The following is a 56472-nucleotide window of genomic DNA, read 5'->3' as shown; positions in this document are numbered from 1 at the left end:
CACGTTCTAAGGTGATGTCATAGTCGGCCACCTGAAAGGTGTCGCCAATGTGGGCAACACGAATGTCCTCAACGCTCCAGGCCATCAGGCCCGAGATACCCATCATCGTGATCCCAAACCCGGCATGTGCGGCGAGTTTTCCCCAGTCCGAACGCGGCAGGCGGGTCAGTCGCGACAAGCGGTTCGTCACAGCGCCACGCCCCGTGCGGCTGGCAATGTCCACAAGTGCCCCGGCCACCAGCCATGTGCCAAGGAACATACCAATCGGGCCCAGGGCCGTTTTGCCCGTCTGCATTGCCCAAACCAACGCCCCGACGGCCACCGCCAGAACGAAAGCCGGTACAAGAGATTTGACGACACGACCAAGTTTGGCGCGTTTCCAGGGCAGCATCGCGCCCACTGGAAGGATCAGTGCCAGCACCACCATGAAGGGGGTAAAGGCTGCTTCGAAAAACGGCGCTCCGACCGAGATTTTGCGGCCGAAAATTTCGCCGATCAACGGCCAGATTGTACCAACGAAGACGACGAACGACGAAACCGCAAGCAATATGTTGTTGGCCACCAGCGCACTTTCCCGGCTGATGAAACCAAAGACACCACGTGCCTCCATCGAGCTTGCGCGTGCCGCAAACAACGTCAGCGCGCCGCCCGTGAAGACCGCAAGGATCATCAGGATAAAGACACCACGCTCCGGGTCGGATGCAAAGGCATGCACCGACGTGATCACGCCCGACCGCACGATAAATGTGCCGATCAGCGAGAAACCGAAGGCAAGGATTGCCAGCAGGATCGTCCAGCTTTTCAGGCTTTCACGTTTTTCGACAACAATGGCCGAATGAAGAAGGGCGGCGGCAAACAACCAAGGCATGAAGGACGCGTTTTCGACCGGATCCCAGAACCAGAACCCGCCCCAGCCAAGCTCGTAATAAGCCCACCAGCTGCCCAATGCGATCCCGATGGTCAGGAATATCCATGCCGCCAGCGTCCACGGGCGCACCCAGCGCCCCCAGGCCGCATCAATCCGTCCTTCGATCAGGGCGGCGACGGCGAATGAAAACGCCATCGAAAGGCCCACATAACCTAGATACAGGAAGGGTGGATGGAACGCCAAACCGGGGTCTTGCAGAAGCGGGTTCAGGTCACGCCCGTCAAAGGGCGGTTGCGCGATGCGGATGAACGGGTTGGACGTGAACAGAACAAAGCCCAGAAACGCCACTGCGATCGAGCTTTGCACCGCAAGCACGCGGGCTTTCAACCGTTGCGGCAGGTTGCCACCGAACCATGCGGCCATGGCGCCAAACAGCGACACGATCAGCACCCACAGCAGCATCGAACCTTCGTGGTTGCCCCACACACCCGACACTTTGTACAGCATGGGTTTGGCCGAGTGCGAGTTCAGCGTGACCAGTTGGACAGAAAAGTCAGAGGTCACAAACGCATAGGTCAGCGCAAGGAACGATGCGAACACCAGCAGAAATTGGATGGTCGCGGCTGGCACGGCCATTTCCATCCAGCCTTGCCACCCTTTATGCGCCCCAACCAGCGGCACGATCATCTGCACGGCCGCCACGCCCAGCGCCAGGATCAGCGCAAAATGTCCGAGTTCTGTAATCATGTTCGCGACCACTCTGTTATTATGGTCGCGACCATAAACGGAGTCGCCGTTCGGGCCTAGCCCCGTGCGGCGTCAGGTCACGGCATTGTGGTCATCAAACGACCAGAAAGATCGCGGTGGACACCACCACCGCCACCAGCACCGGCCAAAGGAATGTTGCCCCGTGGCAACCGAATGATCGGTGAATGACACTGAAGTGCAGGAATGCGCCGGACAGATACAACGCCAGAGGCACGAAATGCGCCGCGCTGTGCGACATGATTGCTGGCTCGCCTGCCAAGGCAAATATCCACCACCAGCCCAGGACAAGGCTGGCCCCCGACCAACTGTAAGCCATGCCAAGTGCCAACGGCGTCGCGCGCTGCACATAAAGCCACAGAAACGTCAGCGAGATCATCAGCCCCATAAGGGTGATCGCGCCATATCCAATCTGATACATCGCGTCATATCCCGCCACCAGATAGCCAAGCTGCAACATGACGGCGAGGCACATCATCAAACCAAACGCTTGTTTCATTTCTGCAAGACCTCCCGCACAGCAGCGTCCAGTTCCGCTGCTGCATGTTCGTTTTGTTCAACTGATCGTTGGAAGCGTGTGCCCACCAACATCGCCCAAAGGCGGGATCGAAACCGCCAAAGCACCGCCATCATCCGACCCGCCCCCCGGCTGACGGCAAGCGTTCGCGGATGATCGTCGTGATCTCGATCAGAATAGAAGAGTTTTTGTCCAACACCGCCCGCGTCGCCTGATCTTTCTGCAGGTCGCGATATAGCAAGTAGAACACCAACAGCACCCACGGCCCATGTTCGGCCACCAGATTCAAAAGCATATCACTGGCCACGCGTGACCTCCTGCCAATCTGCCAGCGCGGCATTGTCGGTCGCGTCAACCGTCCCATACGTGTTGGGGGTCCGCTCAGGCACATGAGTTGCCTCACGCTTCGCCCCGAACACAGATGGCAGGCCAGAGCGATCAGATCGCACGCGCGTTGTCTCCAGATCCCGCATCAAGCTCGCGGCAATGGCCCGTTGAAATTCTTGCCCTTTCACCTGGTATCGCGCGCCGAAATAGAAGCTGACAACCACGCCCATCAGCCACCAAAGCGGTTCGGGGACCACCGCCACACCCTGCATTCGCGTGGCGAACCAATCGGGATTGATCATGGCGGCGGCAAACAGGGCGATTGTGGACAACGCCAAGGCCGGTCGCGGCACCCGGTTTACACCATCCATGAAACGATTGAACCAACCGCCTTGCGACGCAATGAACTCGGCACGAAATGCGTCTATCGCGGCCTGTTGCACATCGGTATCGCGAATGGCCGCAGCCTCGGAGTTTTCACGAAACACCTCTGCGGTCTCGCGAATGATGTTTCCGCGACGTCCAAACAGGATGTCGACGACAGCCCCAATCATCCCCATGCGGCAATCCTTTCGCGGTGATTTTGATCAGTGAAGTGGTATTTGGAGGACAGGAATGCTTCGGCGCGGGTGATCCACCCACCCTTTCCACCATCCCGTCGACACGCATATTTGCGAGAGCTCGGGCGGCGATCGGCCAGACGATAGTAGTAGTTGCGCCGTTCGATTCCATAAGCATCGACCAGATGATCGGGGGCGCGGCGGATTGCATCGCGCGCAATACCGAGTGTCTGCGGCCCAAGCACCCCGTCCACGGACAGCTCGTACCCCATCTTGCGAAACAGCTCTTGCAGGATGCGCACGGCATTGCTGCCCGCATTCACATACATGTCGAAAACCGACGCTTGCAGCGCCTTTGGCAACTCCGCCAGCCTGGGTTTCCGGAAATAGTTTTTCAGAAAGATATCGCGGGCCTGATCTCGGGTCAGCCGCTTCACGTCGCCAGCGGTGATCTGTCCGTCCCGATCCAGATCCAGCCCCAACCGGCGCATGGTGTGTATGGTCACACCGTATTTCGTCGCGCCGCCCGGGTCGTCCGGGTCGTTCACAAAGCCGCCCTCTCGGGCGACAATCTCGGTCGCGATCTCTTCAACGCTTTTCATCAACACCTGACCCCGCATAAGGAATACGGGGCACAGGCTGGTTAAGAAGCGTTAAGAAACCTCAAATCAAGAGGTCGGCTCGACGTAGACACCGCTTTCCTTGAGGCTATCCAGAACCTCTTTCGGCATGTAGTCTTCGTCGTGTTTGGCAAGGATTTCCGTGGCTTGAAAGGTGCCATCTACATATGTGCCAGTCCCGATCATACCTTGGTTTTCACCAAAAAGGTCAGGCAACACGCCGGTATAGGCAACAGGCACAACGGCCGCCCCGTCGGTCACGGAGAACGTCACGGTCTCACTTTGACCGCGCACCAAACTCCCGTCCGCTACCAATCCCCCCATGCGAAACACCTCGTTTTCGCTAGGTGGTTCAGCCAACACTTCGGTCGGGGACCGGTAATAGTTGATCCCGTCTTTCAGCGCATAGCCGATCAAACCGGTCGAGATCGCAAGCGCGACAAATGCCAGAATGATGATCTGGATCCGCCGTGTTTTCTTCAGACTTTTCAAACCAGCCATAATCGGCTCCTTTTCAAACCCTTAGGGATAGACCGGAGGCATCATCAGCGCCGTCGTCTCATCCTCACCCAGCATGAGGTTCGCGTTTTGCATCGCCTGACCGGACGATCCCTTGCACAGGTTGTCCAGCGTTGACACGATCAAAGCACGCCCCGGCACACGGTCGCCCGCAACACCCAAGTGGCATTGGTTCGACCCCGTCACATGCCCCATACCCGGCAACTGTCCCTTGGGTAGCACAGTCACAAACGGCTCGTCTTGATATTGCTCAACCAGAGCCACATGGATCTTATCAGCGTCCCCATCGACATAGCAATTGGCCAGAATACCCCGGTTCACCGGTACAAGATGGGGGGTGAACATAATCTGGACCGGACGCCCGGCCAGCAGGGAAAACTCCTGATCAAATTCGCCCAAATGCCGGTGGGTGCCGCCTTGTGCATAGCCTTGCACATTGGTCGAACGTTCAGCAAACAGCATGTTTTCCTTCAGCGACCGCCCGGCCCCGGACACCCCGTTCTTCAAATCGCAAATGATCCGGTCAAGGTCGATCAACCCTTCCGAGATCAAGGGACGCAGCGCGTATTGCACGGTCGCCGCGTTGCAACCCGTGCCCGCCACCAGACGCGCAGACTTGATGTCATCGCGGTAAAATTCGGTCAGACCATAGACCGCTTCTTTCTGAAGCTCGGTCGCCACATGCGGGGCGCCGTACCATTTCTGGTACTCTGCCGGATCGCGCAGCCGGAAATCAGCCCCCAGATCGACGACTTTCACTGTTTCCGGCAGATCGCGCACCAAGGCCTGGCTCAGCCCATGCGGCAAGGCCGCAAAGGCCAGATCAACATTGCTAAAGTCGATCTCGTCCATCGTGGTGAGTTTGGGCAGATCAAGGTGGCGCAGATGCGGATACACATCCGACATCTCCATCCCCGCTTTACGGTCGGCGGACAGAGCGACGATCTCCATCGTCGGGTGGGTGGCGATCAGCCGGACAAGTTCAGCGCCGGTGTAACCAGACGCGCCTAGAATGGCGATTTTATGGGTCATCAAGACCTCCTGCGGGTTCGTCGAAAGATGTAGTGGTTTTGAAGGCCGGCTTCAATCAGGCCGCTTCGAACGTGATCTTTCGTCGCAGAAACTGGGTCGCACTATTCGACACGCGGTCCGGATCACCCGTGGTCAGGAACTTCGATGCGGTGCCTGTGCCCCTCATCTCGGGGTGACGGTCCAGATAGAAGGCAAGGCTTTCGGCAACCAAATTGGCTTGGCTATACACCTGCACATCATCACCCAAAGCGCTCTGGAAGGCGTCTTCCATCAACGGGTAGTGTGTGCAGCCCAGAATGGCCGCTTCTGGCTTGGGCATCTTACGTTTCAGCGCATCCACGTGGCTGCGGACCAAGGCTTCGGCAAGGATCATATCGCCTTCCTCGATTGCGTCGACCACACCACCACAGGCTTGCGCTTCGACATCAACCCCAATGGCGCGAAAGGCCAGTTCCCGCTGGAACGCCCGGCTGGACACGGTCGCAGGGGTCGCAAACAATGCCACATGTTTCACCGCCACCTCACGCGGGGGCGAGTTGTCGCCCCAATCCCGCTCGGTCAACGCCTCGATCAGCGGCACGAACACACCCAACACCCGCTTGTCCTTGGGGATCCAGCTTTCCTGCATTCTCCGAAGCGCGGCGGCTGAGGCTGTGTTGCAGGCCAGAATGACCAGGTCGCATCCCTCGTCCCACAAGGCCTGTACGGCATTGGTGGTCAGGTCATAAATGTCATCGCTGTCCCGGACGCCATAGGGCGCGTGGGCACTGTCTGCATAATAGACGAAATCAACCTCGGGCAGGCGTTTGGCCACGGCGTCCAGCACCGTCAACCCACCAAGCCCTGAATCGAATACCCCAACTGCCATGTCCTATGGTCCCGTCCGTGTTGTCATGGTGCAAGCCATAGGTCCGTTTTCCACGGAAATCCATCACCGATTGCGCGCTGCGACGATTATCCGCCCAAGTGCGGCGCCGCAGCGGCAGGTCGGATCATTCAGCGGCGTGAGCCAACGGTGCCGCACCACCAAACTGGGCCAGCAGTTCAGCACGGCGCGCAGCGGCTTTCTCGACGTTGGCCTCTTTCACCGGGCCAAAGCCCCGGATCGTTAAGGGCAGCGCCGCCAACTCTTCTGCGATCGCCAAATTGTCATCGCTCAGACCCGCTGCGACAGCTTTCATATCCGCTTCAAACTCGGCAATCAAAGCACGTTCGGTGCGACGCTCCTGAGATCGGCCAAACGGGTCGAACGGCGTCCCCCGCAAGACCTTCATCTTGGCCAGCCAGGGTGCCGCGGTTTCAAACCAACCACCGAAGCCTCGCTTCTTGGGTCGCCCATTGGCGTCGGTGCCCGTCAAGATCGGCGGAGCAAGGTGATAGGTCAGTTTCAAGTCACCATCGAACTCGGCTTCAGCCTTCGCGCGGGTGTCACACAACATGCGCGCGACCTCGTATTCATCCTTATAAGCCAAGAGCTTGTGATAGCTTCTCGCCACCGGTTCTTTCAACGCTGCGGGCATTTGATCGACAAAGGCACGATAACGCTTGGCAAGACGCGTATTTTGATACGTCGTCAGGTGATCTGCACGGAAATCAATAATTTCAGCCAAGGTTTTGGGTTTTTCAACGACCTCCCCCACGACCATCTTCGCAGCTTCTTCCGGGTGCAGCACGGCCCAACGTCCCAGTTCGAAAGCGTGCTTGTTGCGGTCGATCGCCTGACCATTCAATTCAATGGCATACATCAGCGCGTCATAAGTCAGCGGCACGATCCCGGCCTGCCAGCTTGCCCCCAGAACCATCATGTTCGAGAAGATGCTGTCCCCCATCAAAACACGCGCCAACTCGGTCGCGTCGAACATCGACACACGTTCGCGCAGACGGGCTTCAAGCGACAGTTGCAGACGGTCGCCGGGGATGGCGAAATCTGTGTTGCGGGTGAATTCTCCGGTGACCGTTTCGTGACTGTCCACGACGGCCCCTGTGCGTCCGGTCTTGGTCAGGCCCAAGGTGGTTGACGCGGCAGACACCACCAGATCACAACCGATCAGCGCGTCACACTCGCCCGTCGCCACCCGAATGGCCGAGATGTCTTCGGGCTGGTTGGCCAGACGCAGATGCACGGTCACGGCCCCGCCTTTCTGGGCCAGACCAGCCATCTCCATCATACCAACGCCTTTGCCGTCGATATGGGCTGCCTGCGCCATGATCGCGCCGATGGTCACAACACCCGTTCCGCCGACGCCGGTGATCACGGTGTTGAACGTGCCGTCGATGGACGGAAGCGTCGGGGCTGGAAGATCAGGCAGATCGACCTCGGCCGTCGCCGCTTTCTTCAGTTTGGCACCTTCGACGGTGACAAAGCTGGGGCAGAAGCCGTTAACGCAGCTGAAATCCTTGTTGCAGCTTGATTGATCAATTGCGCGCTTGCGGCCCAGTTCCGTTTCCACCGGAACGATGGACACGCAGTTCGACTGCACACCGCAATCCCCGCAGCCCTCACACACATCGGTGTTGATGAACACGCGCTTGTCTGGGTCGGGGAACTGGCCGCGCTTACGACGGCGGCGTTTTTCGGCCGCGCAGGTCTGGATGTAAAGAATGACCGACACACCCTTGATATCGCGACACTTCTTCTCAACGGACAGCAATTCTGCACGCTCGTGAAATGCCAAGCCTGATGGGAACATCGCCTGATCCACATCCTCTTTGTCATCATAGACAACAAACAGGTTTTTCACCCCCATCGCGATCACCTCGCGGGCAATACGCGGCGCATCCAGATCGCCTTCGTTGTCTTGCCCGCCCGTCATGGCGACCGCATCGTTATACAGGATTTTGTAGGTGATGTTGGCATCTGACGCCAACGCCGCGCGGATCGCCAAATTGCCCGAGTGGTTATACGTTCCGTCCCCCAGGTTCTGAAACACGTGTCCGGTTTTTGAGAACGGCGCTTCACCAATCCAATTGGCACCCTCGCCGCCCATCTGTGTGAACCCAACGGTATCGCGGTCCATCCATTGGACCATGTAGTGACAACCGATCCCGGCATAAGCGCGCGATCCGTCCGGCAGTTTGGTCGACGTGTTGTGCGGACAGCCTGAGCAGAAAAACGGCAGGCGGGCGGCGATATTAGGGGCGTTATCGGATGCCTTTGCTTCGGCCAGCATGGTCAACCCTGCTTTCACGGATTCCGTGCCGCGTCCCTCTTCGATCAGAATTTCACCGATTTTCTCGGCAATCATGATCGGATCCAGCGCATAGCGGGTTGGGAACAATTCCAACCGGCGACCGTTTTCCCACGTGTCGCCCTTGTGCCAGCCATAGACGCGCCGACCGTCGCGGTCGTCAAAGATCGCTTCCTTGATCTGCACTTCCATCAGCTTGCGTTTTTCTTCCACGACCACGATCAGATCCAGCCCTTCGGCCCATTCGTGGAAGCTTTCCATGTCCAGAGGAAACGTCTGCCCGACCTTATAGGTTGTGATGCCCAGACGTTCGGCCTCGGCCTCATCAATGCCCAGCAAACCCAGCGCGTGCACCAGATCCAGCCAGTTCTTACCCGCCGCAACAAAGCCGATTTTAGCACCGGCTTTGCCCCACTTGCGTTGGTCAATGCGGTTGGCGCGGGCGTATGCTTCGGCCGCGAACCGCTTGTAATCAATCATCCGCGCCTCTTGCGGCACGGGCTGGTCGCCCAATCGGATATTCAACCCGCCTTCGGGCATCTCAAATTCAGGCGTGACAAGCTGCATCCGGTCAGGACGTCCGTCCACAACCGAGGTCGCCTCGACCGTGTCTTTCATGACCTTCAGACCCGCCCAGACCCCTGCAAAACGGCTCAGCCCATACCCATAGACGCCATAGTCCAGAATTTCCTGCACACCTGCGGGGCTAAGAACCGGAATATAGGCGTCCACCATCGCCCAATCGGATTGGTGCAGCACGGTCGAGCTTTCGCCGGTGTGGTCATCCCCCATTGCCATCAACACACCACCGTGCGGGCTGGTGCCAGCCATGTTGGCGTGACGCATCACGTCACCGGTGCGATCCACACCCGGCCCTTTGCCATACCACAGGCCAAACACGCCATCATGGGTACCTTCGCCGCGCAGCTCTGCTTGCTGGCTTCCCCAAAGGGCGGTCGCCGCAAGATCTTCGTTCAAACCGGGGTGAAACTTGATGTCATTGGGCTCCAGAACCTTCTTGGACCGCCCCATCCACAAATCCACCGCGCCCAGCGGTGAGCCGCGATAACCGGTCACATAGCCTGCTGTGTTCAGCCCCGCCACCCGGTCGCGTTCCTTTTGCATGAGCATCAGGCGCACCAGAGCTTGCGTGCCGTTCAACAGCACGTGCTTCTTGGTCAAATCAAATCGGTCGTTCAGAGTGATGTCTGGCTTGCCCATGACGCACCTCCCATACGTTATAGTCTTCACTGGATTGGAGGAATTATAGGTCAAAACTTATGACCTATCAAATCATTTTGCATCACAATCCGTGCTGGAAATCATAACGTTTCTGATGATAACACTGTGTAAGTTTTAGGCGCTAACAAATTGTGGTTCTTTCAGGATGGATTGGGACAAGCTCAGAATATTTCACGCGGTGGCGGATGCCGGGTCGCTGACCCATGCCGGTGATGCGCTGCACCTGTCGCAATCGGCTGTGTCTCGCCAGATCCGGGCGCTGGAAGAAAGCCTGAATGCCACGCTTTTTCATCGGCATGCGCGTGGACTGATTCTTACCGAACAAGGCGAGTTGTTGTTTGACGCATCCCGCGCCATCAACCAGCGAATCGAAGCCGCGGTCGCGCGCATTCGCGACAGCAAGGAAGAAGTGTTCGGCGAACTGCGCGTCACGACCACGACCGCCTTCGGATCGTTGTGGCTGGCCCCGCGCCTGCCAAAACTTTATGAAAAGTATCCCGACCTGAAAATCGACCTGATGTTGGAAGAACACGTGCTCGACCTGCCCATGCGCGAGGCTGATGTCGCGATTCGGATGAAAGAACCAAGCCAGGCCGATCTGATCCGCAAGCGCCTGATGGATGTGCATATGCGGCTGTATGCAACGCCTGCATATCTTGAAGAGAACGGAACGCCCGAAACGCTGGAAGACCTGTCTGAACACCGTTTGATTTGTCAAAACACCTCCTCGGCGCAAGTCCGGGCGGGCGCAGATCTTGCGCGGGAGTTGCTGACCTATGACGTTAAGTCCTTGCTGACCGTAAACAATTACTTCGGTGTGCTTCAGGCAGTGCTGCACAATCTCGGCATCGGGATGCTGCCGGATTATGTCACGCAAGACATACCGGGTGTGCAACGGGTGCTTCCCGATGTTGAAAGCAAAGAGATTCCCGTTTTCCTTGCCTATCCCGAAGAACTGCGATCCTCCAAGCGGATCGAAGCCTTCCGGGACTTTGTTGTGGAAGAGCTGATCGAACATCGCAAAGGTCGACAGGACTAGCTTTCTTGCCGATAGCACGCCCCCAGCCAGATGAATGGTGTATTTTCGCAACACCCGAAATTTGCGGCCATACTGCATTGTATGCCAATGTCGACCCAACAATTTCCTTAACCTGCTCTAAAGTCAGGGAATATCACGGCCCAACTCTACCTATTCGCGATTGCGTCCCATTTTCCCCACGCGGCTATGCATCCCTTGCATAGCTGCAATGCAGCAATTTCCCTTGATCCGCACCCATGAGAAACCTAATTCTTACTCAAAGCCGATGGTTGAGCTTTGCTCTAGTCGGTTTTTACCTCCCTGTTGGACTTGGCCGGGCTTTGCCCGGCCTTTTTTTTCGCAAACGCCTGTTTGGGCCTTTGCCACCAATGCGTTTGCTCTTTCCCATCACGCACGCATCGCATAAAAGGCGCCAACCAAAGCCTAAGGGGGAAACGGGCATGACCGAGCCGAAGATCACCGAGGACCTGATTGCAGCGCATGGGCTGAAGCCTGATGAATACGACCTGCTCCTCGAAATCATTGGCCGCGAGCCGACATTCACCGAGCTTGGTATCTTCTCGGCAATGTGGAACGAACATTGTTCCTATAAATCCTCCAAGAAATGGCTGCGCACCCTGCCCACCGAAGGCCCGCAAGTGATCTGTGGTCCCGGTGAAAACGCTGGCATCGTCGATATTGGCGATGGTCAGGCCGTGGTCTTCAAAATGGAAAGCCACAACCACCCGTCTTACATCGAACCCTATCAAGGGGCCGCGACCGGTGTTGGCGGCATTCTGCGCGACGTCTTCACCATGGGCGCGCGGCCGATTGCAGCCATGAACTCGCTTTCTTTTGGTGAGGTTGATCACCCCAAGACCAAGCAGCTTGTGAACGGCGTGGTCGAAGGTATCGGCGGATATGGCAACTGCTTCGGCGTGCCCAATGTGGGCGGCGAGGTCCGGTTCCACCCGGCCTATAACGGCAACTGCCTTGTGAACGCCTTTGCGGCCGGGTTGGCTGACACCGACAAGATTTTCTATTCGGCGGCAAGCGGCGTCGGGATGCCCGTCGTCTATCTGGGCGCCAAGACAGGCCGTGACGGCGTGGGCGGCGCCACCATGGCCTCGGCCGAGTTCGACGACACGATCGAAGACAAACGCCCCACCGTGCAAGTTGGCGATCCCTTCACCGAAAAGCGCCTGATGGAAGCCACGCTGGAGCTGATGCAAACCGGCGCCGTGATTTCGATTCAGGATATGGGGGCGGCTGGCCTGACTTGTTCCGCCGTTGAAATGGGCGACAAAGGTGGTTTGGGCGTAAAGCTGAACCTTGAAGACGTGCCCCAGCGCGAAGATAACATGACAGCCTATGAAATGATGCTGTCCGAAAGCCAGGAGCGGATGCTCATGGTGCTGAAACCGGAAAAAGAGGCTGAAGCCCGCGCGGTGTTCGAAAAGTGGGATCTGGACTTCGCAATTGTCGGTGAAACCCTTGCCGAAGATCGCTTCCTGATCATGCACAATGGCGAAGTGAAAGCCGACCTGCCGCTGTCGCCCCTCTCGGGTCGCGCGCCTGAGTATGACCGCCCCTGGATCGAAACCCCCGCCGCTGATCCCCTGTCCGACGTCCCCGAGATTGATCCGATTGACGGGTTGCGGGCTCTGATCGGGTCGCCCAACTACGCCGCGAAACAGTGGGTCTATGAACAATATGACCATATGGTCATGGCCGACACGGTGCGCGCACCCGGACTGGGTGCGGGTATCGTGCGTGTGCACGGCACCGACAAGGCCATTGCCTTCACCTCGGACGTGACGCCGCGTTATGTGCAGGCCAACCCATTCGAAGGCGGCAAGCAGGCGGTGGCGGAAACCTATCGCAACCTGACCGCCGTTGGGGCCAAGCCACTGGCAACCACCGACAACCTGAACTTCGGCAACCCCGAGAAGCCTGAAATCATGGGCCAGTTCGTCGGGGCCATCAAAGGCATCGGCGAAGCCGTTGCCGCGCTGGACATGCCCATCGTGTCGGGCAACGTGTCGCTTTATAACGAAACAGACGGGCAAGGTATCCTGCCCACGCCAACCATCGGCGCTGTCGGGCTTCTGGAGAGCCTTGACGACATGATCGGCGGCGTGGCCCGTGATGGTCATGTCGCGATGGTTGTGGGTGAGACTGCAGGGCACCTGGGCCAATCTGCCTTGCTGGCCGAGGTGTTCAATCGTGAAGACGGCGACGCGCCGCATGTGGACCTTGCCGCCGAAAAGAAGCACGGCGATTTCATTCGTGCGAATCGTGAACTGATAAAAGCCTGTTCCGACGTGTCTGACGGCGGACTTGCCATGGCTGCGTTCGAGATGGCCGAAGCGGGTGGCGTGGGGGTCATCCTTGACGCGTCCGACACGCCCACCCTGTTTGGCGAAGATCAGGCGCGTTATCTTGTTGCCTGCAATTTTGATCAGGCCGAAGCACTGATGATCGAAGCAGGCAAGCACGGCATCCCCATCGCGTCGGTTGGTCGCTTTACCGGGGACACGGTCAAAATGGGTGGTTCGGAAGCTCCGCTTGCAGAACTGGCCGAAATCTTCCGCACCGGATTTGATCAAGCACATCGTTGATTGATGGCGACCACCCCTGACCCGCAAGACTTGTCGGCACTGGTGGCGGACTGCGCCGCCTGTGCCGGGCTGTGTTGCGTGGCACCGGGCTTTGATGCCGGTGACGACTTCGCGTTCGACAAGCGCGCTCTTGCCCCCTGCCGCCATCTTGGGTCCGATAACCTGTGCCGCATCCATGAAACGTTGGAAGATCAGGGCTTTCCGGGCTGCGCACGGTTCGATTGCAAAGGGGCTGGCCCCTATGTGATGCAGCATATCTTTCCGCGCAAACGGTGGCGCAAGGACCGCGAGACGCTTGAAGCGATCGCCGAAGCATACCGCCGAATGCGCGCGATCTGCGATATGATCGAACTGTTTCGCGTGGCCGAAAATCTTCCGCTGTCACCCTCTCAGGAAACAGCACGGCGGGACATGCTGGACCGTCTTTTACCCCAAACGGCATGGACCGCCGATACATTGGCACAGGCCGAAATGGGCGGCCTTCTGTCCGACGCCCGCGCTGTCTTGTCCAGTTTTCGTGATGCCGCAACACGTCGCTAGCCCTTGCGGCCCCCCGGTCCCGACCATAGATTGCAATGAAACAGAAACGAGGTTCTGACCATGGCCATGGAAGCTTCCGAAATCGAAGCCCTCATCCGCGAGGCATTCCCGGACGCAAGCATCACCATCACCGATCTGGCGGGTGACGGAAACCACTATGCCGCCGAGGTGGTGGACGAGAGCTTTCGCGGCCAAAACCGTGTGCAACAACAACGCGCCGTCTATGCCGCGCTGAAGGACAAGATGGCCGGCAGTCAGGGCGAGTTACACGCGCTGGCACTGACGACCAAAGTGCCTGATTAGACACGCCCGGAGATGCCCGGCCCGATAATTGATATCAAGGAAATGACATGACCGACGCAAAAACCCGTATCGACGAAACCGTCAAAGCCAACGATGTTGTGCTTTACATGAAAGGCACGAAAGAAATGCCGCAATGCGGGTTTTCCTCGCGCGTTGCCGGTGTTCTGAACTTCATGGGCGTTAACTTCGCCGATGTGAACGTGCTGGCGGACGAAGAAATCCGCCAAGGCATCAAGGATTATTCCGACTGGCCGACCATCCCGCAGCTTTATGTCAAAGGCGAATTCGTGGGCGGCTGTGACATCATCACTGAAATGACCTTGTCGGGTGAGCTTGACACGCTGTTTGATGAAAACGGTGTCGCCTATGACAAAGACGCTGCCGACAAGATCCGCGAAGCGAACGGCTAGGCCCGCTTACTTCGCCTGACATTGCGACAAAAGCGTTTCATCTGTGCCATTTGGGACATCCTCCCACGCCAGAAACGCTTCGTCGCCCTTGGTCCACCAGACATAGCCAGCCCCATTGGGGGCCTGCGCATATTTGGCCCCCGAACCTGACGGCACGTTCGTCGTGGCCACCTGCTGCCCTTCTGTTTGCACCACGGCAAATGATCCGTCGGCTGCGTTGACATAGGTCGCCCACACAACCGCGCCGCGTTCACATTCATACGGAATGGTCTGGATCGACGGGGCTGCGGATGCAGCTTCGGACATCAAGGCCAAAAGAGGCAGCACAAGAGTGACGCCACCACGCGTCAACGAAACCCTAAGAAGCACGTTCTTCGATTTCCGCCGCGACAGCTTCGGCACGGGCCGCAATTTCGGCCAGTGTGTCGGTCACTGCATCAGGAATCACGGGAACTTCGACCTTCTGTGGGGCTGCGTTTTGCGCTGCATAAAGCTGCGCTTCAAGGTCCGCGACCTTCTTGTCGGCCAGTTTGACCTTGTCTTCCATTCCCGCCGTCTTGTCGGCCAGCATCAAGCCAGCCATCAACAACATACGGCTCTCGGTCAGATTGCTCATCTGGCTCACAAGAACCGATGCCTCGTTGTCCAGCATCTTGGCCGCAGCAAGCAGGAAATGTTCTTCGCCTTCCTGACAGGCCACATCGAAATTGCGACTTCCAATGGTGATATTGATATCAGGCATCGGCACCCTCCCGCCCGGTTGACGAATGCGTTTGTGCACCGCTGCTGTTGTCGTTGATCAACTGCCCGAGTTCGCCCAGAACGGCATCCAGCTCGGCACGATCGGCGGATTGCGCGACACGCAAACCTTCCAACTCGGCAGCGATCGCGTCATTTACCAATTCGGCGGTCACACCACCGTCAGCAATCGCCTTGCGCAACGCATCGTTGTTGGCACGCAGATCGGCGTTCACCTGCCGCATCTTGGACAAAACCACTTCGTCCGTCTCAAGCTGAGCGGTCAGACGACCAAGTTCGCCCTGCAGCTTGTCCACCTCGTCAGCGCGGTTTTGTTGCAGAGCTTTCACCCGCTCAGACAATTGGCTATTCGCCGTCCGTTCTTCTTCCAACAGCGCCTTCAGTTGCGCAATATCTTCATCCGAACTGCCTGGCTGATTGGACAGCGCAGCCAGACCGCTGCTTATCCGTTCAAGTGCGGTGGTAATTCGGGTTTCCAATTCGGAAATATCGGTCATGTTCTGCCCTGAACCAGTATTGTTTACCCAATCTTGTCACATGCCTGCCGAGCTGACAACGCAAGAGATGCGAGCGAATCGGCGATGTGTGTTGGTATGGCGATCTTAGCCGACCCAACCCCAAAATGCGCCCCCTCGTTCTTTTCCAAACACTTGGCCTGCAACATGCAGCTTGGCTTGACCCTTGGCAAATGACTGCTATCAGGGGTCCAACCTCAACTTTGTCAAAGGATGTTGACCGTTGGACATCGCTACGCTTCGCAAAAGTCACCCCGATCATTGGAAAAAAGCCACTGCGATCCGTTCGCTGACGCTGGATGCGGTTGCCGCCGCGAACTCGGGTCACTCTGGAATGCCGATGGGCATGGCCGATGTGGCAACGGTGCTTTTTGAAAACCACCTGAAATTCGACGCCTCCGCCCCGCGTTGGGCAGACCGCGACCGGTTCATCTTGTCAGCCGGCCACGGCTCGATGCTGATCTATTCGCTGTTGCACCTGACTGGGTATGAAGATGTCACGCTTCAGCAGATCAAGGATTTTCGCCAATGGGGCGCGATTACTGCCGGTCACCCGGAATACGGTCACGTCTCGGGCGTCGAAACGACCACTGGCCCGCTGGGCCAGGGCATTGCCAACGCGGTCGGCTTCGCCATGGCCGAGGAAATTCAACGCGCGCGGTTCGGTAAGAAGATCGTCGATCACTACACTTATGTGATCGCCGGTGACGGGTGCCTGATGGAAGGTATCAGCCACGAAGCCATCGGTCTGGCCGGACGTCACCAACTGAGCAAACTGATTGTGTTCTGGGACAACAACGACATCACCATTGACGGCAAGGTCTCACTGTCTGACCGCACCAATCAGGTCATGCGCTTCAAAGCAGCAGGCTGGCACGTGCAGGAAATCGATGGCCACGATCCCGAACAGATCGACGCGGCGATTGCCAAAGCCAAGTCAACCAACAAGCCGTCGATGATCGCGTGCAAGACGCATATCGCGTTGGGTCACGCCGCGCAGGACACCTCGAAAGGCCACGGCGCGCTGACGGATGCAGAACAATTGAAAGCCGCGAAAGAGGCCTATGGCGCGCCAATCGGCGACTTCCAGGTCGAAGATGATGTTAAAGCCGCGTGGGAATCCATCGGGTCCAAAGGGGCCGAAGCCCGCGCAGAATGGGAAGCCCGCTTTGCCTCGATCAGCGAGCGCAAACAGGCCGAGTTCAACCGCGCCTACGCGCTGGATGTGCCCAAGAAGCTGGGCGGCGTCGTGCGCGCCCTGAAACGTCAGGTCGCCGAAAGCCAACCCGCGGTGGCCACCCGCAAGTCGTCTGAAATGGCGCTTGAGGTGATTAACCCGGTGATGCCGGAAACCGTGGGCGGGTCCGCCGACCTGACCGGATCCAACAACACCAAGACTGGCGATCTTGGCGTGTTTGACACGGACAATCGCAAGGGACGTTACATTTATTGGGGCATTCGCGAACACGGCATGGCTGCCGCTATGAACGGCATGACCTTGCATGGCGGTATGCGCCCCTATGGCGGCACGTTCTTCTGCTTCACCGACTATGCACGCCCGGCCATGCGTTTGGCGTCGCTGATGAAGATCCCGACCGTCTTCGTGATGACCCACGACAGTATCGGGGTTGGCGAGGACGGCCCGACCCACCAGCCGGTCGAGCATCTGGCCATCTGCCGCGCCACGCCCAACAGCTATACGTTCCGCCCTGCGGATACGGTAGAAACGGCAGAGGCCTGGGAACTGGCGCTGTCAGCGAAAGAGACACCGTCGACGCTGGTGCTGACCCGTCAGAACCTGCCGACCGTGCGCACCGAGTATAAGCAGAAGAACCTGACCGCTCAGGGCGCTTATGTGCTGGCGGATGCCGAGGCAGGGAAACGTCAGGTGATCCTGATCGCCACTGGGTCGGAAGTGTCGCTGGCGATGGAAGCCCGCTCCGCGCTTGAAGCCCAGGGCATCGGCACGCGCGTTGTCTCCATGCCCTGCATGGAGCTGTTTGCCGAGCAGGACGAAGCCTATCGCCGCAAGGTCCTGCCCGCAGGCCCGGTGCGTGTTGGCGTTGAGGCTGCCGTTCGCGACGGCGGATGGGATCGCTGGCTGCTGGGCGAACGTGGGCGCGAAGCAAAAGCCGCCTTCGTGGGGATGGACAGCTTCGGCGCTTCAGCCCCGGCAGGTGTTTTGTTCGAGAAATTCGGCATCACCGCCGATAACGTCGTGGCGAAAGCGAAAGATCTGTTGGGTTAACACCGCCCTCACTTAAAACGACAACGCCCCGTCAGCACCGCCTGTCGGGGCGTTTTCTGTTGCAGGCAGACGAATTTCTGACACCTTGGCCGCATTGCGCGACAAAAGGGGCCTTTCATGACCGACAATTTACGCGGCGCACTGTTCATGGTGCTCGCAATGGCAGCGTTCGCGCTTGAAGATATGGCCTTGAAGGCTGCGGCCCGCGACATCCCAATCGGTCAGGCCGTGTTGATGTTCGGCGTGGCAGGCACCTTGGTCTTTGCCGGGCTGGCGAAGGCTCAGGGCGCCCCTGTTTTTCATCCGGCGTTTCTGGGCAAAGTCCTGATCATCCGGTCAGGGTTCGAGATTTCGGGCAGGCTGTTTTATGCGCTCGCCATTGCCCTGACCCCTTTGTCCAGCGCGTCGGCAATCTTGCAGGCGACGCCATTGGTGGTCGCATTGGGGGCTGTGTTTGTGTTCGGCGAACAGGTGGGTTGGCGTCGCTGGATGGCTATCTTCGCGGGCTTCGTCGGCGTGCTGATGATCCTGCAACCGGGGCTGGACAGCTTTGATCCCTTGTCCATCTTTGCGGTCTTGGGGATGATCGGCTTCGCCGGGCGCGATCTTGCGACGCGGGCAAGCCCCGTGTCGATGTCGTCGGCACAACTGGGTGTGGCAGGTTTCATCGTGCTAACCATGGCAGGAGGCACCCTGCTGGCGTTTTCGGGCGGTTTCACAGCTCCCAGCGCGGCCAGTCTGGCCTTTGTGGCGCTGGCCACCATCGTCGGCGTGTTCGCCTATTCTGCACTGACGCGCGCGATGCGGACCGGAGAGGTCTCGGTCGTGACCCCGTTCCGCTATTCCCGTCTGCTGTTTGCGCTTGTCCTTGGCATCGCCGTGTTTGGCGAACGCCCCGATCAGTGGACGCTGATTGGCGGGATGGTCATCGTGTCCAGTGGTCTGTTTCTACTGGCGCGCAGCCGGCCCGCAGCTTAAGCCTTTCCCTTGAACACCGCTTGCCAAATCGGTCCGATCACGCGGGTCGCAAGCGGAATGATCATCACCCCCAGCGCCAGCCCGACAATGCCGTCAAGCGTGGCCGTCACCGCCCATTCGACAAATCCGGGCATGCTGGGCACGGCCTGTGCCGCCGCCACCGCGATATCGTGGATGATCTGATAGGGTTGATGCACCCCCAACTCGTGCAGCCCGTGAATGATGATCGAGCCGCCGACCCAGATCATCGCGGCCGTTCCAATGATCATCAAGAGTTTCAGAAAGCCGGGCATGGCGTTGACGATGCCACGCCCGAAGGCGCGGGTGGTCGACAGCCGACCGCGTTGAGCCATGAACAATCCCAGATCATCCATTTTGACGATCAAGGCCACCGAGCCATAGACGACGACCGTGATTCCGACGGCAACGACGGCCAGGGTCGCGGCCTCCATCCAGATGTTGCTTTCGGGTATGGCGGCAAGCGATATGGTCATGATCTCGGCGGACAGGATAAAATCGGTCTTGATCGCACCTGCGACCTTTTCCTGCTCAAGATGGGCCGGATCGCCGATATCATGCTCGGCATGGTCCCACGTTTCTTCGTGCGGGAACAACACATGCCAGACCTTTTCGGCGCCTTCAAAACACAGATAGGCCCCGCCCAGCATCAGAAGCGGAGGGATCACCCAGGGAGCGAAGGATGACAACAGCAAACCGATTGGCAGAAGAATGATCAGCTTGTTCTTGATCGACCCCCAAGCAATCCGCCCGATGATCGGCAGCTCGCGCTTGGCTTCGAACCCCTGAACATATTTCGGCGTGACTGCGGCATCGTCAATCACGGCGCCCGCCGCCTTTGCCCCTGCCTTGGCCGCCTGCCCGGCCACGTCATCGACCGACGCCGCCGCGATTTTCGCAATGCCCGCCACGTCATCCAACAGCGCAATCAAACCACTCATGAACCTGCCCCTGTGCTTGTGTTGATCGCGACAATAATGGCTTTCGCGCACGGCGTGAAGCATTTGCGCGCCGAAGCGATCATCAGGACTGTTGGCGCATGTCGTTTGCGCTAACGACCGGATCGCTGGCCATGTTTTCGCTAACAAGCTGGTGTCAAACGCGTTTTGCGGGTTGGGCCAATGCGCATCGGTCGCTATATCAGCGGAAAGTTTCGTGGCCATCGGGCCAAAACCTGAGGGGAAGACGCATGACCGTCACAGTGGGTATCAATGGATTTGGCCGTATCGGCCGCTGCACCCTGGCACAGATCGCCGCATCGGGTCGCAACGACATCAACGTGGTCAAAGTCAACGCAACCGGCCCGCTGGAAACCGCGGCACACCTGCTGAAATACGACAGCATCCATGGCCGGTTCCCGAACCAGATCACGCTGGGCGATAAAACCATGGATGTGGGCCGTGGCCCGATGCAGATGATGTCCACCTATGACATGGGCGCGCTGGACTGGACCGGTTGCGATGTCGTGCTGGAATGCACCGGCAACTTCAACGACGGCGAGAAAGCCAAACGCCACATCGAACAGGGTGCCCGCAAGGTTCTGATCTCGGCCCCCGCGAAGAACGTGCAGAAAACCATCGTTCTGGGCGTGAACGACAAAGAGCTTCAGGCCCATCACAATATGGTCTCGAACGGGTCGTGCACGACGAACGGGCTGGCTCCGCTGGCCAAGGTGCTGCACGAGGCTCTGGGGATCGAGCGTGGGATCATGACCACGATCCATTCCTATACTGGCGACCAGCCAACGCTGGACCGCCGCCACAGCGACCTTTACCGCGCCCGCGCCGCCGCCATGGCGATCATCCCAACCTCGACCGGTGCCGCCAAAGCCTTGGGCGAGGTTATGCCGGAACTCGCAGGCAAGCTGGACGGAACCGCCATGCGCGTGCCCACCCCGAACGTATCCGCCATTGATCTGACGTTCGAAGCCGGGCGCGATACCTCGGTCGAAGAAGTGAACGAGATTGTGCGCGCCGCCGCAGAAGGTACCATGTCGCGGGTGCTGGGCTATGACCCCGAACCCAAGGTCTCGATCGACTTCAACCACACCGAACAAAGCTCGATCTTCGCACCGGACCAAACCAAGGTCGTGGGCGGACGCACCGTGCGCGTGATGGGCTGGTATGACAACGAATGGGGCTTCTCGACCCGCATGGCCGATGTCGCGGTGAAAATGGGCTCATTCTAGTCACCTCATCATATGAAATTCGGAACCCCGCCCAGTCATGAGGCGGGGTTTTCTTTTGCCCTTGCCCCTACCCCGATGCCATTGCAACAATGTGCCCAAACAGGCAGGAGCAAACTTTGACAAACCAGATCGCACTGACCCTTGGTATTTTGATCGTGGGTTTGATCGGTGCTGATCTTCTGCTTGCAGACGGTCGCACCCTGTTGTTTCTATCCAGAAAATTCCTCGAATTTACCGAATGGATCGCCTTCTGGCGCTGATCACCATCCGCGCGGCAAGTGATCTTCTCTTGACCTTTTGGCTGAAATGTTGATGTTAGCGCTCACATATTCAGGTCAGCTGCGCCGGACCGTCGGCGCGCCCGCCGCATGCAAGGATGAAGAACATGACAGTCAAAGTGGCCATCAACGGATTTGGACGGATCGGACGACTGGTGCTGCGCGCCCTGCATGAAACTGGTCGCGATGACATCGACGTCGTGGCAATCAACGACCTTGGCCCGGTCGAAATGAACGCCCACCTGCTTCAGTTCGACAGTGTGCATGGCCGCTTCCCGAACGAGGTGACATTCACCGACGACACCATCGACGCCGGGCGCGGCCCAATCCGTGTCACCGCAATCCGCAATCCCGCCGAGCTGCCCTGGGGCGACGTGGACATCGTGCTGGAGTGCACGGGTATCTTCACCGGCGATAAAGCCAAGGTCCACCTTGAAAACGGTGCCAGCCGCGTTCTGGTTTCAGCCCCGTCCAAGGGTGCGGACAAAACCATCGCTTTTGGGGTGAACCACGACACGCTGACCTCGGCAGATGTGCATGTGTCCAATGCCTCGTGCACGACCAACTGCCTGTCACCGGTTGCCAAAGTTCTGCAAGACGCCATCGGCATCAACAAGGGCTTCATGACGACCATCCACAGCTATACCGGCGACCAGCCAACACTGGATACAATGCACAAGGATTTCTATCGCGCCCGTGCAGCCGCCCTTAGCATGATCCCCACCACCACCGGGGCCGCCCGCGCCGTGGGGCTTGTCCTGCCCGAACTGGCGGGCAAACTGGACGGCGTCGCAATCCGCGTACCCACCCCCAACGTCTCCTGCGTGGACCTGACGTTCGAGGCAGCGCGCGAGACAACAGTGGACGAGGTCAATGCGGCCATCATCGCCGCAGCCAATGGCCCGCTGAAGGGGGTGCTCGGCGTGGTCGACCGCCCGCTGGTCTCAAGCGACTTCAACCATGACCCCCACTCTTCAAGTTTCGCACTGGACCAAACCAAGGTACTCGGTGGCAACATGGTGCGCGTGCTTACCTGGTATGACAACGAATGGGGCTTCAGCTGTCGCATGTTGGATACAGCGGCCGAGATGGCCAAGCATCTGTGAGGCGCTGCGCGCAACTGCTAAGAAGCCGGGACATCGCTCCCGGCTTTTTTTTTGCGCAGGCGCCATTGGTTGCGCGGGACAAAGCGCGCTTTCGCTGCGGCGCGCGCTAAGATCCGGTGTTGTTTGGCCCCGGTGTTTCTCGCTACATATTACCCATGCAGCATGCCGAGGTTCCATTCTTCCCTCCCACCGCATCCCGCACACATGAGGTTTGTGGGGCGGGCGCATATGTGTTTGCCTTCGCGCTTGCGGCGCGATTGGCTGGCTATACGATGTGGGTTCGCGAGAATTGGGATAGCACTCAGATCAACCCAACAGGTTTTGTAGATTTCGTGGAGCCCTCGGTACTAACGGTCTGTAACACAGGGAAACACACAGAAACGCTTGCGGTTGCCGAAGAGGCCCTGCGATCTGGCGCTGTGTCTCTGGTTGTCATGTCTCTTAACCAGCCCTTGGGCCTGACAGAAGGACGGCGGCTGCAATTGGCGGCGCGGGATGGAATGTCCACGGGATTGGCCATTATTCCCGAAGGAATGGGCAGCAATGCGGCGGAAACGCGGTGGCGCTGTACCCCTGTGTTCGACCCCAAAGACTCGACTTTACAGAAGTGGGAGCTTATTAAGAACAAATCAGGAACATTAGGTGTCTGGCATGTTCGATGGGATACAGCGTCGCGTCGTATCACTATGGTTTCCCCGGCTCGCAAGTGACCGGGCTTTGCGCCTGCACCCGGTTGAAGGGCCCTTTGCCCTGACGCTGAAACAGCAAAATGCCAACCGGATTTATTGTCTGAATGCTGCCGCCGCGCAACAAGGTTTGCATCAGGGTATGCCTTATGCTGATGCTCGTGCCTTTTGTCCAAGCCTGCAAAGCCGAATGGCGCAACCCGAGCAGGATCGGCGCTTCTTGCATACGCTACGTCGCTGGGCGACACGTTACTGCCCATGGGTTGGGCTTGAGGGCGAGGATGGTCTGGTGATGGATATCACCGGGTCAGCGCATCTGTTTGGTGGCGAAGAGGCCATGCTGGCAGACATGCGCATGGGTCTGATGCGTGCCGGGTTATCGGCACAAATCGGTCTTGCGGATACGCGTGGGGCGGCTTGGGCTTTGGCGCATTATGGCGAGGGGGTTGCCCCGGGTGGTGATGCACTCCCTGCCCTAAAGTCTTTGCCTGTTGCGGCATTGCGAATTGACGATCGCATGTCGATCACGTTGCGACGGTTAGGGCTGCACACAATTGGCGATCTGGCACAAACTGCGCGCGCACCGCTGACCCGCCGGTTTGGCCCCGGTCTTTTGCTGCGATTGGATCAGGCTTTGGGCACGCAGCCCGAAGAGATTTCCCCCTATGCCGACCCACCACATTATGCGGTGCGGATGACACTGCCAGAACCGATCGGCCTGCTGTCGGATGTGATGGCAGGGGCCGAGCGGCTTCTTGTCCAGCTCTGTGCGAAATTGAGAACGCAGGAAGTGGGCGCACGGAACCTGTGCATCACCCTGCGCCGGGTGGATCAGGGGTGCCAACGGGTTGAGCTGCAGCTGGCCCGCCCTCTGCGCGACCCACAGCGCATTTTGCCGCTCTTCGAACGGGGGCTGAGCGAGGTTGATGCAGGGTTCGGTATTGATCAGTTGCGGTTAGAGGCAACATGGGTGGAAACCCTGCCGGCGCAACAGATCAGCCATGTCTCGGGTGGCGGAAAAGACAAGCTGGATGACCTGATCTCGCGTCTTGGCACACGGATCGGGCTGGAGAACATCCAACGGTTCCTACCCGCTGACAGCCATATCCCGGAACGTAGTTTTATCGTGGCACCTGCGGCCTATTCAGACCCGGCGAGTGGTTGGGTCAGCGCGCAGCCGCGCCCGATCTGCCTGTTCCCACCAGAGCCGATTGCGGGGGCAGATGCGCGCCCACCCACACGATTTCGTTGGCGGCGCATGGCCTTGACCTGCGCTCGCACCATCGGGCCTGAACGCATTGCCCCCGAATGGTGGCTGGAAGACGAAAACTGGCGATCTGGTTTGCGCGATTATTGGCGGGTGGAAACGCGTGAGGGGCGGCGGCTCTGGCTGTTTTATACACCGCAAAATCCCGGTTGGTTTGTGCAGGGGGAATTCGCATGATCGAGGTTAATCGCACCCATCGCCCGGTCGAAGCCCTTCGTCGGGATATGCTGGACAGCCGAATGCAGGGGCAGGATTATGCCGAGCTTTGCATCACCACGAACTTCACCTTTCTGACGGGGGCCTCCCACCCCGAAGAATTGGTGGTGCGCGCCGCAGAGCTGGGCCTGTCCGCCATGGCGATTACAGATCGCAATTCGCTTGCGGGGGTGGTGCGGGCCTGGTCTGCCTTGAAGGAATTGCAGCACGAAATGCAGGAAACCGTGCAGATACGCTCGCAGCAACGTATCGATTCTTCATCTCGGCAAGAGGTTGGCCGCAACGCTCCGATTGCCAAGCCAAGCAACATGTCGCTTCCAAAGCTCATTGTCGGGTGTCGGTTGGTACTGCAGGACAGCCCAGTCGACTGGATCGCCCTGCCGCGCGACCGGGCCGCCTATAAACGCCTGACGCGCCTTCTGACCCTGGGCAAGCGCCGGGCGGAAAAGGGCGAGTGTATTCTTTACACCAAAGATATGATGGCTGCCTGCAAAGGCATGATCCTGATCGCCCTGCCGCAGGTGTGTTTAAGCAAGGCCATACCCGACATTCGAAGACTACGGCAGAATTTCCCCAACCATGTCTTTCTGGGCGCCGCTCCGTGTTACGACGGAAGCGACGAAGCCTATCTGAATACATGTGCACAGGCGGCGAAAAAAACCTCGGCCCCGATGGTCGCCGTTGGAGATGTACTGATGCACCGGGCCAACCGCAGGCAGCTTGCAGATGTGCTGACCTGTATGCGCGAACATATCACCATTGATCAGATCGGCACCCGTGCGCTGCCCAATGGGGAACGCCGCCTGAAGGCCGGGGCCGACATGACGCGCCTCTTTCGAAATCACCCGGCTGCGCTGCGGCGGACATTGGAGATTGCCGACAAGTGCAGTTTTGATCTGAGCGAACTGTCCTATGAATACCCGCATGAGGAAACGGAAGGGGAAACCCCGCAGGCCCGGCTGGAACGTCTTGCACAAGAGGGCCTGAAACGCCGCTATCCCGATGGGCCGCCCGACAGGGCGCTTGAGCTAATGCAAAAAGAACTGGCCGTGGTGAAGGAGCTGAACTTCCCCGCCTATTTCCTGACCGTGCATGACATTGTGCAATTCGCGAAATCGAAGGGCATTTTATGTCAGGGACGCGGATCTGCCGCCAATTCGATCCTCTGTTATCTCTTGGGTATCACCGATGTCAGCCCCGATATGATCGCAATGGTCTTTGAGCGCTTTATCTCAAAGCATCGGGGTGAGCCGCCGGATATCGACGTGGATTTCGAACACGAACGGCGCGAAGAGGTGATCCAGTGGATTTATGAGAAATACGGCCGTCACCGCGCCGGGCTCTGTGCCACGGTAATCCACTTTCGCACACGTGCCGCCATCCGCGAAGTGGGCAAGGCCATGGGGCTTAGTCAGGATGTGACCGCCGGACTGTCCAGCCAGATATGGGGCATGACCAATGGGGGCGTGGATCTGGACCGCATCCGCGAGCTTGGCCTTGACCCGAATGACCGCCGCCTGATGCAGACCATCCGTTTGATTGGTGAAATCATCGGCTTTCCGCGCCACCTCTCGCAGCATGTGGGCGGTTTTGTCATTACCCGTGGACGGCTTGATGAGCTTGCCCCTATCGAGAACGCCGCGATGGAAGATCGCACCGTGATCTGTTGGGACAAGGACGACATCGACGCCTTGGGAATCCTCAAGGTGGATGTATTGGGGCTGGGGATGCTCAGTTGCATCCGCAAAGCCTTTGAGCTGATGGACCATCACGAGGGGCTGGCGCACACCATCGCCTCGATCCCGCAGGGCGACACCCCGACCTATGACATGCTGTGTCGCGCCGATGCGATTGGGGTGTTTCAGGTGGAAAGCCGTGCACAGATGAATTTCCTGCCCCGCATGCGTCCGCGCAAATTCTATGATCTGGTAATCGAGGTCGCCATCGTGCGCCCCGGCCCCATTCAGGGCGGCATGGTGCAGCCCTATATCAAGCGCAGGCAAGGGCTGGAAAAACCCGAACCCTTCGGCCCCGCCCTGGAAGAGGTCACCGCGCGCACACTAGGCGTACCTCTCTTTCAAGAGCAGGCCCTGCGAATTGCGGTTGTGGGTGCCGGCTTTACCGCGGAAGAGGCTGACCACCTGCGCCGTTCCCTTGCCTCTTTCCGGCGCATGGGAACCATTGGCAAATATCGGGACAAGTTCATCGCTGGCATGTTGAAGAACGGATATCCCCCCGAGGTGGCCGAGCGTTGTTTCGGCCAGATCGAAGGCTTTGCCGATTACGGCTTCCCCGAAAGCCATGCCGCCGCCTTTGCCATGTTGGCCTATGTGTCGGCCTGGCTGAAATGCCACCACCCAGCGATTTTTGCCTGCGCCTTGCTGAATTCCCAACCTATGGGGTTTTATGCTCCGGCCCAGATCGTGCGAGATGTGCGTGAGCACGGGGTCGAGACACGGCCCATATGCGTCAACCATTCCGAATGGGACAACACGCTGGAACGCCGCTCTGATGGTGCTTTGGCGCTGAGACTCGGCTTTCGCCAAATCAAAGGTTTCAAAGAAGAAGATGCCGACTGGATAATAGCAGCCCGAGGCAATGGCTACCCTGACCCAGAGGCGCTGTGGCTTCGTGCGGGCCTGCGCCCGGATGTGTTGACGCGGCTGGCCGAGGCTGACGCGTTCTCTGATATGGGACTCACGCGCCGCGACGCGCTGTGGCGGATCAAGGCCATCCAGAGCCCCAAACCCTTGCCCCTGTTCAATGATCCGATTGACGGGGAGAACATCCACGAACCACAGGTCGCCCTGCCAATCATGCAATTGGGCGAAGAGGTGGTGGAAGATTACGTTTCCACTCGCCTGACCCTGCGTGCCCATCCGATGGAACTTCTGCGCCCTGCGCTTCCCGGCCTCGTCACACATGCGTCTTTGCAAGATGTTGCTCTGGGGCGCTGTACCGTCTGCGGCCTCGTCATCACCCGGCAGCGCCCCGGAACGGCATCCGGCGTGATTTTCCTGACGCTTGAGGATGAAACCGGCGTCAGCAATATTGTGGTCTGGCGGACTGTCTATGAACGTTTTCGGCGTATCGTGATGGGGGCGCGGCTCTTGCGTGTTACAGGCTATCTGCAACGCGAAGGCATCGTTGTACACCTAATTGCGCAGGATATTCGGGATATGTCGCATATGCTCTTCGAACTGGGCCACCCAGAGCCAGAAGCCCTGACCACCGAAGGCCCCCGCGCCGATGATACCCCCAAGCAATCGCGCTATCCCTCCCGCGCCATGCACCCCCGCGACCAAGCAAAACGCCTCTTTCCAAGCCGCGATTTCCATTGAAGCTATCATCTAACAAGAATGCGGCATCCGTCGATACGGACGCTAAGCAGATTTCAAACATCAGGATATATCCGCCCGGCTCGCACTGTTATGCGTCCACACCACGGCCTATCCGATCTTGGCCAGCAACTGATCCTTCACACTTGGGTTCACGAATTTCGACACATCCCCCCCAAGTCGCGCAATTTCTTTCACCAGCTTCGAAGCAATGGCCTGATACTTCGCCTCGGCCATCAGGAACACGGTTTCCACGCTGTCATCCATCGCGCGGTTCATACCAACCATTTGATATTCATACTCAAAATCAGTCACGGCCCGCAGGCCGCGAATGATGATCTGCGCGCCAACATCATGGGCACAATCAATCAACAGATTCTCAAACGGATGAGCAACAATCTCTGTGCCGGTTTCCTCGGTCAGCCTGGCGCATTCCGCCTCGACCATCGCGACCCGCTCTGCCAGCGAGAACATCGGGTTTTTCCCCGTGTTGATCGCAATCCCGATCACCAGCCGGTCCACCAAAGCACACCCGCGACGGATGATGTCGGTATGGCCCAAGGTAATGGGATCGAAGGTTCCGGGATACAGTCCGACACGCATGTTCTGGCCTTTCTTCAATGCGGGCACGCAATTTTACCGCGCCCTGCATTGCAAGTTCTGATACGCAATGCACAGGGCATTGTCTGCTGGTCCAAACGATCCGGTTAGTAACCCATGATCATGTTTTTCAAGGCGTCAGCTTGTTGTGACAGCTCATCCAGCCGTGCCTTGACAACGTCGCCGATCGACACCAATCCGATCATTTCTTCGCCATCCAATACCGGCATGTGACGAAAACGACCCTCGGTCATGGTCTGCAGAACCTGAATGGCGCGATCCCCCGGCGCGCAGGTCACCAGCTTGGACGTCATCAAATCGTCAACCGGCTGGTCCAGACATCCAACACCCACCTTACCCAATGCCGACACGATATCGCGTTCTGATAGGATGCCAGCCGGGCGCACACCGTCTTCCGATACAATCACCGCACCGATTTTCTTCTCGGACAGAAGGTTCGCCGCATCCGCTACTTTGCTACCCGGCTTGACCGTCGCAACACCCGCCAGCGTTTTATTTTTCAGTATCTGGTGAATGAGCATGTGGCCCTCCATTCTAGTGAAATTCTTGTATTTTTCTGTCTTTAGCGTCACCCCAAGCGCAACAATATGTCAAGGGGTGTTTGCAATTGCAGCAAAGGAAATAGCACCTAAACCATTGCTTCCAGCCGCGCCACTTCGTCACGGATGCCACGCGCCAACTCTTCGGCCACGCGCGTGAACCGCTCAACCCGCGCATCGCCTTCGTGCCGGATCAGATAAAACGATCTGGTGACCGAGATCTCATCGGTCAGCACGCGTTCCAGATTTTGCGCAAAAGGCAGAATGAAATCATGGGTGATGCCGATCCCCCCACCCTGCCGCACCATACCCAGTTGCACCGAAACCAGATTCGACGCCAGCGCCACCTTTTCGATCCCCATCCCGGTCAGGAAATCGAGCTCCGGATAGAAGATCATGTCCTGAATATATCCCACGACAGGATGGGCCCGCAGATCCTCCAGACAGGTCAATGGCGGTGCATCGGCCAGGTATTCCCGTGCGGCCGCGAGATGCAGGTGGTAATCTGTGATTTTCTGCACCGTGATGCGCCCGGTCTGCGGCGGGGACACCGTGATCGCCATGTCAGCCTCACGCTTCGACAGGTTGATCACACGCGGCAGCGCCACAATCTGCAATTCCAGTTCGGGGTGCTCTTTCTGGATCGCTGTGCACACTTGCGGCAGAATATAGCTGGCGCAGCCATCGGTCGCACCAATACGCACCTGCCCCGACAATTGCCCGGATTGCCCGGCCAACTCGTCCGCCCCCGACAACACCGCCTGCTCGGCCCGTTCCGCATGGGACAGCAAGCGCGCGCCCGCTTCGGTCAGTGCGTATCCCTGCGGTGACTTAGTGAACAATGGCTGTCCCAGATCCCCCTCCAGCTTCGCCACCCGCCGCCCAACGGTCGCGGCGTCGCGCCGCAGTACCTTACCCGCGCGCGACAGACTTTCTGCCCGCGCAACCGCCAAGAAAACCCTCAAATCATCCCAATCCATTCACAACCTCGCCTGTTCTTCTCATCGCTCGCGTTTCTTCTGGCCCAAAAATATCCCCGCCGGAGGCATCCCCAACCGCGCATCCACGCCCAGCTTTGCATTTTTGCAAAACCTTTTTGGAAAACTGCCTCTTTTCCCAGCATAATTGCAAGGCTATCTTCCTGCCGAACAGATGGGAGACTGACCATGAAGACACTTGGACACTGGATCAACGGCCAATTGGTCGATGGAAGCTCGGGCCGCACAGCAGACATTTACAATCCCGCCACCGGCGAGGTTCAGGCCAAGGTCGCGTTGGCCTCACAGGCCGAACTGGATGACGCCGTCGCCAAAGCCGCCGAGGCTCAGAAAGCCTGGGGGGCCACCAACCCGCAGAAACGCGGCCGCGTGATGATGGCTCTGGTTGGCCTTCTGAACCGTGACATGGACAAGCTGGCCGAAGCCCTGTCGCGCGAGCATGGTAAAACCATCCCTGACGCGAAGGGCGACGTTCAACGTGGTCTGGAAGTGATCGAATACTGCATCGGTGCGGCCCAGATGATGAAGGGCGAGTTCACCGACAGCGCCGGCCCCGGCATCGACATGTATTCCATGCGTCAGCCTTTGGGCGTTGTGGCCTCGATCACCCCGTTCAACTTCCCCGCCATGATCCCGCTCTGGGGCATGGGTCCGGCTCTGGCCGCGGGCAACGCGATGATCCTGAAACCGTCCGAGCGTGACCCCTCGGTTCCACTGATGCTGGCTGAGCTGTGCAAAGAAGCTGGCCTGCCCGACGGCGTGTTGCAGGTGGTGAACGGCGACAAGGATGCGGTGGACGCAATCTTGGACAACGAAACCGTTCAGGCTGTGGCCTTCGTCGGCTCGACCCCGATTGCCCATTACATCTACTCGCGCGCCACCGCCAACGGCAAACGCGCGCAGTGTTTCGGTGGCGCCAAGAACCACATGATCGTGATGCCCGACGCGGATATGGAGCAAGCTGCCGACGCTCTGGTCGGCGCAGGCTTCGGTGCCGCAGGCGAACGCTGCATGGCGATCTCGGTCGCTGTGCCTGTGGGCAACGAAACCGCAGATAGGCTGCGTGACGCTCTGGTCCCGCGCATCGAGAAGCTGAAAGTTGCCCCCTACACTGCTGGCGACGACGTGGACTATGGCCCCGTCGTGACCGCTGCTGCCAAGGAAAACATCCTGCGCCTGATCAATTCGGGTGTCGAGCAGGGTGCGGACCTTGTCGTGGACAACCGCAACTTCAGCCTGCAAGGCTATGAAGACGGCTTCTTCGTCGGCCCGCACCTGTTTGACAATGTCACCACCGACATGGACATCTACAAGACCGAGATTTTCGGCCCTGTCCTGTCGATGGTCCGCGCACAGAGCTATGAAGAGGCGATCGGTCACGCGATGAACCACGAATATGGCAATGGTACCGCGATCTTCACCCGCGATGGTGACACCGCCCGTGACTTCGCCAACCGGATCAACATCGGCATGGTCGGCATCAATGTCCCGATCCCGGTTCCGCTGGCCTATCACACCTTTGGCGGTTGGAAAAAATCCGGGTTTGGTGATCTGAACCAGCACGGCCCGGACGCGTTCAAGTTCTACACACGCACGAAGACCGTGACATCACGCTGGCCGTCAGGCATCCGCGAAGGTGGAGAGTTCAACTTCAAAGCGATGGACTAACCGATCGCTGCCAATCACAACGACAAAGCCCCGGTTCACCGACCGGGGCTTTTCAGCTCAACTCCCGTCCCTCTCCCAACGAATTGACGAATTCGTCCACCTCTTCCGCCGCAAAGCCCAGAAATTCCAGCGCATCCGCGTCGTCACGAAATACATCAATCTCGGTTGGAAGATGATCTTGCGCAGATTGTTCGAATATCCGCGCCAAAACAAAGACTTCAGGTCGCGGAGCCAGCAGCGCGAGCTTACTTGCCGATGGGAATTCACAAGACAGTTTCCGCTGCATTTGCACGTATTCCGCAGATCCATCAATCGGACGGTCAACAGAGTGCAACTGGCGCAGATCAACAAGCACCCTACGCCCCAAAGGCGCGTCAATTGCGATGAGCCATTCAGCGATCCGAGCCGTTAAACTGGCGAAATGAATATGTGCTGAACAGCGGACATGTAAAAACTTTTGTGCGTCAAAATAGGTGGCAGCGTACATTATTCAACCCCAGCGCGATTGCGCCAGATTAAACAAACCCACATCCTTACCTTAGGTCAACCATCTATTCACGGCTTTCCGCGTGGAACGCCAACCAAGGGGTCTTGGTTGCGTCGGATGCTTGTCGCGTGACCACAATGATGCAAAGCTGGTTCTGATAACACCGAAAGGACAGCTGATGGCCCTTAAGGAACCACCTTTTTCGATTGGTGTCGAAGAAGAATATCTGCTGGTGGATCGCGAAAGCTACGCCCTCGCGCGGGCGCCTGACCGTTTGATGAATGACTGCAAAGCCGAGCTTGAAGGTCAGGTCAGCCCAGAGTTCCTGCAATGCCAGATCGAAATTGGCACCCGTGTCTGCGCAAACGTGTCTGAAGCGCGCGAAGATCTGAAACGTCTGCGATCAACCGTTGCCAAACACGCGAAAACCTATGGGCTGGCTCCGATTGCGGCGTCGTGCCATCCGTTTGCAGATTGGAAAGACCAACACCATGTCGACAAGGACCGATACAACGATCTGAAACGAGACTTGGCCGGGGTCGTGCGCCGGATGTTGATCTGCGGAATGCATGTACATATCGGCATTCCTGACCCCGACACACGGATCGATCTTGTCAATCAGCTCAGCTATTTTCTGCCCCACCTTCTTGCCTTGTCTGGCAGTTCGCCCTTCTGGCAAGGTGACGATACTGGGCTTGCCTCCTATCGTCTGACGGTTTTCGACAATCTGCCGCGCACGGGTCTGCCACCGCAATTGTCGGGATGGTCCGAATTTGAACGCTCGGTGCAGGCGCTGGTTGATATCGGTGTCATCGAAGACAGTTCGAAAATCTGGTGGGATCTGCGCCCGTCATCACGTTTTCCGACCATTGAAAGCCGCATCTGCGATGTGCAACCGCGCCTGGAACACACCGTCAGCCTTGCCGCGCTGACCCAATGTCTGGCGCGCATGCTGTGGAGGTTGAAAGCCAAAAACCAACGCTGGCGGCTTTACGACAATTTTCTGGTGGCCGAGAACCGCTGGCGGGCACAACGATACGGCATTGGCGGCGGGCTGATTGACTTCGGCGTCGGCGAGATCGTGGACTTCCCGCACCTGCTTGAGGATTTGCTCAAGCTCATCGAACAGGATGCCGAGGCGCTTGGCTGCACGGTCGAAGTGGAAGCGGCACGCAGTATCCTTGAAACAGGCATTTCATCCGACCGGCAACGCACGGTCTTTCACGACAGCCTTCAGGCCGAGAAACCGAAAGACTATGCGCTTCAAGATGTTGTGCGGCACTTGATTGACGAATACCATACCGATTTGTGATCGAAGGCTGATCCGGGGACGAAACGGTAACGTAACGGCAACTTGCGACGCGACGGAACTCTCCACCGCCTTGAAAAACTCCTGTAAGAATTGCGCCATATCGTGACGCAGCAATACGTGGACGGGAGAGATACATGGATTTCGCGCTTTCCGAGGAACAGACCCTCATCTTCGACATGGCCAAAGGGTTTGGCGAAGAAAACATCGCCCCCAACTCTGAAAAATGGGAGGCCGAGGGCACAATCCCGAAAGAGCTTTGGCCGCAACTGGCCGAGCTGGGCTTCGGAGGTATCTATGTCTCGGAAGAATATGGTGGCTCGGGCCTGTCTCGTTTGGACGCGACATTGGTGTTCGAAGCACTTGCGATGGCGGATCCCGCGGTCGGATCGTTCTTGTCCATCCACAATATGTGCGGCGGTATGATCGACAAATTTGGCAAGGAAGAAGACAAGCAGAAATGGCTTCCCGCGCTCTGCTCAATGGAAAAAGTGTTCTCTTACTGCCTGACGGAACCCGGCTCCGGCTCGGATGCAGCGGCCCTGAAAACCCGCGCCCAAAAGACCAATGACAGCTATGTGCTGACCGGCAACAAAGCGTTCATATCGGGCGGCAATTACTCCGACGTCTATGTCACCATGTGCCGCACTGGCGATGATGGGCCCAAAGGCATCTCGACCGTGGTTGTCGAGGCGGGCACCCCCGGGCTCAGCTTCGGGGCAAGCGAACGCAAAATGGGCTGGAAGGCGCAGCCGACTTCCCAGGTGCAATTCGACGATTGCGCCGTGCCGCATGAAAACCTGCTGGGCGAAGAGGGCAAAGGCTTCACCTATGCCATGGCCGGGCTGGACGGTGGCCGTCTGAACATCTCGGCCGGGGCGCTGGGGGGCGCGCAAAAGGCGCTGGACCTGACCCTGCAATACATGGGTGAACGCAAGGCGTTTGGCAAAACCATCGACCAGTTCCAGGCGCTGCAATTCAGGCTGGCGGAATACGAAACCCGCTTGCAAGCCGCGCGCACGTTCTTGCGCCAGGCCGCATGGAAGCTCGACAACAAAGCGCCCGACGCTTCGAAATTCTGTGCCATGGCGAAACTGATGGTGACCGATGCGGCCTTTGATGTGGCCAATGGCTGTCTGCAACTGCATGGCGGCTATGGCTATCTGGCCGACTACGGGATCGAAAAGATCGTGCGTGACCTACGGGTGCACCAGATTTTGGAAGGCACGAACGAGATCATGCGCCTGATCGTCGCCCGTCAACTGCTGGCCGAACGCGACCGCGGCTAATGTCGGATATCTCGATCCGAAAAGAAGGAAAAGCCGGGCGGATCACCCTGACCCGCCCTGATGCCCTGAATGCCCTGTCCTATGACATGTGCCTTGCGATAGACGCGGCCCTGATCGACTGGGCAGATGACGACGATGTCACGATGATCATCATCGACGCAGAAGGTGACCGCGCCTTCTGCGCCGGCGGGGACATCCGCGAGATATACGAGATCGGCAAGTCCGGCGATCCCACCCGCGCGCAAAACTTCTGGCGTGACGAATACCGGATGAACGCGCGCCTGTTTGAATTTCCCAAGCCGATCGTCAGCTTCATGCAAGGGTTCACAATGGGCGGAGGCGTGGGCGTAGGCTGCCACGCGTCGCACAGGATCATGGCGCGATCATCTCGCATGGCGATGCCGGAATGCGCCATTGGCTTGGTGCCAGACGTGGGTGGATCGCTGATCCTCGCCCACGCACCGGGACGATTGGGCGAATTTATCGGTATGACCGGCGCGCGGATGGCACCGGGCGATGCAATCCACGCGGGGTTTGCGGATTACGTGATCCGGCAGGCGGAATGGCCTGCGCTGAAGGCTGATTTGATCCGAACCGGCGACCCCTGCCACATCAACGAGGCTGCGATCCCGGCGATCCCGGGCAATCTGTCGGCCATGCAACCGATGATCGACGCTCACTTCGGAGGCGGCAGCCTGGGCGAGATCCTGTCTTCGCTGCGCAGCGAAGACAGTGCATTCGCGTCCAACACCCTTGACGTTCTGGGGCGTAACTCCCCCCTTTCGATGGCCTGCACGGTCGAGATGATTCACCGCCTGTCGACCGCCCATGACGTGAGGGCCTCGCTGGAAATGGAATATCGGTTCGTCTATCGCGCGTTGAAACAGTCCGACCTGATGGAAGGCATACGTGCCGCCGTCATCGACAAAGACCGCACCCCGAACTGGAAACACGATCTGGATGACTTGCCCGACGACGCTGTCACACAGATGCTCGCGCCCTTGGGCGACAACACACTGACATTCTAAGGAGACCTGCCATGAAAATCGGATTTATCGGACTGGGTAATATGGGCGGCCCGATGGCCGCAAACCTTGCCAAAGCTGGGCATGATGTCACAGGCTTCGACATGGCTCCCGTCGATATCGAGGGCGTCACAATGGCGGCTTCCGGCGCCGAGGCTGCCAAAGGGCGGGACGTGGTGATCACCATGCTTCCCAATGGCCAGATCCTGCGCGCCGTCGCAAACGAAATCGTCCCGGCCATGGACAAAGGCACGGCCTTCGTCGACTGCTCGACCGTGGATGTCGAAAGCGCCCGCGACGTGGCCAAACAGGCAGCCGATGCCGGATTGCTGCCCGTTGATGCCCCGGTATCTGGCGGGGTTGGCGGCGCATCGGGCGGCACGCTGACCTTCATGGCGGGCGGCTCGGCCCAAGCCTTCGCGAAAGCCAAACCGCTGTTCGACATTATGGGGCAGAAGGCCGTTCATTGCGGCGATAGCGGCGCGGGTCAGGCCGCCAAGATCTGCAACAATATGATCTTGGGTATCACCATGATTGGCACCTGCGAAGCCTTCGCGCTGGCTGACAAACTGGGACTGGATCGCCAGAAAATGTTCGACGTCGTGTCCACCTCGTCCGGTTACAGCTGGTCCATGAACGCCTATTGCCCTGCCCCCGGTGTGGGTCCACAATCACCTGCCGACAATGACTACAAGCCCGGCTTCGCCGCCGAACTGATGCTGAAAGACCTGCGCCTGAGTCAGCAAGCGGCCGAAACAGCCGATGCTGACACACCGCTTGGGCAGGCCGCCACCGCACTCTATGAGCAATTCGTCGAGGTTGAAGATGGCCGCGGCATGGATTTCTCGGCCATGTTGCCGCGCTTCGAAAAACGCTCGCGCGACTGAGATATGAGATCAGGGGCGCTGCCCCTACGGCGCGCCCCTTGCGGGGCCCGCCTCCCCCGGGATATTTGGAACAAGAAAAAGAACGTCTGCGCTTTTCTTGTTCCAAATATCCCCGCCGGAGGCACAAAATCCGATGAGTTGGACCGACGATAGTGATGAGTTTGCCGCCCTCGATGCGCCGGCACGTGCGCTTCTGGACACCCTTGATCCTGTCGAAGTGCCGAAGGGTGCGGTCCTGTTCCGCCCCGGCGAGGCCGTCAAGGGTTACGTGGTCATGCTGTCCGGACAGGTGGATGTGAACCTGATTGGTCCGAATGCCCGCGACATTCTGTTATATCGCGTCGCACCCGGACAAAGCTGCATTCAATCCACCTTGGGTCTTCTGGGTGGTGACGCTTACACGGCCGAAGCCATGGCCGAGACCCCGGCCCGGTTGGTGCTTATACCAAGCGATGTTTTCTTTGCGCTGCTCGACAGCTCTCCCGGATTTCGGCGTATGGTGTTCTCGGCCTTCGCCGAACGAATGCAATCCATGATGCAACTGATTGAAAACGTGTCCTTCATGTCGGTGAGTGCAAGACTGGCAGCTTTGCTTCTGGATCGCGCGGGGCCGGACGGTTGCCTGCTTATGACGCAAGCAGAGATGGCCACCGCCATCGGCACGGCGCGCGAGGTCGTATCGCGTCGGCTGGACAAGCTGGCACAGGCGGGCAGCGTCACCCATGAACGCGGTACCGTGACCATTCTTGACCGCAAGGCCCTGGCCGAGGTTCTGCGCGGCGCGGCATTTTGACCGTTTCCAATGTGACCACGTCACATGCCTTTTCCCCTGCCCCCTTCTAATATGAGGCGAATGGAGAAAGGAGCTGACCATGTTCAAGACAAACACAGGTAACATTGACCGCATCATCCGGGTCATTGTCGGCCTTGCCCTTCTGGGCTGGTACTTCTTCGCTGGAGGGCCGATCTGGGCCCTGATCGGCATCGTGCCGCTGGCCACGGGTGCGCTGGGATTTTGTGCGCTGTATTCCCTTCTTGGGATCAACACTTGCAAACTCAGGAACTAAAGCATTTCGCAACCTTTGGCTGCTAATCCAATGGTGTAGCGAGTGAAACTGTAAACGCCGGGCGTCATCCGCCCGGCGTTGTGTTTTTTGGGACAGGCCGCAGTTGCAGCCCGCCTGTTCCTATTTGGTGATGATCTCTGGTCCCATCAGCGTTGTCGGCAACCATGTCGACAGGAAGGGGATGTATGTGACCATGATCAGGAAGACGAACAGCACGGCCAGAAAGGGCAACGCCGCCTTCACCACCTTCATCATTGGCATTCCGGCCACGCCAGAGGTGACAAACAGGTTCAGCCCGACCGGAGGCGTGATCATCCCGATCTCCATATTCACCACCATGATGATCCCAAGGTGAATGGGGTCAACGCCCAGTTCGATGGCAATCGGGAACACCAGGGGGGCGACGATCACGATCAGGCCCGAAGGCTCCATGAACTGCCCGCCGATCAGAAGGATGACGTTCACGACGATCAGGAACATGATCTTGCCGAACCCTGCCGACAGCATCGCACCGGCGATCTGCTGCGGGATCTGCTCGTCCGTCAACACGTGTTTCAGGATCAGCGCGTTGGCAATAATGAACATCAGCGTGATGGTCAGCTTGCCCGCGTCGAACAGGGTCCGGCGCGTGTCGGCGTGGAAGAACGCGGTGATCAGGGCCTGCGGCTTCTGAAACAGGTTTTTCTTGCCGTTGCCCTTGTCGGCCAGCGGACCCATGTCACGATAGATGAAGGTGGCTACAAGGAACGCATACACGGATGCAACCGCGGCGGCTTCGGTGGGCGTGAACAGTGCCCCGGTGATGCCGGGGATGCCATAGATCCCGACCATGATGATCACGATCAGCAGCAAGCCCCAAAGCGCGTCCGAGAAGCTGGAGGCGATTTCCTTCCAACCCGCGAAGTCACCCTTTGGCATGTCCTTGATCGTCGCGATCACGTAGATCGCGATCATCAGCATGACACCGGCCATGATGCCCGGAATGACACCGGCCAGGAACATGCGCCCGACCGAAACCTCGACCGTCGAGGCATAGACAACCATGACGATCGAAGGCGGGATCAGGATACCCAGGGTGCCCGCGTTACAGATCACGCCGGCGGCGAAATCCTTGGTGTAGCCGACTTGCCGCATGGCGGCGATCACGATTGTCCCGATGGCCACAACGGTGGCGGGGCTGGACCCGGACAGGGCCGCAAACAGCATACAGGCGAACACACCCGCGATGGCCAGACCACCCCGGAAATGTCCCACACAAGCGATCGAGAAGCGGATGATCCGCGCTGCTACGCCGCCGGTCGACATGAAGCTTGAGGCAAGGATGAAGAACGGGATAGCCAAAAGCGTGTAGTGCCCGGCTTCGGCCTGATAGAAGCTTTGCGCAACCGACGCGAGCGACGTGTCCGAGAACAGCAACAGGAAGATGATCGAGCTCATGCCAAGGGCAATCGCGATCGGCACGCCGATCATCAGGAACCCGATGACCATGGCGAAAAGGAATACGACGTCCATGGCTTATGCCCCCTTCTGATGGTCTTGCAGGCCCTCGATCTCGTCTTCCACCTCGTGGCTGACGATCAGGCTGTCCTGCGCACCACGCCAGATGCGGATGGTCGCCTGGATGAAGCGAAACAGCAGCAGTGCAACACCGACAGGCAGCACGGCATAGGGGATCACGCGGGGCAGTTTGTCATAGGTTTCGCCCTGGTTGATCCAGCCTTCCAGAAAGCGCAGGAACCCCGGCATGGGCACCTGATCGGTGATATACCAGGCCTGGTCGCGGGTCTGTTCGAACCCGGTGGGGAACCAGCGCCCCGAGGTGCGGTCAAGCGCGGCATAGGGCGCCCAATAGTCCCAGGCCCCTTTCAGAAGCAGGAAAGAATAGATGATGCAAATCGCGGCGGCGATCAACGCCAGAACCCGGCGTGGCCGGTCTGACAGCAGGTTCGTCAGGGCATCCACACCGAGATGCGCAGTGACTTTCACACCATAGCTCACGCCCAGAAGAACGAGCCACGCAAACAGGATCAGCGTCACCTCCAGCCCCCAGATAAGCGAGGAATTGAAGACGTAACGCAGGACCACGTTCACAAAGGTGATCATCGTCATCAGGCCAAGGATCACGGCGATCACCGTTTCCTCGAACCCGTTTGAATCGTTAGAATGATGGCTCATGGCTGTCCCTTCCCATGATGCGGGGTGCAACCCTGGCTGTGCAGACATGCCGGGTCGAACTTTGGGGATATGATTGTGGCCGGCGCCTTGCGGGCCGGCCACGGTCTCGCAGCTTAATACATCGCGTTGATGTCTTGGGCCGCGGCGATGTTCTCGGCGCCGACATCGGCTTCGAACTGGGTCCAGACCGGTTTCATCGCGTCAACCCATGCCTGGCGTTGCTCCGGTGTCAGCTCGCGAATCTCGCCCCCGGCATCCAGAACGGCCTGACGGGCTTCGGCGTCGACTTCGCCCACCGCTGCGTTCCGGGTTTCGGTGACTTCGCGCATGATGGTGGCAAGCTGGTCACGCACGTCCGCGTCCAGACCTTCCCACCAGTCGATATTTGTCACGACCAGATAATCCAGCACACCGTGGTTGGTTTCGGTGGTGCCGTCCTGCACTTCGAAGAACTTGCGGCCATAGATGTTCGACCAGGTGTTTTCCTGACCGTCAACAACGCCCTGCTGCAACGCACCATAGACTTCCGAGAAGGCCATCGGCTGCGGGCTTGCCCCCAGCGCCTGCATCTGGGCGACCAGAACGTCAGACGGCTGAACCCGGAACTTGAGGCCTGCGGCATCTTCCGGCGCAATCAGCGGCTTGTTGGCCGAGAATTGCTTCATGCCGTTGTGCCAGAATTCCAGCCCCAGCAACCCGCGACGTGCCATCGATTCCTTCATCGCCTGACCGGTTTCGGAGTTCTGGAACTGGTCGACCGCTTCCATGTTCTTGAACATGAAGGGCAGGTCGAAAATACGGAACTGCTTGGTGAAGGCTTCGAATTTCGACAGCGAGGGCGCAGCGAACTGAACGTCGCCCTGCAACATCGCCTCAAGCACCTGATCGTCGTTGTAGAGGGTCGAGTTCGGATAGACTTCCATGCAAGCCTTGCCGTTCATCTCGTCATTCACACGTTCGGCCAGCAGCGAGGCCGCGATGCCTTTGGGGTGCTTGTCAGCGTTCGTGACGTGGCTGAACTTGATCACAAGCTCGCCTTCGTCGCAGGCAGCAGAAGCGGTGTTCACAGTTGCCGTCAGCGCGATCGCTGACACGGCCATGGTCAGGAATTTCATAAGGTGTCCTCCCAGACAGATATCCTCCGGCGGCCCGGTTGGGCGCCTGCATCTATTGGGACATGGTTCTGCCGCCGCACCAAGAAAAACTATCACGCGGATATGGCGATTGAATATTATTAATATAAATCAGAGATTTGAGAAGGTTGCTTCATGCAAAATGGAACCGATGCCCTTCAAGAGTGAGCGGATCGCCGCACAACGAGATCACAATACTGTGCGAAAATCCGCACAGTTATGATCGGTAGGCTTCGGGCCGAATCCTGTGCCGGGCCAGCTTGTCATAGAAGGTCTTGCGCGGCAGTTGCAGCTCGCGCGCCGCCGCCGATGCGCCACCCTCGTGCCGCCTGAGAGCTTCGATCAACAAGGACCGTTCAACATGGGCCAACTGCTCCGCAAGACCCGGCCTTGCATCAGACGCTCCACCTTCGCCATCCGCCAGTCCCAGCCCCATTGCAAACCGCATAGCAGCGTTCATCAGCGCGCGCGCATTGCCCGGCCAATCCTGCGCCATCAGCTGCGCAATGACGTCATGTTCGATTTCGGGAGGTGTCAGAGCCGCCTGTTCGCTGGCAATCGAGACATAATGCCGGAACAGCACGGGAATATCGTCCTTGCGTTCGCGCAACGCCGGAATACGAATGCGCAGCACATCAAGCTTGTAAAACAGATCCGGATTGAACCGCCCCGCGCCGACCTCGGCCTCAAGATCGCGATAGGTACCCGCCACGACCCGTGTTTTGCTGGCCCGGTCCAAGAGGTCAAGCAACAGGTATTGTGTTGCCCCCTCAAGGGCAGCCACTTCATCAAGGAAAAGCGTGCCCTCCTCGGCGCGCGAAAATGCCGCTTCAAGCGCATCGGCTGTCAACCCGGAAGCGGGCAGTTTGATGAAGGGGCGCGTGGCATCGCCGGACAGCAGGTGCACAACCTCGGCCACTTTTGACGTGCCCGACCCCGGCTCGCCGCAGATCAGCACCTCGGCCTGGGCACGGGCGGCGGCGCGCACCCTGTTGCGCAAATCCTCGGCCAGGGCGCTTTCTCCGAACAGCAACCGGGCCGCGGCATCGCCGGATTCGGCCCGTGCCTTCAACGCGCGGTTCTCAAGCACCAGGGCGCGGGTCCGCAACGCCCGCCCGACAACAGCCAGAAGGGCGGCGGGTTCGCAGGGCTTTTCCAGAAAGTCGAACGCCCCTTCGTTGATGCCGCGCACGGCGGTGGGAATATCGCCTTCGCCGGTCAACAGGATCACCGGAAGCTCGGGATCCACCGACTGCGCCCGTTCAAGCAGGGCAAATCCATCCTTCCCCGGCATCCGTATGTCAGACAGGATCACCCCGTCAAACCCCGGCACGATATGATCCTTCGCTTCGATATAGCTGCCAGCAAGAATTGCCGTCAGCCCATCCAGCTCCAGCGTCTGACCCAGCGCCTCCCGCACCATGGCGTCGTCATCGACCAGAAGAACGGTGTTGGTCATGCCGCCTCCTGCGCGCCGGCGCGATCAAGCTCCACGGTGAAGATCGCCCCGCCTTCCGGATGATTTCGCCCGCGGATCGCACCGCCGAAGCTTTGCACCAGACCATACGAGATCGACAGGCCCAGCCCCATCCCTTCGGTCGGACTGACCTCTTTGGTGGTATAGAACGGATCGAAAATGCGGTCGGGTTCATCAATGCCCGGCCCGGTGTCGCGCACCGACAGCGTGACCCGATCTGTCGACGGTTCCAGTGAAATCTCGATCTTTCTGTGAACGCGCTCTGCCATGGCATCCATCGCGTTAGAGATCAGGTTCATCACCACCTGCTGAAGCCGCACCTCACCACCGCGCACCTTGGGCGCGCTTTCCGGCTGCCGCCAATCCACGTGCACCCGTTCCGATTGGATGCGGGGGTCAAGCATCTCAAGCGCCTGATCGACGACATGCACCAGATCGACATCGGCGATTGGTTCACTTTCCTGCCGGGCGAAGGCGCGCAGATTTTTGATGATCCGGTCCATCCGTCCCGCCTGTTGCGAAATACGGCTTAAATTCTTGTCGGCTTGATCGGCCTGTCCGCGCCTTAGAAATTCGATACCATTATCGGCAAAAGACCGGATGGCCATAAGGGGCTGGTTCAACTCGTGACTGATGCCCGCCGACATTTGGCCAAGGGCCGACAACTTGCCCGCCTGCACCAAATCCGCCTGTGCTTTTTTCAAGGCCGCCTCGGCCTCGCGCCGCTCACGGTTTTCGCGCAACAGGTCCGTGTTGGCCGCCGACAGCGCCTTGGTGCGTTCGGCCACACGGGCCTCTAGCCGTGTGTTTGCTGCCGCCTTCAGACGCAACTGCTTGTTCAGGGCACGCCGCCGTTCGCCAACCGCCAGCAACATGGCCCCGATGCCCAGACAGATCGCCGCGGCAATCCCCGCAAGCAGCGCGGCAGTCCGTTCCGCGGGGGCGGTGTCCAGCAAAATCTCTCCGGTCAGGCCAATCACCGGCAGATCGCGGGTCAGGTGCAGCGCGCGGTCGGGCAAGTAAGGCCCGGCATCAAGCGTCCAGACCTCGTGCCCGGTCCAATCGCTGACCGAGTTTTTCAGAAACCCTTCCCGCGGGCGCTCGGCCCCCGCAAGTTCCAAGCGGTTTGCCGCAAACACGCGGGTGCCGTTCAGGGTGAAGAACAGGGCCGCCGCGGTCGACGGCCAGTTCTCTTCGAAATCCAGAAGGTCGGTGCGTGCAACCACCGTGCCCAGGGGTTTGCCCTGACGGCTGTGCATCGGGGCTGCGAAGGAAAAGATGCGTTGGGCATCGTAGGATGATGAAGGCTGGAACCGCGCCTCGACGCCCAACGCGCCAGTCAGTGCGCGGTGGATCAGCGGCGCGCGCGGATCAACCTGCGCTTCCCCCTCACCCGATGCGGCCAGAACAACGCCGTCCCGGCCGACAAGCGACAGGTGGTGCGCGCCTGTCATACCGGCCATCGCTTGCAACAGGCGATCCGCCTCACCCTCCCCGTCCGCTTCGCCACCAAGACGGTTGCGCAGCACGGGATGTTCCGCCAGCACGACCGCCAGCTCGCGATAGCGAAACAGGTGGCGCGTCAATTGGTCAGACGCCAACGCAAGCTCTGACGCCGCTTGCTCTGCCAGAGGCGACAAGGCAGCACGCCACGCCACCGCCCAGACCCCCGCGCTTATTGCAAGGGTGCCGATGAGAAAGGGAAAGACCCATTTCGTGCGCAGGTATCGAAACATGAGCAAAGAATAGAAAGCCGCGCTTGCAAAGGCCAGCCGCTTTGACGACCATGCGCCCATGTTACGCCTGCCCCAGTCCCCCACCGACCCCGACTTTATCCAGAACCCCTATGCGTTTTATGACCGTGCCCGTGCGGGTGGCGATATCTTCTGGTGGGACGAGTATGACATGCCGATGGCGGTCAGTTTCCGCGCGGTGAATACACTTCTGCGCGACCGCAGGTTCGGGCGTGAACCGGTTGAACCACTCGCGTTTCCCGACCATCTTGCCCCTTTCTATGCGGTTGAAGCCCATTCCATGCTGGAACTGGAAGCCCCCCGCCACACGCGGCTGCGCAAGCTGGTGCTGCGTGCCTTCACCAGCCGGCGGATTGCTGGCCTTGGGCCAGAGATTGATGCGCTGGCCCATCAATTGATTGACGCCTTTCCACCCGGCGAATTTGACCTGCTTCCTGCGTTCGCCACACGCATTCCCATTATTCTGATCTGCCGATTGCTGGGTGTCCCGGAAGGCATGGCGGATGACTTGCTGAAATGGTCAAACGCCATGGTCTCGATGTATCAGGCCCGCCGCACCCGCGCAGTCGAAAACGAGGCGATCGCTGCGACCGAAGCCTTCGTCGCTTACTTGCGAGATTACATCGAGCATCGCCGCAACGATCCACGCGACGACCTGATCACCGAGCTGATCGCCGCTGAATCGGAAGGCGAGAAACTGTCTGGCGACGAACTCATCTCGACCTGTATCCTGCTTTTGAACGCAGGCCACGAAGCGACCGTTCATGCGATGGCGATCGCGGTGAAAACCCTTCTGGAACAGAAGACGCCCGTATCAGCCCTTGCCCCAGACACACGCGATACAACGATCGAGGAAACTCTCCGTTTCGACCCGCCACTGCACATGTTCGCGCGATATGTCTATGAGGATACGGTGCTTTACGGGCACGAATTGAAGCGTGGCGACAAGATCGGTCTGCTGCTGGGCGGGGCAAATCGCGACCCGGATGTGTGGGACGATCCCGATATTTTCGACCCCGCGCGGCCGATCAAACCCAACACATCCTTCGGCGCAGGCGCGCATTTCTGCATCGGCGCGCCGCTGGCGCGTCTGGAACTGTCACGCGCCCTTCCAATCCTGTTTGATCGCTGCCCGGACCTGCACCTTACCGCCCCGCCGCAATATGGCAATGTCTATCATTTCCACGGGCTTGAACGGCTCATGGTGCGATGCTGATCTGGACGTCAGGCCCTTCTTCTGGCTGAAAATATCCCGGGGAAGCGCGAAGCCAAGGGCTTTGCGCGGAGGGGCAGCGCCCCTCAGGCACGCGCAGCGGGCCACCGAAGCAGCGTCACGTCAGATCGGCAACTCGGTCGAAAACTTGATCTCTTCCATCGACAGAAGCGCGGTGACATTGAAAATCCTCACCTCGGAAATCAGCGCCTGATAGAATTCGTCATAGGCGCGGGCATTCTTTACGCGGACCTTCAGGATATAGTCGATCTCGCCCGCCAGACGGTGCGCTTCCATCACCTCTGGACGTGCCATCAACGCTTTCAGGAAACTGTCCTGCCAATCGGCATCATGTTCCGACGTGCGGATCAGAACGAAAAAACACGCCTCGAATCCAAGGCTGTCGGCATCCATCACCATTGTGTTCTTGCCGATCACACCAGCTTCGCGCATCTTGCGAATCCGGTTCCAGACCGGGGTCTTGGACGACCCGACTTTCTTGGCGATCACGTCCAGTGACTGACCCGCGTCGCCTTGCAGCTCGCGCAGAATTTTCCGGTCAATCTCGTCCAGCCGAACAGACATTTCGTTTTCTTCCTTCTTTTGGTCCATACGTTCTGCGACATCGCCAAACCGAAACAAAGTTCCTTATCTGCCGCCGCATATCGCCCATTGATGGGAAAATGTCCTATATAGGGCGGGAACGCAATAAGAAAGGATCGGCCATGCCCCGCCCCTTCACACCCAAAGTGGTAACCGCAAACGACCTTGTTGAAGGTGATGTGATTTATCTGGCCCGCAATGGCGCCTGGGTGCGCGACATGTGTATGGCATGGCTGATCGAGGACGAGGCCGAAGCCGAAACACAGCTTGCCTTGGCAAACACGCAGCCGGAAATCGCTGTTGGCCCCTATCTGGCCGACGCGAAAGCAGGTCCAAACGGCCCCGAACCAACCCATTTCCGAGAAGCATTCCGTGCCAAAGGCCCGTCGAACCGCTTCCATGGCAAACAATCCGCCACGGCTTCGCAGGAGGCTTTCGCTCATGTATGACTACAACAATTTCGACGAAGGCTTTGTGCGCAACCGCGTCAGCCAGTTCCGCGCCCAGGTGGCACGCCGCATTTCCGGCGCACTGACCGAGGATGAGTTCAAACCCCTGCGCCTGATGAACGGCGTCTATCTGCAATTGCATGCCTATATGCTGCGGGTGGCGATCCCCTATGGCTCGCTCAATCCCAACCAGATGCGCCAACTTGCGATGATTTCCGAGCGTTGGGACAAAGGTTACGGCCATTGGACCACCCGCCAGAACATCCAGTATAACTGGCCCCGTCTGGCGGACATTCCAGATATGTTGGATGCCTTGGCGGATGTGGGGATGCATGCCATCCAAACCTCGGGCAACACGATCCGCAACGTGACGGCCGACCACTTCGCTGGCGCCGCCGCAGACGAGGTCGAAGACCCCCGCCCCACCGCCGAACTGTTGCGCCAGTGGTCCACCGATCACCCGGAATTCCAGTTCCTGCCGCGCAAATTCAAGCTCGCCGTGACCGGATCCAAAGCGGATCGCGCCGTCACCAAGGCCCATGACATTGGCATCCGTATCGTCCAGAACGACGCGGGCGAGGTCGGCTATCAGATCATCGTGGGTGGCGGCCTTGGTCGTACCCCGGTCGTCGGTCAGGTTCTGAAAGACTTCCTGCCCCGCGCCGACCTGCTGCCTTATGTCGAGGCGATTGTCAGCGTCTACAACACGTTGGGCCGTCGCGATAACAAGTATAAGGCGCGGATCAAGATCACCACGATGGAGAACGGGATCGACAAGATCAGCGAATTGGTCGAAGCACGCTTTGCCCAGCTTCGTCCGCTGTTCTCGGGCGTCGATCAGGCGCATTTCGCCGACATCGCTGCCAACTTCCGGGCACCCGAATTCAAGACCGCAGCGCTGGACGGCTATCACGCCGCCCGCGATGCCGACCCCGTGTTCCGGTCGTGGAGCGACACCAATGTCGATGACCACCGCGCGGAAGGGTACGGCATCGTTACCATTTCGATGAAAGCCCATGGCGCAACACCCGGCGATGCAAGCGCCGACCAGATGCGCGTGATCGCCGATCTGGCCGAGCAATACGGCCATGGCGACATCCGCATCAGCCACGAACAGAACGTGATCCTGCCGCATGTGCACCGCGCCGACCTGCCCGCGATCTACGCGGCCCTGCGCGATCACGGCATGGCAACAGCGAATGCGGGTCTGATCTCGGACATCATCGCCTGCCCCGGCATGGATTACTGCGCGCTGGCCACCGCCCGTTCGATCCCCGTCGCGCAAGAGATCGCCGAACGGTTCGACGCGTTGAAGATCGAACACGACGTGGGTCATCTGCAAATCAAGATCTCGGGCTGCATCAACGCCTGCGGCCACCACCATCTGGGCCATATCGGCATCCTCGGCTTGGATCGCGCTGGCGTCGAGAATTATCAGATCACACTTGGTGGTGACGCTGGACCTGACACGGCAATCGGCAAACGGGCAGGCCCCGGCTTTGCCTACGACCAGATCGTGCCTGCTGTGGAGCGTGTGGTTCTGGCCTATCTGGACCTGCGCGAGGATGAGAGCGAAACCTTCATCGACGCCTTCCGTCGGCTGGGGGAAGCCCCCTTCAAAGCCGCCCTTTATCCCGAGGAGGCCAAGACCAATGCCGCTTGAAGCCCCCCTTGCCGCCCCCGCTGAACGGGTCGAGACGTTGAATGCGCGCTACAAGCACCATTCTGCCACGTCTGTGATCGAACGTGCCCTGACCGACAGCACCATCGGCGCTCTGGCCATGGTTTCCAGCTTCGGCGCAGAAAGCGTCGTTTTGCTGCATATGGTGGCACATATCGACCGCTCGGTTCCCGTGATCTTTCTGGACACGCAGATGCTGTTTCAGGAGACGCTGGATTATCAGGTCGAGGTGTCAGAAAAACTGGGCCTGACCGATGTGCGCGTTATCCATCCGGACGCAAACGAGCTGTTCAAGCGCGACCCGGACAACATCCTGCATCTGGCTGACACCGATGCCTGCTGCGAGCTGCGCAAGGTCGAACCGCTGGAGACTGCCCTTCAGGGCTTTGACGGCTGGATCACAGGGCGCAAACGCTTTCAGGGCGGCAAGCGCGTCGATTTGGAATTCTTCGAGGCCGAAGAAGACCGGTTGAAGGTCAACCCGCTGGCCCATTGGGCATCTGAAGACGTGCGCGACTACATGATCAACAACCGCCTGCCGCGTCACCCGCTGGTGAACCGGGGCTTCCCCAGCATTGGTTGTGCGCCCTGCACCTCGCCGGTAAAACCCGGGGAAGACCCTCGCGCCGGACGCTGGAGAGGGGCGGAAAAAACGGAATGTGGCATCCATTTCGTGGATGGCAAAATGGTAAGAGTAGGAGCAAGCGCATGACTGTGATCGTAACCGACGCGGGCTTTGCCCATGACGATTGGGAAAACGGCTTTGCCACAACCGACGAGCGCGCCGCCAATGACACGCGCGGGCTGCATCTGTCATCCGACACCGACCCCGCCGCGCTGGCGCATCTGATGGTTGGCGTCGACATGATCCGCATCGACTTTCCGTCATTCGCGGATGGGCGTGGTTTCACGCTGGGACGCCAGTTGCGCCTGCTGGGATATACAGGCCGGTTGCGCGCCCATGGGCATGTGATCTCGGACCAATATGCCATGGCACGGCGATCGGGCTTTGACGAGGTCGAGATCACCGAAAACCTGTCCTTGCGCCAGCCCGAGGCCGATTGGTTGTCGCGCGCGGATTGGCAAGCCTATGACTATAGGTCGCGGCTGACTGGCTAGACCCTTTCCCTGAACCTCCCTATATACGCTGACAGAAAAGGACGGGGCCGCGTGCCCCGTTGATGCACATGAATGAAGTGACGCCCGTTATGGATGCTGAAACCAAAGTGAAACCCGTGCCCACCCTGCCGGATGCGCAAACTGTGACCGAGGTCGAGCATTACACTGACCGCCTGTTCCGGTTCCGCTGCACGCGGCCGCAAACCCTGCGCTTTCGGTCGGGCGAGTTCGTGATGATCGGGCTGATGGGCGACCCGGACCCCAAAACAGGCAAGCAGAAACCGCTTCTGCGCGCCTATTCGATCGCCAGCCCGTCTTGGGATGAAGAGCTGGAGTTTTATTCAATCAAGGTGCCGGACGGCCCGCTGACCTCGAAATTGCAGCACATCAAGGCGGGCGATCAGATCATCCTGCGCCCGAAACCTGTTGGCACCTTGGTGCATGACGCGCTGATCCCCGGCAAGCGCATCTGGTTCTTTGCCACCGGCACCGGCTTTGCGCCCTTCGCGTCCCTGCTGCGCGAGCCGCAGACCTATGAAGACTATGACGAGATCATCATCACCCATACATGCCGCGAAGTGGGTGAACTGACCTATGGCGCGAACCTGATCGAGGCGTTGAAGGACGACGAGCTTCTAAACGAGGTGATCGGCGAAGGCTTCTGGAAGAAGATCAAATACTACCCGACCACCACCCGTGAAGAGAGCCCGAAAATGGGCCGCATCACCGACCTGATCCGCTCGGGCGAGCTGTTTGCGGATCTGGGTGTTGAACCGCTTTGCCCCGAAAACGACCGCGCCATGATCTGCGGCAACCTGCCGTTCAATCTGGAGCTCAAGGAACTGCTGGAAGAGGCGGGCCTTGAGGAAGGGGCGAACTCGCAACCCAAGCAATACGTGGTTGAAAAGGCGTTTCTGGACTGATCATCGCCCCCCGCGCCTCGAACCGACGGATGATAAAAAAACGCCGCGCAGAATTCTGCGCGGCGTTTCTCTGTTCTAAAACCGGGGCTTACATGCCCAGCGCACTTTTGACCTGATTGATCGCAGCTTCCAGAAGGGCCGGATTGCTTGCGGCGGCTTCAACAGCGGCTTTCAAACCGGCCTTCTCAGCCTCGCCCAGCGACGAGTTATCAATCATCTCGTTCACCTTCGCGGCATCAAAACCCTGTTGGGTCAGAGCCTCAGGCGTGGCGTCCGCCGATGTCTCTGCCGTAGCCTCTGCAGCACCTTCGGCGGCGGCATCGGTGCCAGCTTCAGGTGTCGCAGTTTCCGCGGCGTCGCTGGCGGCTCCGGTGACGGAGTCGATCGCACCTTCAACGGCATCGGTGACGGCTTCGCCAGCCTCGTTCAGCGTGTCGCCAACCGCGTCGGCCGCACCCTGCACGGCGTCACCAGCGGCATCAGCTGAATCCTGAACAGCCTGGCCTGCAGCATCAGCGGCGGTGGCGGCTTCTTCGGCGGCCTGTTCGGCAGCTTCCTTGGCGGCTGCTTCAGCGGCTGCAGCTTCTTCGGCGGCAGCATCCGCGGCCGCTTTGGCTTCTGCTTCGGCTTTTGCAGCGGCCTCAGCTGCTGCTTGCTCGGCAGCTTCTGCTTGTGCGGCGGCTTCTGCTGCAGCCTCTTCAGCAATCATCTTGGCCTGGTTGTTGTTGTACCAGATATAGCCGCCCACGGCGGCAACGATCACAATTCCAGCGGCGATAACGGTGTTTTTCATGTCGACATCCTCAACTTGTCTATACATGCGCCGCACAGACCTGCACGGCATCCAAGAGGGATGTGAGGGCTAAGCCGATCAAGCGCAAGGGGAGTTTCATCCAATGCGCGTCAAAACGCCAATCCAGCGGAAATATCGTAAGATATCAGCCAAAAAACGTGGGACGCGTTGACTTTTGACGTCAAATCAACAGTCACCGGAAACAATCTTTCGCAAAACGTTTTATCGGGTTGAAACACACCTGCATGGGCCTTAACTTCCGCATCCGAAGAATATTGAAACGTCAGAAGGAATGGCACAATAGCCCGCAGACCTCACAACGCGCCGCCCACGCGCGACACCGGCCCCCGCGTAAACGAGCGCATCAAGGCCCCCGAAATTCGACTGATTGGCGCCGATGGCGAAAACGTAGGTGTTGTCACGCCTGCGCAAGCTATGCTGATGGCCGAAGATGCCGGGCTTGATCTGGTGGAAATTTCGCCCAACGCATCGCCGCCCGTCTGTAAGATTATGGATTTCGGCAAGTTCAAATATGAACAGCAGAAGCGGGAAAGCGAAGCCCGCAAGAAGCAGAAAACCATCGAGGTGAAAGAGGTCAAGTTCCGCCCCAACACCGACACGCATGACTATAACGTGAAGATGCGGAACGTGTTCAAGTTTCTGGAAAACGGCGACAAGGTTAAAGTGACACTGCGGTTCCGGGGGCGCGAGATGGCGCACCAGAATCTTGGTCGCGAACTTCTTGAGCGGGTCGCAGAAGACACCAAGGATGTCGGCAAGGTTGAAAACATGCCGAAGATGGAAGGCCGTCAAATGGTTATGATGATTGGCCCGCTATCCAAATAACGGATCAAACAACCAGACCGACACCGAAAAACGCCTCGCAACAGCGAGGCGTTTTGCATTTCAGACCGGCGATCAAGTGTCGGTCCAATCACCGACGGGCGACGATATAACGCCGCAACTCCTTAGCCGGAAAATTCCCGCTTTCAACAATCTTGAAGCCGTGACTGCTCAGGGTCGCCTCAAGCTCCTCGATACTCATCACAGCGACATAGGGCGCTTTGCCGATCAACTGCATCAGCGGCAGCGCCAGACGCATGACATAGTAGATCCACGCCCCCCCGCGCGATGGTTTGCAGAAGGTTTTCGAAATGAACACCCCACCCGGCGCCAGAAGATCATGCACACGCCCCAAGGCGCCGGGCAGATCTTCCACCAGATGCAACACGTTGTGGGCAAGGATGGCGTCAAAAGGGCCGCTCACCCCCTGCAGCTGAGCATCTGCCACCCGAAAATCCACATTCGTGACCCCTTGCGCATCGGCCTTGGCCTTGCCGATCCGGATCATCTCGGGCGAGACATCGGTGATCGTGATGTGCCCCACGGCAGGCGCCAGCTCCAAGGCGGTCGTGCCTGTGCCTGCCCCGATCTCAAGCACCTTGTCTTGAGGGCCCAGATAAGACCGCGTCCGCTCAAGTGTGAATTGGTAACCCTCGGGATCCTTTATCTTGGATGTGGCGTATTTGTCAGCGATCCGGTCCCAGAATTTCGCGGCTTGAATCATGAGATATCTCCTTTGGCGCATATCTATCCATGCGTAACAGCAAGGGGAATTGCCAAAATATGCTTTACGTCTATACATAAATGCATGAATTGGGATGCAATCTCGTTTGACTGGAACCAGGTCCGGGCGTTCATGGCCACGGCGGACGAAGGATCATTGTCAGCCGCTGCCCGGGTGTTGGGTCACACTCAGCCCACCATCGGACGACAAGTCGCGGGGTTGGAGGAAACGCTGGGCATCGCTCTGTTCGAGCGCATCGGGCGCGGATTGGTGCTGACACCTTCAGGGCGCGCGGTTCTGGAACATGTGCACGCGATGGCCGAGGCGGCGGTAAAGATTTCACTGGTCGCGGCGGGGCAAACGCAAGCAATCGAAGGCACGGTGCGTATCACAGCCTCGGACGTGTTCGCCGCGTATATCCTGCCGCCAATGCTGCAACATCTTCGCGACATCGCGCCGCTGCTTGAGGTCGACATTGTCGCCGCAAATGACATTCGGGACATCCAGCGGCGCGAAGCAGATATTGCGATCCGCCATGTTCGCCCGTCCCAACCCGAGCTTTATGCTCGTCTGGTCGACGAGGCCGAGGCGCATCTCTACGCCTCTACCTCTTATCTGAAACGGCGCGGGCGTCCCAAATCCAAAACCGATCTTGCGCAGCATGATTTCGTAAATTTCGGATCAACGGACGAGATGATCAGTTATCTGAGCCCGCTGGGCATCCCCGTCACGGACCAGAACTTTCACATCGGCTCCAACAGCGGCGTCGTTGCATGGGAATATGTACAAAACGGACTGGGCATCGCCTTCATGTCCTCCGACATCGGCGACACCACACCCGGGGTCGAACGGGTATTGCCCCACATGGATCCCGTTGTTTTTCCCGTCTGGCTGATCACCCATCGCGACCTGCACACCAGCCCGCGGATTCGATTGATTTTTGACACGCTGGCGACGTTTTTGTCCCGCCCACCCGACAAGTGATCGTTTTGTTCCGCCGACACATCGCGTAAGTACCCTAACACCGCCGCTGATAGCCCTAATTTCCTGTCGATCTTACCGAACCAGAGTGGTGCCCCCATGGAAACATTGTCTTTTCTGTTCGTCCCCCTGTCGCTTCTGGCGACCGCTGTCATGGCGGCGTCGGCTGCGATACAGGCGCACCGGGTTCACATGGACCTTTTCGGTGCAACCGTTCTGGCAATCGCCACGTCTATGGGAGGCGGCACGTTACGCGATCTGTTTCTGGGGCTAACGCCGGTGTTCTGGATCAACGATGCCCGCTATCTTGCCGTTGCAGTGCCGGTGGCGCTGATCAGTTTCGCCCTTGCGACGCGTATGTCTTCGGGCAACGGACGCAGGCTAAAGGTGCTTATGCAGCTGGATGCGATTGGGTTGGCACTGTTCACCCTGACCGGCGTTCAGGTGGCGCTGGATGCAGGGGTTTCTCCAATCCTTGCGATCGTGATTGGCTGCGTGACCGGAACGGCAGGCGGCATGATCCGTGATCTTCTGTGCAACATGACCCCCAGCCTTTTGAAAGAGGATCTTTATGCCACGCTATCCCTTGTGGGCGGCGCGGTTTATCTGGCGATGCTGACCTATCTGGGCGAGACTTTGGCAGCCGGCCTTGGCTTTGCGACGATCCTGATCGCACGCCTTTTGGTCCTGCGCATCAAACCACCGCGCGACAGCGTGTAGCCCAGCGCGGCTAAAGCCTGCCCCGACGTGCGGCAACCAATTGCGACAGAATCGACACCGCGATTTCGGCCGGACCTTTGGCCCCGATGTCCAACCCGACGGGGCCATGCAGACGCGCCAATGCCTCTTGGGGCAAGCCCATGGCGTGCAGCCGATCCAGCCGCGCGGCATGGGTGCGGCGCGATCCAAGGCAGCCGATATAGAACGCCCCCTTCGCCAGCCCTTCCAGGATTGCAGGGTCGTCGATCTTGGGATCGTGGCCCAATGTTATGATCGCTGTTTGGGCATCCACCCCAATCTGTGCAAGGGCTTCGTCCGTATCCTCGCAAACCACGCGCAGACCGGGAAACCGCGCGGGCGTTGCAAAGCTGCTGCGCGGATCGGTGACAACAGGCTCAAACCCGGTTGCAGTGGCCATTGGGGCCAACACCTGCGCGATATGCACCGCGCCGACGATGATCACCCGGGGCGGCGGGATGAACTGAAGCGTGAACAGATCGCCATCGACATCGGTCCTCGGCGCGTTCACCGGCTTTGGGTTTTCGTCTGGCGCCAAAATGTGTCGCGCCCACGTGTTCAGGTCCACCTGATAGGCAATCGGTACACGCGCGGCCTGCTTTCGAATGATCTGTTCCAACATCGTGACGGGCATGGCCGCTTCTTCATGTGCCCCGACCGCAACCGGTTCGACCAGAATGCGGATCGTGCCACCGCAGGCCAACCCGGCATTGAACGCATCCACATCCGCCACACCATAGGTCAATAGGCGCGGCACGCGGGTGCTGATCACCTCAAGCGCCTCGGCCACGACCGCGCCTTCGACGCAACCGCCCGAGACCGATCCCTCGATCGCCCCACACTCTGCGACGACCATCTGGCTGCCCGCCGGGCTTGGGGCGCTGCCCCATGTCTCGACAACCGTCGCGATTGCCACGCGCTTGCCGTCGCGCAGCCAGTGCAGTGCGGTCATCGGGATTGTTCTGAACCCTGTCACTGCGGCCGATCCATTCCTTGTATCCGAATGTGGACTGTCACCGGCTTGTCACAGGGTTTCAACCGCAAAACGTAAACGGGCCGCCCGACAGATCAGGCGGCCCATTATGGAGTATACCATTTACTTCACAATTTTGGTTTGCATCCGTAGCGCAAGCAGCCACATCGCTTCCCGATCCCAACTTGGGTCCATCACCATTCGTCGTTTGAAAAACGGCGAATCTGGATGATCCACGAAACGGAATCGACGTTTAATGACACCCGCATCTTGATGGAGGCAAGAAAATAAGGCTTGTCGTAACGTAAACTCTATCATCGCGATAGCGTGTCACCGGCGGCAACGTGCGCGCCGTTGACGGGTTTTGCCGCGTCTGCCAAAGTCGGCCACAGACCGGCATGGCACAAAATGTGAGCAGCTAAGCATATGTTACCGAACAATAACCCATGCCAGTTTTGCACCCAGACACACCCGGATGTGACGCCGTAATGCGTATCACGGCCGTCACATGTGTGAAAAATGAAGCCGCCTTTCTGCTGGAATGGCTCGCGCATCACAAGGCGATTGGCTTCACCGATTTTCTGGTCCTGTCAAACGGGTGCGAGGATGGGACGGATGTGATGCTCGACCGTTTGCAAGATCTGGGCCATCTGACTCATCTGCGCAACGACGGTCCTTATGATCAGGGCGGCATCCAATGGACCGGGTTCAAGATCGCCGACAAACACCCGCTTGTGCGCAAGGCGGATTGGTTGATGACGCTGGATGTGGACGAGTTCGTAAACATCCACACCGGGGACAATACGCTGCCGGCCCTTTTCACCGCCCTGCCTGATGCCGACGCGATCACCATGACCTGGCGCCTGTTCGGCAACG

Annotated in this window: 56 protein-coding genes (2 of these 56 running past the window's edge); 30 read left to right on the top strand and 26 right to left on the bottom strand. The window is 58.9% G+C overall.

All coding sequences use genetic code 11. The features are described 5' to 3' along the window. The 9 genes from J3R80_RS15185 to J3R80_RS15145 form a co-directional block, all read right to left on the bottom strand. A protein-coding gene (locus J3R80_RS15185; RefSeq protein ID WP_275394641.1) for a heme lyase CcmF/NrfE family subunit crosses the window boundary here: on the bottom strand, positions 1–1615 show its 5' portion. 356 nt of this gene lie to the left of the window's left edge; the window shows 1615 of its 1971 coding nt (coding positions 1–1615); it begins with the start codon at positions 1613–1615; its stop codon lies off the left edge, out of view. Positions 1616–1709: 94 nt separating this feature from the next. Then, the gene (locus J3R80_RS15180; RefSeq protein WP_275394640.1) at positions 1710–2132 is read right to left on the bottom strand and encodes a hypothetical protein; all 423 of its coding nucleotides are present in this window, start codon (positions 2130–2132) and stop codon (positions 1710–1712) included. Between the two features lie 130 nt (positions 2133–2262). Further along, positions 2263–2457, bottom strand: a complete 195-nt coding sequence (locus tag J3R80_RS15175) for a hypothetical protein (RefSeq protein ID WP_275394639.1) — start codon at positions 2455–2457, stop codon at positions 2263–2265. Then, positions 2447–3037 (bottom strand): holin family protein, encoded by a 591-nt coding sequence (locus J3R80_RS15170; RefSeq protein WP_275394638.1) that lies wholly within the window; start codon positions 3035–3037, stop codon positions 2447–2449. Before J3R80_RS15170 ends, J3R80_RS15175 begins: the two co-directional genes overlap by 11 nt. Beyond that, entirely contained in the window at positions 3028–3639 is a 612-nt protein-coding gene (locus J3R80_RS15165) for a holin-associated N-acetylmuramidase (RefSeq protein WP_275394637.1), read from the bottom strand. The genes J3R80_RS15170 and J3R80_RS15165 overlap by 10 nt, the downstream gene beginning before the upstream one ends. 66 nt (positions 3640–3705) lie before the next feature. Continuing rightward, a complete protein-coding gene (gene ccmE, locus J3R80_RS15160; RefSeq protein WP_275394712.1) occupies positions 3706–4149 on the bottom strand; it encodes a cytochrome c maturation protein CcmE in 444 nt (147 codons plus the stop codon). 30 nt (positions 4150–4179) lie between these two features. Beyond that, complete coding sequence (gene argC / locus J3R80_RS15155) at positions 4180–5208, bottom strand: N-acetyl-gamma-glutamyl-phosphate reductase (RefSeq protein ID WP_275394636.1); 1029 nt, start codon at positions 5206–5208, stop codon at positions 4180–4182. Positions 5209–5263: 55 nt separating this feature from the next. Beyond that, positions 5264–6076, bottom strand: a complete 813-nt coding sequence (gene murI / locus J3R80_RS15150) for a glutamate racemase (RefSeq protein ID WP_275394635.1) — start codon at positions 6074–6076, stop codon at positions 5264–5266. Positions 6077–6200: 124 nt separating this feature from the next. Further along, complete coding sequence (locus J3R80_RS15145; protein ID WP_275394634.1) at positions 6201–9617, bottom strand: indolepyruvate ferredoxin oxidoreductase family protein; 3417 nt, start codon at positions 9615–9617, stop codon at positions 6201–6203. 166 nt (positions 9618–9783) lie between these two features. Here J3R80_RS15145 and J3R80_RS15140 point away from each other — a divergent pair, with 166 nt between their 5' ends. From J3R80_RS15140 to grxD, 5 genes are all read left to right on the top strand, one after another. Next, a complete protein-coding gene (locus tag J3R80_RS15140; RefSeq protein WP_275394633.1) occupies positions 9784–10677 on the top strand; it encodes a LysR family transcriptional regulator in 894 nt (297 codons plus the stop codon). A 440-nt stretch (positions 10678–11117) separates the two neighbouring features. Continuing rightward, a complete protein-coding gene (purL, locus tag J3R80_RS15135) occupies positions 11118–13277 on the top strand; it encodes a phosphoribosylformylglycinamidine synthase subunit PurL (protein ID WP_275394632.1) in 2160 nt (719 codons plus the stop codon). Between the two features lie 3 nt (positions 13278–13280). After that, positions 13281–13817: a hypothetical protein gene (locus tag J3R80_RS15130; RefSeq protein WP_275394631.1), complete on the top strand. Its 537-nt coding sequence runs from the start codon at positions 13281–13283 to the stop codon at positions 13815–13817. A 60-nt stretch (positions 13818–13877) separates the two neighbouring features. Beyond that, positions 13878–14120, top strand: a complete 243-nt coding sequence (locus J3R80_RS15125) for a BolA family transcriptional regulator (protein ID WP_275394630.1) — start codon at positions 13878–13880, stop codon at positions 14118–14120. A 47-nt stretch (positions 14121–14167) separates the two neighbouring features. Then, positions 14168–14530 (top strand): Grx4 family monothiol glutaredoxin, encoded by a 363-nt coding sequence (grxD, locus tag J3R80_RS15120; protein WP_275394629.1) that lies wholly within the window; start codon positions 14168–14170, stop codon positions 14528–14530. A 6-nt stretch (positions 14531–14536) separates the two neighbouring features. Here grxD and J3R80_RS15115 read toward each other — a convergent pair whose 3' ends face one another. The 3 genes from J3R80_RS15115 to J3R80_RS15105 are packed head-to-tail and all read right to left on the bottom strand — an operon-like array spanning position 14537 to position 15786. Continuing rightward, positions 14537–14932 (bottom strand): MliC family protein, encoded by a 396-nt coding sequence (locus tag J3R80_RS15115; protein WP_275394628.1) that lies wholly within the window; start codon positions 14930–14932, stop codon positions 14537–14539. Then, a complete protein-coding gene (locus tag J3R80_RS15110; RefSeq protein WP_275394627.1) occupies positions 14889–15272 on the bottom strand; it encodes a cell division protein ZapA in 384 nt (127 codons plus the stop codon). Before J3R80_RS15110 ends, J3R80_RS15115 begins: the two co-directional genes overlap by 44 nt. After that, positions 15265–15786 carry a hypothetical protein gene (locus J3R80_RS15105; protein ID WP_275394626.1) on the bottom strand — a complete coding sequence of 174 codons (522 nt, stop codon included), beginning with the start codon at positions 15784–15786 and terminating at the stop codon, positions 15265–15267. The genes J3R80_RS15110 and J3R80_RS15105 overlap by 8 nt, the downstream gene beginning before the upstream one ends. A 241-nt stretch (positions 15787–16027) precedes the next feature. Between J3R80_RS15105 and tkt the strand changes: the two genes are divergently transcribed. After that, on the top strand, positions 16028–18052 hold the full coding sequence (gene tkt, locus J3R80_RS15100) for a transketolase (RefSeq protein WP_275394625.1): 2025 nt from the start codon (positions 16028–16030) through the stop codon (positions 18050–18052). Between the two features lie 117 nt (positions 18053–18169). Continuing rightward, complete coding sequence (locus tag J3R80_RS15095; protein ID WP_275394624.1) at positions 18170–19030, top strand: DMT family transporter; 861 nt, start codon at positions 18170–18172, stop codon at positions 19028–19030. Here J3R80_RS15095 and J3R80_RS15090 read toward each other — a convergent pair. Continuing rightward, a complete protein-coding gene (locus tag J3R80_RS15090) occupies positions 19027–19989 on the bottom strand; it encodes a DUF808 domain-containing protein (protein ID WP_275394623.1) in 963 nt (320 codons plus the stop codon). The two genes, J3R80_RS15095 and J3R80_RS15090, sit on opposite strands and share 4 nt — an antisense overlap. A gap of 248 nt (positions 19990–20237) precedes the next feature. On the opposite strand from J3R80_RS15090, the gene gap (J3R80_RS15085) reads away from it, so the two are divergent. The 6 genes from gap (J3R80_RS15085) (at position 20238) to J3R80_RS15060 (ending at position 28130) form a co-directional block, all read left to right on the top strand. Then, the gene (gap, locus tag J3R80_RS15085; protein WP_275394622.1) at positions 20238–21236 is read left to right on the top strand and encodes a type I glyceraldehyde-3-phosphate dehydrogenase; all 999 of its coding nucleotides are present in this window, start codon (positions 20238–20240) and stop codon (positions 21234–21236) included. 116 nt (positions 21237–21352) lie between these two features. Beyond that, positions 21353–21496, top strand: coding sequence for a hypothetical protein (locus tag J3R80_RS15080; protein WP_275394621.1), 144 nt, complete (start codon positions 21353–21355; stop codon positions 21494–21496). Between the two features lie 125 nt (positions 21497–21621). Then, complete coding sequence (gene gap, locus J3R80_RS15075) at positions 21622–22620, top strand: type I glyceraldehyde-3-phosphate dehydrogenase (RefSeq protein ID WP_275394620.1); 999 nt, start codon at positions 21622–21624, stop codon at positions 22618–22620. Between the two features lie 155 nt (positions 22621–22775). After that, a complete protein-coding gene (locus J3R80_RS15070) occupies positions 22776–23330 on the top strand; it encodes a hypothetical protein (RefSeq protein WP_275394619.1) in 555 nt (184 codons plus the stop codon). Further along, on the top strand, positions 23272–24750 hold the full coding sequence (locus J3R80_RS15065) for a DNA polymerase Y family protein (RefSeq protein WP_275394618.1): 1479 nt from the start codon (positions 23272–23274) through the stop codon (positions 24748–24750). Before J3R80_RS15070 ends, J3R80_RS15065 begins: the two co-directional genes overlap by 59 nt. Further along, the gene (locus J3R80_RS15060) at positions 24747–28130 is read left to right on the top strand and encodes an error-prone DNA polymerase (RefSeq protein ID WP_275394617.1); all 3384 of its coding nucleotides are present in this window, start codon (positions 24747–24749) and stop codon (positions 28128–28130) included. Before J3R80_RS15065 ends, J3R80_RS15060 begins: the two co-directional genes overlap by 4 nt. Positions 28131–28238: 108 nt before the next feature. Here J3R80_RS15060 and coaD read toward each other — a convergent pair whose 3' ends face one another. The 3 genes from coaD to J3R80_RS15045 form a co-directional block, all read right to left on the bottom strand. Beyond that, positions 28239–28730, bottom strand: coding sequence for a pantetheine-phosphate adenylyltransferase (gene coaD / locus J3R80_RS15055; RefSeq protein WP_275394616.1), 492 nt, complete (start codon positions 28728–28730; stop codon positions 28239–28241). A gap of 104 nt (positions 28731–28834) precedes the next feature. Continuing rightward, entirely contained in the window at positions 28835–29269 is a 435-nt protein-coding gene (locus tag J3R80_RS15050; RefSeq protein ID WP_275394615.1) for a CBS domain-containing protein, read from the bottom strand. 107 nt (positions 29270–29376) lie between these two features. Continuing rightward, positions 29377–30267: a LysR family transcriptional regulator gene (locus J3R80_RS15045; protein ID WP_275394614.1), complete on the bottom strand. Its 891-nt coding sequence runs from the start codon at positions 30265–30267 to the stop codon at positions 29377–29379. A gap of 186 nt (positions 30268–30453) precedes the next feature. Here J3R80_RS15045 and J3R80_RS15040 point away from each other — a divergent pair, with 186 nt between their 5' ends. After that, the gene (locus J3R80_RS15040; protein WP_275394613.1) at positions 30454–31953 is read left to right on the top strand and encodes a CoA-acylating methylmalonate-semialdehyde dehydrogenase; all 1500 of its coding nucleotides are present in this window, start codon (positions 30454–30456) and stop codon (positions 31951–31953) included. Between the two features lie 52 nt (positions 31954–32005). On the opposite strand, the gene J3R80_RS15035 is transcribed toward J3R80_RS15040, so the two are convergent. Then, entirely contained in the window at positions 32006–32440 is a 435-nt protein-coding gene (locus tag J3R80_RS15035; RefSeq protein ID WP_275394612.1) for a hypothetical protein, read from the bottom strand. A 178-nt stretch (positions 32441–32618) separates the two neighbouring features. Between J3R80_RS15035 and J3R80_RS15030 the strand changes: the two genes are divergently transcribed. The 6 genes from J3R80_RS15030 to J3R80_RS15005 all read left to right on the top strand — a co-directional run bounded on the left by J3R80_RS15030 (position 32619) and on the right by J3R80_RS15005 (position 38017). Next, positions 32619–33752: a carboxylate-amine ligase gene (locus J3R80_RS15030; protein ID WP_275394611.1), complete on the top strand. Its 1134-nt coding sequence runs from the start codon at positions 32619–32621 to the stop codon at positions 33750–33752. A 134-nt stretch (positions 33753–33886) separates the two neighbouring features. Beyond that, positions 33887–35038, top strand: a complete 1152-nt coding sequence (locus tag J3R80_RS15025; RefSeq protein WP_275394610.1) for an acyl-CoA dehydrogenase family protein — start codon at positions 33887–33889, stop codon at positions 35036–35038. Continuing rightward, positions 35038–36066 carry an enoyl-CoA hydratase/isomerase family protein gene (locus J3R80_RS15020; RefSeq protein ID WP_275394609.1) on the top strand — a complete coding sequence of 343 codons (1029 nt, stop codon included), beginning with the start codon at positions 35038–35040 and terminating at the stop codon, positions 36064–36066. The genes J3R80_RS15025 and J3R80_RS15020 overlap by 1 nt, the downstream gene beginning before the upstream one ends. Before the next feature lie 11 nt (positions 36067–36077). Further along, the gene (gene mmsB / locus J3R80_RS15015; protein WP_275394608.1) at positions 36078–36950 is read left to right on the top strand and encodes a 3-hydroxyisobutyrate dehydrogenase; all 873 of its coding nucleotides are present in this window, start codon (positions 36078–36080) and stop codon (positions 36948–36950) included. A 133-nt stretch (positions 36951–37083) separates the two neighbouring features. Then, positions 37084–37743, top strand: a complete 660-nt coding sequence (locus tag J3R80_RS15010) for a Crp/Fnr family transcriptional regulator (RefSeq protein ID WP_275394607.1) — start codon at positions 37084–37086, stop codon at positions 37741–37743. Between the two features lie 79 nt (positions 37744–37822). Next, positions 37823–38017, top strand: a complete 195-nt coding sequence (locus tag J3R80_RS15005; RefSeq protein ID WP_275394606.1) for a DUF2892 domain-containing protein — start codon at positions 37823–37825, stop codon at positions 38015–38017. A gap of 120 nt (positions 38018–38137) precedes the next feature. On the opposite strand, the gene J3R80_RS15000 is transcribed toward J3R80_RS15005, so the two are convergent. The 5 genes from J3R80_RS15000 to J3R80_RS14980 all read right to left on the bottom strand — a co-directional run bounded on the left by J3R80_RS15000 (position 38138) and on the right by J3R80_RS14980 (position 44538). After that, entirely contained in the window at positions 38138–39529 is a 1392-nt protein-coding gene (locus J3R80_RS15000) for a TRAP transporter large permease (RefSeq protein ID WP_275394605.1), read from the bottom strand. A gap of 3 nt (positions 39530–39532) precedes the next feature. Next, positions 39533–40192: a TRAP transporter small permease gene (locus J3R80_RS14995; protein WP_275394604.1), complete on the bottom strand. Its 660-nt coding sequence runs from the start codon at positions 40190–40192 to the stop codon at positions 39533–39535. 113 nt (positions 40193–40305) lie between these two features. Next, positions 40306–41307, bottom strand: a complete 1002-nt coding sequence (locus tag J3R80_RS14990; protein ID WP_275394603.1) for a TRAP transporter substrate-binding protein — start codon at positions 41305–41307, stop codon at positions 40306–40308. A gap of 235 nt (positions 41308–41542) precedes the next feature. Then, positions 41543–42784 (bottom strand): sigma-54 dependent transcriptional regulator, encoded by a 1242-nt coding sequence (locus tag J3R80_RS14985; RefSeq protein ID WP_275394602.1) that lies wholly within the window; start codon positions 42782–42784, stop codon positions 41543–41545. Next, positions 42781–44538: an ATP-binding protein gene (locus tag J3R80_RS14980; protein ID WP_275394601.1), complete on the bottom strand. Its 1758-nt coding sequence runs from the start codon at positions 44536–44538 to the stop codon at positions 42781–42783. The genes J3R80_RS14985 and J3R80_RS14980 overlap by 4 nt, the downstream gene beginning before the upstream one ends. 58 nt (positions 44539–44596) lie before the next feature. On the opposite strand from J3R80_RS14980, the gene J3R80_RS14975 reads away from it, so the two are divergent. After that, positions 44597–45772 (top strand): cytochrome P450, encoded by a 1176-nt coding sequence (locus J3R80_RS14975; protein ID WP_275394600.1) that lies wholly within the window; start codon positions 44597–44599, stop codon positions 45770–45772. Positions 45773–45892: 120 nt separating this feature from the next. Here the strand turns inward: J3R80_RS14975 and J3R80_RS14970 are convergent, their stop codons facing one another. Next, positions 45893–46354: an Lrp/AsnC family transcriptional regulator gene (locus J3R80_RS14970; protein WP_275394711.1), complete on the bottom strand. Its 462-nt coding sequence runs from the start codon at positions 46352–46354 to the stop codon at positions 45893–45895. Positions 46355–46494: 140 nt separating this feature from the next. Between J3R80_RS14970 and J3R80_RS14965 the strand changes: the two genes are divergently transcribed. From J3R80_RS14965 to J3R80_RS14945, 5 genes are all read left to right on the top strand, one after another. After that, positions 46495–46821 carry a DUF2849 domain-containing protein gene (locus J3R80_RS14965; protein WP_275394599.1) on the top strand — a complete coding sequence of 109 codons (327 nt, stop codon included), beginning with the start codon at positions 46495–46497 and terminating at the stop codon, positions 46819–46821. Beyond that, on the top strand, positions 46814–48484 hold the full coding sequence (locus J3R80_RS14960; RefSeq protein ID WP_275394598.1) for a nitrite/sulfite reductase: 1671 nt from the start codon (positions 46814–46816) through the stop codon (positions 48482–48484). Before J3R80_RS14965 ends, J3R80_RS14960 begins: the two co-directional genes overlap by 8 nt. Beyond that, entirely contained in the window at positions 48474–49214 is a 741-nt protein-coding gene (locus J3R80_RS14955; protein WP_275394597.1) for a phosphoadenylyl-sulfate reductase, read from the top strand. The genes J3R80_RS14960 and J3R80_RS14955 overlap by 11 nt, the downstream gene beginning before the upstream one ends. Further along, on the top strand, positions 49211–49621 hold the full coding sequence (locus J3R80_RS14950) for a DUF934 domain-containing protein (protein ID WP_275394596.1): 411 nt from the start codon (positions 49211–49213) through the stop codon (positions 49619–49621). The genes J3R80_RS14955 and J3R80_RS14950 overlap by 4 nt, the downstream gene beginning before the upstream one ends. Positions 49622–49689: 68 nt before the next feature. After that, positions 49690–50544 (top strand): ferredoxin--NADP reductase, encoded by an 855-nt coding sequence (locus J3R80_RS14945; RefSeq protein WP_275394710.1) that lies wholly within the window; start codon positions 49690–49692, stop codon positions 50542–50544. 88 nt (positions 50545–50632) lie between these two features. Here J3R80_RS14945 and J3R80_RS14940 read toward each other — a convergent pair whose 3' ends face one another. After that, positions 50633–51337 carry a translation initiation factor 3 gene (locus J3R80_RS14940; protein ID WP_275394595.1) on the bottom strand — a complete coding sequence of 235 codons (705 nt, stop codon included), beginning with the start codon at positions 51335–51337 and terminating at the stop codon, positions 50633–50635. A gap of 300 nt (positions 51338–51637) precedes the next feature. Here J3R80_RS14940 and infC point away from each other — a divergent pair, with 300 nt between their 5' ends. After that, positions 51638–52183 carry a translation initiation factor IF-3 gene (gene infC, locus J3R80_RS14935; RefSeq protein ID WP_275394709.1) on the top strand — a complete coding sequence of 182 codons (546 nt, stop codon included), beginning with the start codon at positions 51638–51640 and terminating at the stop codon, positions 52181–52183. Between the two features lie 88 nt (positions 52184–52271). Here infC and J3R80_RS14930 read toward each other — a convergent pair whose 3' ends face one another. Next, positions 52272–52904, bottom strand: coding sequence for a class I SAM-dependent methyltransferase (locus tag J3R80_RS14930; RefSeq protein WP_275394594.1), 633 nt, complete (start codon positions 52902–52904; stop codon positions 52272–52274). Between the two features lie 84 nt (positions 52905–52988). On the opposite strand from J3R80_RS14930, the gene J3R80_RS14925 reads away from it, so the two are divergent. Next, on the top strand, positions 52989–53888 hold the full coding sequence (locus J3R80_RS14925; RefSeq protein ID WP_275394593.1) for a LysR family transcriptional regulator: 900 nt from the start codon (positions 52989–52991) through the stop codon (positions 53886–53888). A 96-nt stretch (positions 53889–53984) separates the two neighbouring features. Beyond that, positions 53985–54605 carry a TRIC cation channel family protein gene (locus J3R80_RS14920; protein WP_275394592.1) on the top strand — a complete coding sequence of 207 codons (621 nt, stop codon included), beginning with the start codon at positions 53985–53987 and terminating at the stop codon, positions 54603–54605. Between the two features lie 10 nt (positions 54606–54615). On the opposite strand, the gene J3R80_RS14915 is transcribed toward J3R80_RS14920, so the two are convergent. Next, positions 54616–55575 (bottom strand): XdhC family protein, encoded by a 960-nt coding sequence (locus tag J3R80_RS14915; RefSeq protein ID WP_275394591.1) that lies wholly within the window; start codon positions 55573–55575, stop codon positions 54616–54618. Between the two features lie 509 nt (positions 55576–56084). Here J3R80_RS14915 and J3R80_RS14910 point away from each other — a divergent pair. Further along, positions 56085–56472: the 5' portion of a glycosyltransferase family 2 protein gene (locus tag J3R80_RS14910; RefSeq protein ID WP_275394590.1), read on the top strand. The gene runs 659 nt beyond the window's last position; the window shows 388 of its 1047 coding nt (coding positions 1–388); the start codon lies at positions 56085–56087; the stop codon falls past the right edge of the window.

Source organism: Aliiroseovarius sp. Z3, from assembly GCF_029105185.1.
Taxonomy (GTDB): domain Bacteria; phylum Pseudomonadota; class Alphaproteobacteria; order Rhodobacterales; family Rhodobacteraceae; genus Aliiroseovarius.
This window is presented reverse-complemented; position numbering and strand designations above follow the sequence as displayed.

What these genes read in the sequence shown, in the direction of transcription:
- J3R80_RS15180 (WP_275394640.1), bottom strand. Translation starts at nt 2,132, where the DNA reads ATGAAACAAGCGTTTGGTTTGATGATGTGCCTCGCCGTCATGTTGCAG.
- J3R80_RS15170 (WP_275394638.1), bottom strand. Translation starts at nt 3,037, where the DNA reads ATGGGGATGATTGGGGCTGTCGTCGACATCCTGTTTGGACGTCGCGGA.
- J3R80_RS15165 (WP_275394637.1), bottom strand. Translation starts at nt 3,639, where the DNA reads ATGAAAAGCGTTGAAGAGATCGCGACCGAGATTGTCGCCCGAGAGGGC.
- argC (WP_275394636.1), bottom strand. Translation starts at nt 5,208, where the DNA reads ATGACCCATAAAATCGCCATTCTAGGCGCGTCTGGTTACACCGGCGCT.
- murI (WP_275394635.1), bottom strand. Translation starts at nt 6,076, where the DNA reads ATGGCAGTTGGGGTATTCGATTCAGGGCTTGGTGGGTTGACGGTGCTG.
- J3R80_RS15145 (WP_275394634.1), bottom strand. Translation starts at nt 9,617, where the DNA reads ATGGGCAAGCCAGACATCACTCTGAACGACCGATTTGATTTGACCAAG.
- J3R80_RS15140 (WP_275394633.1), top strand. Translation starts at nt 9,784, where the DNA reads ATGGATTGGGACAAGCTCAGAATATTTCACGCGGTGGCGGATGCCGGG.
- purL (WP_275394632.1), top strand. Translation starts at nt 11,118, where the DNA reads ATGACCGAGCCGAAGATCACCGAGGACCTGATTGCAGCGCATGGGCTG.
- J3R80_RS15130 (WP_275394631.1), top strand. Translation starts at nt 13,281, where the DNA reads ATGGCGACCACCCCTGACCCGCAAGACTTGTCGGCACTGGTGGCGGAC.
- J3R80_RS15125 (WP_275394630.1), top strand. Translation starts at nt 13,878, where the DNA reads ATGGCCATGGAAGCTTCCGAAATCGAAGCCCTCATCCGCGAGGCATTC.
- grxD (WP_275394629.1), top strand. Translation starts at nt 14,168, where the DNA reads ATGACCGACGCAAAAACCCGTATCGACGAAACCGTCAAAGCCAACGAT.
- J3R80_RS15110 (WP_275394627.1), bottom strand. Translation starts at nt 15,272, where the DNA reads ATGCCTGATATCAATATCACCATTGGAAGTCGCAATTTCGATGTGGCC.
- J3R80_RS15105 (WP_275394626.1), bottom strand. Translation starts at nt 15,786, where the DNA reads ATGACCGATATTTCCGAATTGGAAACCCGAATTACCACCGCACTTGAA.
- J3R80_RS15095 (WP_275394624.1), top strand. Translation starts at nt 18,170, where the DNA reads ATGACCGACAATTTACGCGGCGCACTGTTCATGGTGCTCGCAATGGCA.
- J3R80_RS15090 (WP_275394623.1), bottom strand. Translation starts at nt 19,989, where the DNA reads ATGAGTGGTTTGATTGCGCTGTTGGATGACGTGGCGGGCATTGCGAAA.
- gap (WP_275394622.1), top strand. Translation starts at nt 20,238, where the DNA reads ATGACCGTCACAGTGGGTATCAATGGATTTGGCCGTATCGGCCGCTGC.
- gap (WP_275394620.1), top strand. Translation starts at nt 21,622, where the DNA reads ATGACAGTCAAAGTGGCCATCAACGGATTTGGACGGATCGGACGACTG.
- J3R80_RS15070 (WP_275394619.1), top strand. Translation starts at nt 22,776, where the DNA reads ATGCAGCATGCCGAGGTTCCATTCTTCCCTCCCACCGCATCCCGCACA.
- J3R80_RS15065 (WP_275394618.1), top strand. Translation starts at nt 23,272, where the DNA reads ATGTTCGATGGGATACAGCGTCGCGTCGTATCACTATGGTTTCCCCGG.
- J3R80_RS15060 (WP_275394617.1), top strand. Translation starts at nt 24,747, where the DNA reads ATGATCGAGGTTAATCGCACCCATCGCCCGGTCGAAGCCCTTCGTCGG.
- coaD (WP_275394616.1), bottom strand. Translation starts at nt 28,730, where the DNA reads ATGCGTGTCGGACTGTATCCCGGAACCTTCGATCCCATTACCTTGGGC.
- J3R80_RS15050 (WP_275394615.1), bottom strand. Translation starts at nt 29,269, where the DNA reads ATGCTCATTCACCAGATACTGAAAAATAAAACGCTGGCGGGTGTTGCG.
- J3R80_RS15045 (WP_275394614.1), bottom strand. Translation starts at nt 30,267, where the DNA reads ATGGATTGGGATGATTTGAGGGTTTTCTTGGCGGTTGCGCGGGCAGAA.
- J3R80_RS15040 (WP_275394613.1), top strand. Translation starts at nt 30,454, where the DNA reads ATGAAGACACTTGGACACTGGATCAACGGCCAATTGGTCGATGGAAGC.
- J3R80_RS15035 (WP_275394612.1), bottom strand. Translation starts at nt 32,440, where the DNA reads ATGTACGCTGCCACCTATTTTGACGCACAAAAGTTTTTACATGTCCGC.
- J3R80_RS15030 (WP_275394611.1), top strand. Translation starts at nt 32,619, where the DNA reads ATGGCCCTTAAGGAACCACCTTTTTCGATTGGTGTCGAAGAAGAATAT.
- J3R80_RS15025 (WP_275394610.1), top strand. Translation starts at nt 33,887, where the DNA reads ATGGATTTCGCGCTTTCCGAGGAACAGACCCTCATCTTCGACATGGCC.
- J3R80_RS15020 (WP_275394609.1), top strand. Translation starts at nt 35,038, where the DNA reads ATGTCGGATATCTCGATCCGAAAAGAAGGAAAAGCCGGGCGGATCACC.
- mmsB (WP_275394608.1), top strand. Translation starts at nt 36,078, where the DNA reads ATGAAAATCGGATTTATCGGACTGGGTAATATGGGCGGCCCGATGGCC.
- J3R80_RS15010 (WP_275394607.1), top strand. Translation starts at nt 37,084, where the DNA reads ATGAGTTGGACCGACGATAGTGATGAGTTTGCCGCCCTCGATGCGCCG.
- J3R80_RS15005 (WP_275394606.1), top strand. Translation starts at nt 37,823, where the DNA reads ATGTTCAAGACAAACACAGGTAACATTGACCGCATCATCCGGGTCATT.
- J3R80_RS15000 (WP_275394605.1), bottom strand. Translation starts at nt 39,529, where the DNA reads ATGGACGTCGTATTCCTTTTCGCCATGGTCATCGGGTTCCTGATGATC.
- J3R80_RS14995 (WP_275394604.1), bottom strand. Translation starts at nt 40,192, where the DNA reads ATGAGCCATCATTCTAACGATTCAAACGGGTTCGAGGAAACGGTGATC.
- J3R80_RS14990 (WP_275394603.1), bottom strand. Translation starts at nt 41,307, where the DNA reads ATGAAATTCCTGACCATGGCCGTGTCAGCGATCGCGCTGACGGCAACT.
- J3R80_RS14985 (WP_275394602.1), bottom strand. Translation starts at nt 42,784, where the DNA reads ATGACCAACACCGTTCTTCTGGTCGATGACGACGCCATGGTGCGGGAG.
- J3R80_RS14980 (WP_275394601.1), bottom strand. Translation starts at nt 44,538, where the DNA reads ATGTTTCGATACCTGCGCACGAAATGGGTCTTTCCCTTTCTCATCGGC.
- J3R80_RS14975 (WP_275394600.1), top strand. Translation starts at nt 44,597, where the DNA reads ATGTTACGCCTGCCCCAGTCCCCCACCGACCCCGACTTTATCCAGAAC.
- J3R80_RS14970 (WP_275394711.1), bottom strand. Translation starts at nt 46,354, where the DNA reads ATGTCTGTTCGGCTGGACGAGATTGACCGGAAAATTCTGCGCGAGCTG.
- J3R80_RS14965 (WP_275394599.1), top strand. Translation starts at nt 46,495, where the DNA reads ATGCCCCGCCCCTTCACACCCAAAGTGGTAACCGCAAACGACCTTGTT.
- J3R80_RS14960 (WP_275394598.1), top strand. Translation starts at nt 46,814, where the DNA reads ATGTATGACTACAACAATTTCGACGAAGGCTTTGTGCGCAACCGCGTC.
- J3R80_RS14955 (WP_275394597.1), top strand. Translation starts at nt 48,474, where the DNA reads ATGCCGCTTGAAGCCCCCCTTGCCGCCCCCGCTGAACGGGTCGAGACG.
- J3R80_RS14950 (WP_275394596.1), top strand. Translation starts at nt 49,211, where the DNA reads ATGACTGTGATCGTAACCGACGCGGGCTTTGCCCATGACGATTGGGAA.
- J3R80_RS14945 (WP_275394710.1), top strand. Translation starts at nt 49,690, where the DNA reads ATGAATGAAGTGACGCCCGTTATGGATGCTGAAACCAAAGTGAAACCC.
- J3R80_RS14940 (WP_275394595.1), bottom strand. Translation starts at nt 51,337, where the DNA reads ATGAAAAACACCGTTATCGCCGCTGGAATTGTGATCGTTGCCGCCGTG.
- J3R80_RS14930 (WP_275394594.1), bottom strand. Translation starts at nt 52,904, where the DNA reads ATGATTCAAGCCGCGAAATTCTGGGACCGGATCGCTGACAAATACGCC.
- J3R80_RS14925 (WP_275394593.1), top strand. Translation starts at nt 52,989, where the DNA reads ATGAATTGGGATGCAATCTCGTTTGACTGGAACCAGGTCCGGGCGTTC.
- J3R80_RS14920 (WP_275394592.1), top strand. Translation starts at nt 53,985, where the DNA reads ATGGAAACATTGTCTTTTCTGTTCGTCCCCCTGTCGCTTCTGGCGACC.
- J3R80_RS14915 (WP_275394591.1), bottom strand. Translation starts at nt 55,575, where the DNA reads ATGACCGCACTGCACTGGCTGCGCGACGGCAAGCGCGTGGCAATCGCG.